The sequence below is a fragment of the Yinghuangia seranimata genome (assembly GCF_029953285.1).
In the GTDB taxonomy this organism is placed as follows: Bacteria; Actinomycetota; Actinomycetes; order Streptomycetales; family Streptomycetaceae; genus Yinghuangia; species Yinghuangia seranimata.
Genome location: NZ_JASAOI010000081.1, coordinates 1 through 57,671 on the forward strand (window position 1 = coordinate 1; position 57,671 = coordinate 57,671).

The following is a 57,671-nucleotide window of genomic DNA, read 5'->3' on the forward strand; positions in this document are numbered from 1 at the left end:
GGGCCGCGCCGCGCAACCCGTACACAACCAGGCCATCGAAATCGGTCCCATGCCGCAGGTCGGCTCATCGCATGAATCAGCGAAGGCCCACGTACACGACCAGCGTCGCCCGACAAGGGCGGCGCAACCATCCGCCGATCCCGCCCACAGATCGGCAATAGCTCTGCTGAGCAAGGGCTCTGGCGCGGCGCCGACGACGGAGGCGCCGCGCAACCGTTGGAAATGCGCGCAGGATCACGCCGATCTCGGTGGCGGATCCGGCGCCCACCACCTCGCTCACGCCATCGGCGTGCCCGCCGAGTCGGCGGGCGCGCAACGCCGGGCCTCAGACCACCGCCCGAGTGCGCCTCACGCGCGGAGCGTCGTGGGCGTACGTCTCAGGCTCACACCGCAGACGGGTCATTGCGCGGGACGCCGACGGCCGAGCAGTGCGGATCGGGCTGCGTGCGCCAGTGGTGGCCCTGTACCGCAGGAAACGGCTCTTGGTGGGGGCGTGCCGGGGCGTTCGTCAGATACGGGAGTAGTCGCGTGGGGCGAAGCGTGGGGCGCGGCGTGGGACTCGGCTTCCTGACCTGCGGATCAGGAGTGCCGCGCGGTGGCGGTGGCCCCGATAGGGCTCGAGGAGTTCGAGCATGCGGGCGTCGTCGCCCGGGGTGCCGGTCAGGGCGTGGCAGACCTGCTTGCAGAGGTGCAGGTCGCCGACGGAGACGGCGTCCGCGTCGCCGTGGCTGCGCTGCATCGTCTCGGCGGTCGTCCACACGCCGATGCCGGGGACGAGTTTGAGGATCCGCGAGGCCTCCGGGTTGGGGAGCTCCGCGGTGCGTTCTAGGGCCGGGGCGACGCGCAGGGCTTCCATGATCGTGCGGGAGCGCTTGTGGTCGACGCCGGCGCGGTGCCAGTCCCAGGTGGGGATCCGCGCCCAGGTGGCGGCGTCCGGGATGACGCGGAGCCCTGCCGGAGCCGGGCCGGGCGCGGGCTCGCCGTACCAGGTCACGAGCATTTTGAAGGCGCGGCGGGCCTCGATGGTCGTGACCTTCTGCTCGAGTATCGACGGGATCAGCGCCGCGAGGACGAGCCCGCTGCGCGGCATGCGGAGGCCGGGACGCTGCCGGAACCCGTCGTGGACGAGCTGGTGGTGGTGCGAAGGGAAGGCGTCCGGGTCGTCGTCCTCGCCGAGCAGCCGCGGGAGCCGGTCGAGCTGCCATTCGGCGCCGGGGCCCCAGGCCTGTGCGGTGACCTCGCCGAGCGCGGGGCGGGCGGTGATGCGGAGTGCGCACGGCCCGTCGGGCGTACGTGCGCTGCGCCACACCGCCCCGTCGTCGGCCACGCGGTACGTGGGGTCGCTGTTGCCCCGCTGCAACTGCCCGAGCGTGAGCCGGACGTCGAGTTCGTGGGAGGGGCGGTAGACGCGTGTCTGTTCCACGCCCCACTCCTTCTGTGTCCGCTGCGCCGTCCTGTGCGATGCCGCCGACCGGCCCGCACCTGGCGGCCTCACCGTAACATCGGCACGTCCCTACATCTGGTCTTCGGGCCGTCACGCTGCGCACAATCGGCTTATGCGGGTGATGGTGTTCGGCACGTACGACGCGACCGTGCACCCCCGGGTCGGGATCCTCGTCGAGGGTCTGCAGCGGCAGGGGGTCGACGTCGTCGTGTGCAACGCGGCGCTCGGCATCGACGACGCGGGCCCGGCGCGTCCGCCGCGCAGGCGCGAGGGCGTCGCGCGCGCCCGGCTGCGCCACGTCGCCAGACTCGCCGAACTCGCCTGCCGCGCACGGCGGTTACCGCGCCCCGACGTGGTCCTGTGCGGCTACCGGGGCCGGGTCGACATCCAGGTGGCGCGCCGCCTGTTCCCGCACGTACCGCTGCTGCTCGACCACCTGGAGAGCGTGGACGACGCCGCCGACCGCACCGGGCGCGCGCCGCGTGCTGGCCTGCGGTTCGCGACGCGGGTGGAGGCGTCCGCGATCCGCGCGGCGGACCTGGTCCTCGTGGACACCGAGGAGCACCGCCGTGTGCTTCCGGCGCGGGACCGCGACCGCACGGTGGTGGTGCCGATCGGCGCGGCCCCGGTGTGGTTCGACGCGGGCCGCGCGCTGGGCGACGGCGAGCCTCCGGCGGTGAAGCCGGTGAGTGCCGAGAACCCGCTGCGGATCGTCGCGTTCGGCCACTACTCCCCCGTGCAGGGCGCGCCGGTGATCGGCGCCGCGCTGCGCCAGCTCGACGGCTACCCGCTCGCGGTCACGATGGTCGGCCGCGGCCTCCAGCTCCAGCGCACCCGCGACCTGGTGGGGCGGGACCCGCGGGTGCGCTGGCACGCCTGGGTGCCCGGATCGGAGCTCCCGCGCCTGGTGGCGCGGCACGACGTGTGCCTGGGGGTCTTCGGTACGGGCGCCAAGGCGTTGCGGCTGGTCCCGAACAAGGTGTTCCAGGGCGCCGCGGTGGGCTGTGCCGTGGTGACGTCCGACACCGCGCCGCAGCAGCGCATGCTCGGCCGCGCGGCCCGGTTCGTGCCGGCGGGCAACGCGGACGCGCTCGCCGACACCATCCGTCGGCTGGCCGGGCATCCGGCCGACGTGGCCCGGCTGCGCGCGGCGGCGGTGGAAGTGGCGCGCGAACGCTTCACGCCGCAGGCGGTCGTCGAACCGCTGGTGGAACGGCTGGAGCGGATGGTGGGGAAGGGGTCCTAGGGGCTGCCTCGGAGCGACGGCGGCCCCGCCGCTCGGCCCCGCGCTTCGGCTCGGCCCTTCACAGCCCCATCGCCCGCTGCGCGCCCCGCCGCAGCCGCGACAGGTCGTCGTAGAGGCGTTGCCCCGGGCACTCCGTGGCGAACGCGTCCCGGTGCCCGGAGACGACGTTGAAGCGGACGTTCGTGCCCGCCGGGAACCTGCTGCCGCTGTCCCCCGACGTGAGCTGGTCCTGCCCGAGCGGGTCGCGCCCGTACAAGCTGAGCTTCCAGGCGATCACCCGGGCGAGGCCGTCGATGAGCGCGTCCGGGGCCGGGGTGTCGGAGTACGTGCCCATGGCGGCGACGGCGGCGGTGTCGGTGTTGAAACCGAGCGTGTGCGCGCCCTTGACCGGCTGGTCGACGCCGCCCGCGCGGCCTTCGTAGATGGTGCCGCAGCGGTCGACGAGGAAGTTGTAGCCGATGTCGGCCCAGCCGTTGGTCTTCACGTGGTAGCGGTAGATCGAGCGCAGCACGGCGGGCGAGTCCGCGCAGGTGAACTCGTTGCTGTCCGCGGTGTGGTGGACGAACATCACCTTGACGGTGTTCGTGTACTTGAAGTCCCGGTCGCGCAGCGACTCGTCGGCGCCCCACTCGGCGCGGCTGACGATGACGGGGCGGGCGACGGGCGTGTCGTCGCCCGGCACGACCGGGCCGGGGCCGCGCGGTACCGCCGCGTCGGCGGCGGAGCGCCCCGGGTCGACGAGCTCGAGCCGCAGCCCGGCGGGGAGTTCGCCGCCCAGGACGCTCACGCGTGCCTGCACGCCGTCCGACCGCCCGACCCACAGCGGTTCGCTCGCGCCGCGGGCCGCCGCGGACCGGGCCGCGTCCTCGGCGTACTGCCCGGCGCTGTCGCCGTCGAGCCGCAGAGGTCGCCACGGGCCCCAGCCGGACCGGGACTTGGTGCGCACGGTGACGGCGAGGAACGGGTGCACGGCCGGGTCGTCCCACGAGACGCCGAGCAGTGCGAACGGGGCGGTGGCGGACGGCGCGGTCAGCACAGCGGTGCGCCCGGGACCGGCCACGGGGGTGCGGGCGGCCGCGGTGTCCGCGCCGCGCAGCAGGAGGGTGTGCGTCGCACCGGCGACGGCGACCGGGCGCGCGGACGGGGCGGCGGCCTGGGCCGGCGGGGCGAGCACCGGGAGGACCAGTGCCGGAGCCGCGAGCAGTGCGGCGAGCGCGGTGCCGCGGCGGAAGGGCCGGGTGTGCCGTGCGCGCGGGACGCGCCCCTGCCGGACCTGCGGGCGCGACGGTGAGATGGACGTGGACGTGCGGGAGTTCATCGGATACCTCCGTGCGTACCCCGACTACAGCCGGGGGAGTAAACGGATCGCCCGCGTAGTGGGGCAGGGATAAGCGCTTCGCCGCCAGGGCGGAACGTCATTCGTGGGGTGGCCGTCGCGTCGGCCGGTGTCGGTGGTGTGGGTTACCGTGCGGGCCGTGTCCACGAAGTCCGTGAAGCGGGCGTTCAAATACCGCTTCTACCCCACCGACGCGCAGGCGGCCGAGCTGTCGCGCACGTTCGGCTGTGTGCGGAAGGTCCACAACCTGGCGCTGGCCGCCCGCACCGAGGCCTGGACACAACGACAGGAACGGGTGAACTACAACGCCGCCTCGGCGATGCTCACCGCGTGAAAGAAATCCGGGGAACTGGCCTACCCGTCCGAGGTCTCCTCGGTTCCGTTGCAGCAGTGCCTGCGGCACTTGCAGACGGCGTTCGCGAACTTCTTCGCCAGGCGCGCCGGATACCCGCGCTTCAAGTCGCGGAAGAAGTCCCGGAAATCCGCCGAGTACACCACCTCCGGTTTCCGGTTCCGTGACGGGAAGCTCACGTTGGCGAAGATGGCGGAGCCTCTGCCCATCGTGTGGTCCCGTCCGCTCCCCGAGGGGACAACCCCGTCCACCGTGACGGTCTCGCAGGACGCGGCCGGCCGCTGGTTCGTGTCCATGCTGTGCGACGACCCGACGATCCAGGCGCTCCCCGCCACCGGTCCAGCGGTCGGCGTCGACGTGGGCCTGGACCACCTGCTGACCCTGTCCACCGGCGAGAAGATCGCCAACCCGAGGCACGAACGCCGCGACCGCGTCCGGCTTGCCAAGGCCCAGCGGGAGCTGTCCCGCAAGGCCCAGGGCGACGGCGCCAACCGGCGCAAAGCCCGGACCCAGGTCGCCCGGATCCACGCCCGGATCGCCGACGGTCGCCGGGACCACCTGCACAAGCTCACCACCCGACTCGTGCGTGAAAACCAAACGCTCGTGATCGAGGACCTGGCCGTGCGCAGCATGGTCAAGAACCGGAGCCTTGCCCGCGCCATCAGCGACGCCGCGTGGGCCGAGTTCCGGAGCATGCTGGCCTACAAGGCGGATTGGTACGGGCGGGACCTGGTCGTCGTCGACCGGTTCTTCCCTTCTTCCAAGCTGTGCTCCGCCTGTAGCGCCCTGCGGACGCAGATGCCACTGCACGTCCGCATCTGGACGTGCGACTGCGGTACGACCCATGACCGGGATGTGAACGCCGCGAAGAACCTGCTGGCCGCCGGACTGGCGGTGACAGCCTGTGGAGACGGTGTAAGACCTCAACGGAGCCTTCCGGGCGGGCGGTCGTCGGTGAAGCAGGAAGTGGTCCCACCGCAGCGCGCGCCGGGCCTGGCGGCCCTCCCAAGCGCAGCGGCTCAGCCGCGAGGCTGAGGGGAATTCCCCTCCTTCCGGAGGGGGAGAAGGTCAAGGGGTGTTGGTTCCTCGGTGGGAGGCGCCTAGTGCTCGCGCGACGAACGCCACACGGATGGCGCAGCCGCGGGGGCGCGGACCAGGTGGGAAGGGCGGCGGTCGGTCCGGCGGCTGGCGGCGCGGACCCGGCCGCGTGGTCGGCCCGGCCGTGGGACGGCGCGGCGCGGGGTACCGTCCCCGCCTCCGTACAGTGGGCGGATGCCCGAGACTCCTTCCACCCTCTTCCAGGCCGCGCTGCGCTCCGACGCTACGCGTCCTTTCACCACGTTCCACGACGACGCGACCAGCGAGCGCGTCGAGTTGTCGGTGGCCACCTTCGACAACTGGGTCGCCAAGACCGCGAACCTCATCCAGGACGAGCTGGCGGCCGAGCCCGGCGAGCGCGTCGCGCTGCTGCTGCCCGCGCACTGGCAGACCCAGGTGTGGCTCATGGCCTGCTGGTCGGTCGGCCTCGTCGTGGTGCCGGGCGGCGACCCGGCGGGTGCGGACCTGGTGGTGTCCGGGCCGGACACGCTCGCGGCGGCGCTCGACTGCGAGGGGCAGCGCGTCGCGCTGTCGCTGCGGCCGATGGGTGCGCGGTTCGCGGAGCCGCCCGCCGGGTTCCTCGACTACGCCGCCGAAGTGGCGGGGCACGGCGACCGGTTCGTGCCGTACGCGGCACCGCGGCCGACCGACCCCGCGCTGGAGCTCGGCGGCCGGACGTACTCGGGCGCGGATGTGGCGGCGCTCGGCGCGGACGCGGCGAAGGGCTGGGAGCTGGGGAGCGGGGACCGGGTGCTGTCCTCGCTCGGGTTCACTCATGAGGGTGGACTCTCGGCGGGCCTGCTGGCTCCGCTCGCGGCGTCCGTACCTGTGGTTTTGTGCCGAAACCTCGAACTGATCGACGAATCCGCCCTGGAACGACGGATTTCGACCGAGCGGGTCACCCGTACGATCACTGATTCCGAAGGCTGATCCCCGGTCCGCCCGGGGTCTCGCACGCGGGAGAGGTGGGACGGGGCATGGCCAGGAGGCGAACTCCGTCCGGAGACGCGGCGGACGGCGCGGCAGAGGGCACGGCGAGCGCCGGCGGCCGGGCCGCCGTCCGGCGAGCGCGCCGCAAGCGCAACCGACGCCGCAAGATCGTCATCCCGGTCGTCGTGGTCGGCGCGGTGCTGCTGCTCACCGGGGTGGCCGGCGCCTATGTCGCGTACCGCACGCTCAACGGCAACATCAAGACCGACGCGGTCGAGGGCAAGCTGAGCGACGACCGCCCCGAGGCGGGCGGCAACGGCAAGGGCCGCCCGATGAACCTCGTCGTCATCGGCTCCGACTCGCGGGCGGGCGCCAACAAGGCGCTCGGCGGCGGCAGGGACGAGGGCGAGCGTTCCGACACCACGCTGCTGCTGCACCTGACGGCCGACCGCAAGCGCGCGATGGTGCTGAGCATGCCGCGCGACCTGCTGGTGACCGTGCCGCCGTGCGTCCTGAAGAACGGCACGAAGTCGCCCGAGCGCACCCGGCAGATGTTCAACTCGGCGTACGAGCTCGGCGGCGCGGCCTGCACGCGCAACACGATCGAACGGCTGACCGGGCTGCGCGTCGACCACCACATCATCGTCGACTTCTCCGGCTTCAAGGGGATGGTGGACGCGGTCGGCGGCGTCGAGATCTGCCTGCCGCAGGCGGTCGCCGACCGGACCGGCAGGATCACGCTCGCCGCGGGGCGGCGCACCGTCCGCGGCAAGGAGGCGCTGGACTTCGTCCGGCTGCGGCACGACGAGACGATCGGCGGGAACGGCAGCGACCTGGGGCGGATCAAGCGGCAGCAGGCGTTCATCGCGTCGCTGGCGAAGCAGATCACCAGCAGCAAGGTGCTGTTCAACCCGGCGCGGGCGTTCAACCTGGCCGACGCGCTGACCAAGTCGATCCGCGCCGACGAGGGGCTCGCGTCGGTCAGGGCGCTGGTCGACCTCGGGCGCAGCATGCAGGCGGTGAAGACGTCGGACATCACGTTCGTCACCGCGCCGGTGATCGACTCGCCGACGGACAAGAACCGGCTCGAGCTGATCCAGCCGGACGCGAACCGGCTGTTCCAGGCGGTCAACACCGACCAGCAGTTGGACGGCAGGAAGCTCGGCGGCGGGGCCCCCGCGGCGGGCAGGCCGGGGGCGCCGGCCCCCGCCGCGCCGAGTCAGCCGGGTGCGGCGCCGGGTGCCCCGGCCGCGCCGGCCGCCTCCGGGCCACCGGCCGTGCCGGGCTCCCCCGCGGCCACGGGCACGCCGGGGCCTGCGCCGTCGCAGGTCCACGTGCGGGTGCTGAACGGCAGCGGCAGGCCTGGCGTCGCCCGCGAGGTCGGCGACGAACTCACGAAGCAGGGCTTCGTCGTCGACTCGACCGGCAACGCGCCGGCCATCGCGAAGACCACCACGATCGAGCACGCCCCCGACCTGTCCGGCCAGGCCCGCACGCTCGCGGCCGCCGTCCCCGGCGCCGAACTCGAACCCCGCGCGACGGCGAGCCCGCAGCAGCAGGTGGTCCTGACGGTCGGCAGCTCGTACACGGGCGTCACGCCGCCGGGAGCCGTGCCGGCCTCGGCCGGGTCGGCGGGTTCAGCGGGTTCAGCGGGGTCGGCGAGGCCGGGCGCGCCGTCGTCGGCGCCGCCGTTGAAGATCGCGACCAGGGACGCCGACCAGGACATCTGCAAGGCGACCTGAGGAAACGCGGCGCCCGCGCCCTCACCACCGTCCGCGACCGTTCCGTTGCCCGCTCTGGACGTCGATGCGTCGACTTGTCCCCCGGGTGAATACCGCCGAACGCGGCAAAGTACCGTGCCTGCATCCTGATGACGCCTGACGACACATCATGTCACCGCATCGTGATGTGACTTGCGCCACAGGGTCGTGTCGGGGTGCAACTCCGCCGGTCCGCCGGGACGTCTATCTGGACACCGGCCACCGGACGTTCGCCATCGCGCACAACCGGACGCGGAGGCTGAACCATGTCGCGTGGCAGAGAGCGGATACCTCGTGGGTGAAGTCGAGCAGGAGCACGGCGAGTCGGGCGACGGTCCCGCGGTGGACGCGGGACAGCCCGAGACGCAGGACGCTCCGATACCTCCCGCGCGCCGCCGCAGGCGGTGGAAACGGGTGCTCGTCAGCATGGCCGTCGCGATGGCGGTGCTGCTGGCCGGCGCCGGCGTCACCGCGTACGTGCTCTACAAGCGGCTCGACAACCAGATCACCAAGGAAGAGGTCGCCGAGAAGATCGGCCCCGAGCGCCCGCCGGTGATGCCCGAGGCGTACGGCGCGGTCAACATCCTGCTGATGGGATCGGACGACCGCACCGGCGAGAACATCGAGTACGGCGACATCGGCGAGGGCACCAAGCGCTCGGACACGACGATCCTTCTGCACCTTGCCGCGGACCGGAAGAGCTCGGTCGCGGTGAGCATCCCGCGCGACCTGATGGTGCAGATCCCCTCGTGCGTCCGCGAGGACGGCACGCAGTCGCGCGCCTACAAGGACCAGTTCAACCACGCCTTCGAGATCGGCGGTTCCGCCTGCACGATCAAGACGATCGAGCAGATGACGCAGATCAAGGTCGACCACCACATCGTCGTCGACTTCACCGGGTTCAAGCACATGGTGGACGCGGTCGAGGGCGTCGAGGTGTGCGTGTCGAAGCCGATCAAGGACCGCTCGTCGAACCTGGACCTGCCGGCCGGCCGGCAGAAGCTGGACGGCGAGCAGTCGCTGGCGTACGTGCGGGCCCGCAAGGCGCTCGACGACGGCAGCGACACGCAGCGCATGACGCGCCAGCAGCGCTTCCTGGCGTCGCTCATGAACAAGGTGAAGTCGAACGGCGTGCTGTTCAACCCGGTGAAGCTGTACCAGCTGGTCGACGCCGGCACCCGGTCGATCACCGCGGACCCGGGCCTCGCCTCGCTCGACGACCTGACCAAGCTGTCGCGCAGCGTCTCGAACATCCCGAGCGACAAGTCGGCGTTCCTGACCGTGCCGCGCCAGCCGTACCGCTACGACGGCAACCGCGACGAGCTCGTGCAGCCGGGCGCGGACGCGCTGTTCACCGCGATCCGGTACGACCGGGTCGCGGTCGGCAAGGCGGCGCCGGGCGAGACGGTCGACCCGGGCGGCAGCGTGCGAATAGACGACGCGGCCGCGGCCGGACAGCCGGCCGGCAAGCCGACGCCGTCGACCACGTACGACGAGGACGGCAACCGCATCACCCTGCCGCCGACGAGCAAGCCGACCGGGTCCGACAAGCGCTCCCCGTCGCCGACGGCGACCGAGCACGCGACGGACGGCGCCACGAGCACGGACGACCCGGCGGGCACACCGTCGTCGTCCGCGACGGAGACCGCGCGGGACCAGGCGTCCCCGTCCGGTTCCGCGACCGGAACCCCGTCGGGCACGCCCACCGGGTCGCCCGGCGCGTCGCCGTCGGGAACCGCGTCCGCGGGCCCGTCGTCCCCTCCTGCGGGCCCCATCGTCACGGTGACGGGCCGGACGCCGGATCAGGACGTGTGTGCGTGACGCCACAGTACGGGCCAGGATCCCGCCTGGGACGATCAGCGACGATCGCCAAACGGCAGGTTCGCTACGTATGGTGTCTGTCGGCTTCGCCCGGCCCGGTCGGCACCGGCGGCGGCTCGGAACTTCCCCGCTAGGGTGGCAGTTTCGTAAATCGGACCAGTACAGCGCGAGCGGGGGACTGCGCCGCAAGGCACACCACACCAGGCACGGCACCAGAAACAGGATCGGGAGGGGAAGCGGGTCGTGAACGCAGGCAACGCACCCAGGCACGGCGGGCAGGGGAACGGACTCGAGTCCCTGAACGACGCCGACGTCGCCGACCTGTGGGTCATGGACCCGAACACCGGCAGCTACCGGCTCCGCACCCCCGAGGGACAGGTCCCGGCGCCCGGCGCGGCCCCGGAGGACGACGCCTTCGCGGGGCTGTACCGCGACTCCGACAGCAGCGGCCGCGCCGACCGCCGCCGCGCCGCCGCCGCGACCGCCACCGAGGCCCCTCCGGAGGCGCCGCCGTCGCGCACCACGCGCCGTACCGCGCCGCCGCCCAAGAGCAAGCTGAAGAAACGGCTCAAGTGGACGGCGCTCGGCCTCGTGCTGACCCTGGTCATCGTCGCGGGCGCCGCGTACGGCTACTACCTGTACCTCAACAGCCGGATCAAGAAGACCGCCCGCAGCGGCAACAACGAGGTCCCGGCGGCTGCGGCGGACGACCAGGGCCGCACGCCGCTCAACGTGCTGCTGATCGGTTCGGACAGCCGGCTCGGCAAGGGCAACCAGGGCTACGGCGACGACGACCACCCGGGCCTGGCCGACACCACGATCCTGATGCACATCTCCGCGGACCGCTCGAACGCCACGATGGTGAGCATCCCGCGCGACACGATGGTCGAGCGCCCGAAGTGCACAGTGAACGGCAAGACCGCCGAGGCGTCGAACGGCCCGTTCCCCTTCAATGAGACCCTCGGCGACAGGTACGGCGGCGCCCCCTGCACCGTCGCCACCGTCGAGCGCATGCTCGGCGTCCGAATCGACCACTACCTGATGATCGACTTCAACGGCGTCAAGGAGATGACCAAGGCGGTCGACGGCGTGCCGATCGTGCTCTGCGACCCGATCAACGACCCGGTGCGCCCGAACCACGGCGGCGGCACGGGCCTCGTACTGACGGCCGGCCCGCACACGCTCGAAGGCAACGACGCGCTGCAGTTCCTGCGCGCCCGCCACGCGTTCGGCGACGGCAGCGACCTGGCGCGCATCGAGGCGCAGAAGAGCTTCCTGATGGCGCTCGCGCGCGAGATCAAGAGCAACGCCAAGTGGAGCAACCCCAAGGCGCTGTTCGACATAGCGCAGGCCGCGACCGGCAACCTACAGGTCGACGAGGGCCTGGGCACGATCGACAAGCTGGTCAGCCTCGGCAACCAGATCAAGAAGGTGCCGGAGAACCGGATGGCCTTCACCACGCTCCCGAACGAGCCGTACCCGCCGAACCCCGAGCAGCGCGTGCAGCCCGCGCAGCCGGACGCCCGCAACCTGTGGGCCGCGCTGGCGAAGGACCAGCCGGTGACCAAGGGCGACCCGACCGCGCCCGCCGACCCGAACGCGGCACCGCAGACCGCCGCGCCCGCGCCGCCTCCGCCCGCTCCGGTGGACCCCGCGACGATGAAGGTCAGCGTCCGCAACACCACCAAGGCCAAGAAGGCCACCTCGGTCGTCGAGCAGCTGAACGCGCTCAAGTACAAGGCGTCGGTGGACACCACGAACGACGGCCGGGTGCGGGACAACAGCGTGATCCGCTACCCGAAGGGGCAGTTGGACGCGGCCAAGCAGCTCGCCACCGCGGTCGGGCTACCGGACACCGCAATCGAGGAAAGCACGCTCAAGACGACCACGTTCGAGCTGGTGATCGGCTCGGACTTCCCGAACCTCAACTCGCCGACCGCGAAGATCCCGGGCGCGACCGCGAACACCTCGACGGCGCCCGCGTCGGGCGCACCCGTCACGGTGCCGCCGGCGGAGGACCTCAAGCTGAACACGGCCGACAACACCAAGTGCATCTCGACCGGCAAATCGAAGAAGTAGTCGCCGCGAGCTGACAAGGCTGCGGCGGAGCGCCGCGGATCGGGAGCACACGAGCCCCGCGGGACGCGCCGTCGCGCGCCGTTCCCGGGCACACGACGCCGGAGGGGATGCACGGCATGGGTTCGGGCAACGGGGAACCGGACGCAGGACGCGGAGCCGGGCGGCAGGAGCCGCCCGGCGGACGGCACGGGGCGTCGCACGGACCGGGCGAACCCGACGGCCTCGCCTCCCTGGACGACGCCGACATCGCGGACCTGTGGGTCGTCGACCCGCAGACCGGCGAGTTCCGGATGCAGACTCCCGACGAAATCGCAGCGATCGCCGCAGCGGCGGACGCCGCGGTCGTCGTGGAGCCGGCCGAGGCCGCCTCGGTTCCGGTGCAACGGGGGCGCGCCGGGCGAGGCCGGGACGCCGCGCCATTCCCGCCCAAGAGCAAGCTGAAGAAGCGGCTCAAATGGACGGCTATCGGGCTGACCATCACGCTGGTCGCCATCGTCGGTGCCGCATACGGCTACTACGAGTACCTCAACAGTCGGATAAAGACCGGCGATCCGAGCGCCGCAGTCACCCGCCCACCGGATGCGCCGGTCGACGCCGAAGGCCGCAAGCAGATGAACATCCTGCTGATCGGGTCCGACTCGCGGGTGGGCGAGGGCAACGACGGCTACGGGGACAAGGGCAGCACCGGCCACGCCGACACGACGATCCTGCTGCATCTCTCCGCGGACCGCTCAAACGCGACACTGGTGAGCATTCCCCGCGACACCAAGGTGTACAGGCCCGCGTGCAAGAAGGACGGCCAGCCGACCAAGCCCGAGGCCAAAGAGTCGTGGTTCAACGACAGCATGCTGCAGCCGTACGGTCCATCGTGCACGGTGGCGACCGCCGAGTGGATGCTAGGCGTCAAGATCGACCACTGGCTGATGATCGAGTTCAAGGGCGTCAAGGAGATGACCAAGGCCGTCGGCGGCGTGGAGGTCAATCTGTGCGACCCTCTGGACGACCCGGTCCTGCCGAACCACGGAGGCGGAACCGGACTGCATCTGCCAGCCGGCAAGCACCCGATCGAAGGCGAGGACGCCCTCAACTTCCTGCGCGTCCGGCACGGTTTCAAGGACGCCAGCGACCTGGTGCGCATCGAAGCGCAGAAGGCGTTCCTCGGCTCGCTGGTGCGCGAGATCAAGAACAACGCGAAGTGGAGCAACCCCAAGGCGGTATTCGACATCGCGCAGGCCGCGACCGGCAACCTGACGGTGGACACCGGGCTCAATCGGATCGAGAAGCTGGTCTCACTTGGCAACGAGATCAAGAAGGTGCCGGAGAGCCGGATGGCGTTCACCACGCTACCGGTCATCGACGTCCCCAACGAGAACCCCCGCACTCACGTACAGCCGATCGAGCCTAAAGCCACCAATATGTGGACCTCGATCCGCAACGACGTGCCGTTCACTGCAGGCGACCCGAACGCCCCGCCGACCTCGGAGCCGCCGCCCGCGCCTGCGACGACCGGTCCGCCGCCCGCACCTCCCGTCGACCCGTCGACGATCAAAGTCACGGTGCGCAACTCGACCAAGACCCCCCGCGCCAAGGCGGTGGCAGACCAGCTGAAGGGGCTGCGCTACCAGGCGACCGCAGACACGAAGAATATTCCGGAACAGCCGAACAGTTCGATCACCTATCCGAAGGGCCAACTGGACACGGCGAAGCAACTCGCGGCGGCAGTCGGCGTCCCGGAAACCCGGTTGACCGAAGCCACCAAAGGCGAGACGACGTTCACGGTCACTATCGGCCTGGATTTCCCGGCCGCCCAGGCCACTCCGAAGCCCGGCGTGTCGGCGTCGGGCCCGGTCCTCCCGACGAATCCCACAGCACCCGCGCCGCCGCCCGCAGCAGATGTGAAGCTGAAGACCGCGGACAACGACTCCTGCATCAAGACGAGCCACTCGAAGTAACGAAACGGCCTCAAGCGCTGCGCGGCCCTCGGATTCCCCTGCTCCGCAGGGGACTTCGGGGCGCGTACGTGATCATCCAGGCCAGGCCCGGCCCGGCGGTGTGCCGCATGACGACGCGTTGGCCGCCCACCACGACGCAGTCCACGGGTGCGCAGCGTGGCCGTCACGAGCATGCCGTCAGTCAGGTCGAGAACGCTTGGGCCGAACTCCCGGCCAGGTAGCGCTGAATCGCGCCAGCGAGGGAGCTCAACTCGGGGCAGGTGCCAACCACACGAGTGTGCCGTTGGCGACGCGGCGTCCGCGTCGGCCCCCGAGGCGACGAGCATCAGCCCGCCGCCAAACGGCGCGCCGCAGCGGCGTGGACTCGCCCGGGCGGCACGCCGCGAGCCGGCCCGGCGGCGCGACGTACGCGAGGCGGCCGTCGGAGACGATGTCGGTCCCCTCGCCGTCGATGCCCCGTCTGCGGGTGACCCGCAGCCTGTGGACGACCGGCGTGGCCCGCGAGTCCGACCATCAGCACGGTGCGCGGCCGCCCGGCCAGCGTGGTGGCCCAACCGGGGTCCGTGTCCGCGGCGGGCCCGGACGCGGGGCCGCGACGGCGGTCGGCACGACGTCGACCGAGCGGCACCACTGCAGGGGCGGGTCGCTTCGCGCATCCTGTGGCGCTGACCGTTCCGCCCCTCGTACATCGCGATCTTGTCCGGGACGTCGCCGAGGCACGGCCGCCCATCGTGACCATCACCTGTGGCGACACACTGGCACGCCATCCGCCGGACCCGCGCCGCCAAGAGCCACCACCAGAGCCGTGACGACCCACTGTCTGCTCGCCCTCGCCCCAAGACCTGAGACTGCAGAACTTACCTCGCACTTTTGCAAATACTCGGAATTATCCCCCGCATCGCAGGCATAAAAATCTTGATCACATCAAAAAATGACGCAAACCCTCAGAAAGCCCCTTTGCCAACTTCGCGTCATTGCCCGCAACCAGGCCAACCAACTAAGCTTTCTGATCTCCGGGGCACAACCGGGTCACAACTTCCGGTCCAGTCGGCCAGCACCGGAATGACAGCAGCCGTCGGATCCAGCGCCACTCAAACGAGCGGCGTCTGAAACCGCTCTGGGAATACCAGAGAGGCTGACATAATTACTCCGCCTCGTATTTTGAGAGTTTCATACCTATGCCCCTGGACAATACATCAACTAGCGGCGGGGGCATGGGCAGCTACTTGCAGTTTGAACCTCACTTCGCTTGCGACAAAAACCCGCGTTCAGGCAATGGTTATGCGCGCAAGCAGGACCTCCACGGAGCAATGATGAAGAACATCGTCCGGCGAACAGCTACATTCAGTGGTGCGGCCCTGCTCTTGGCAGGGGGTGCCCTCGCCGCAGCGCCATCCGCTTCCGCTGCCACAACCACCGCATACAACGGTGCATGCGGCAGCGGATATCGCGTAGTCCGCACCATGGATATGGGTTGGCGCGGGAGTGCATTTCTGACCTACAGCTCCACCACTGGGAAGAACTGTGCAGTCGCCGTCCGCGACCCCGGGGACACGCGGGCCAGCGTTGGCATGAGCGTCCGCCTGTACACTGACAGCGATTGGCAAGAAGACAACGGTGTCTACACCAGGTATGCCGGGCCCGTCTACGTTTACGCCCCTTCGGGGACGTGCGTAAACTGGGGTGCAGTGATAGACGGCTACTCGAAGCACGAGGAAAACGTCGCCTGCGGCTAATTCATTCGCCAGCCCAGCAAATTCCAGGACGAAAACTCGAAGTACCGCTTCAGCGCTGCGCGTCTCCCGAAGTGCCCTGCTCCGCAGGGGACTTCGGGGGCGCGTACGCGATCGTCCAGGCGAGTCCCGGCGCTGCGGTGTGCTGCACGACGACGCGTTGGCCGCTCACCACCACGCGGTCCACGGGTGTGCGCAGCGTGGTCGGCACGGGCGCGCCGGTGGCGAGGTTGACCACGTGGGGGCCTGAACTCCCGGGCAGGTAGAGCCGGGTCGCGTCGGCGCCCGCGTCGGCGAGGGAGCTCAGCTCGGGGGCGGGCGCGAACCACGCCGGGGTGCCGTCGACGACGCGGTAGGCGGCGACGCCGCGGACGCCGTCCCGGGTCTCGGCGACCAGGACGCGCGGGCCGGCGGTCAGCACCGGTCCGCCGGCGGCGCGCGACCACGCCTGGCGGCCGGTGGAGTCGTAGGCGGCGAGCACGGTGTCCGCGCCGGAGCCCGAGGCGACCAGCACCCGGCCGTCCTCGACGGCGCGGAACGCGGTCGGCCCGGCGGGTTCCGGCAGCGCCGCCCGCCACACCGGCACCGACTCCCCCGGGCGGAAGGCCGCGAGCCGCCCCGGGGCCGCGAGGTACACGAGCCGGCCGTCCGAGGCGATGTCCGTCCAGTCGCCGTCGACGGGCCACCGCCGGGTGACCCGCCCGCTGACGGTGTCTTCTTCCACAGCCTGTGGACGACCGGAGCGGCCCGACCGGCCGACGAAGAGCACGGTTCCGGGGCGGCCGGTCAGCCCGGTGGCCCAGCCGACGTCCGTGCCGCCGCCGGACCCGGGTGCCGCGGCGGCGTCGGCGCTCGGCACGACGTCGACCGAGCGGCACCACTGCAGGTAGCCGGAGCGGGCGTCCGCGCCCGTCACCCGGGTCGTGCCGTCCGGGCCCGGCACGATCGTGAGGGCCCGCAGGTTCTTCATGAAGTAGGCGGTGGGGCGGGTCGCTTCGCGCATCCAGTGGCGCTTGCCGTTGCGCCCCTCGTACATCGCGATCTTGTCCGGGTCGCCGTCGGCGCGTGCGGCGAGCAGGCCCAACTCGTCGGTGAGCGCGGGGTTTCCGTCCTGTGCGGCGATGGTCCAGACGGGGACGCCGAGTGCGCCGTCGCCCTCGAACGCGGCGGCGGCCTGGAAGCCCGGGTCACGGCGCGCGGCCCGTAGCGCGGGGTCGTCGAAGGTGGCGAGCGTCGTCACCGGGAACGCGTCGGGGAACACGGCGTTGTCGGTCAGTTTGTCGAAGTCGCGCCAGCACGGGGCCACTTCGTGCGCCTGGACGGCGACGACGCCAAGTGCCGCGAGCATCGCGACCGCGCCGCCGCCCGCGACGAGTTTCCCGACCGGAAGCCGCCTCCCGCGCCACCGGCGCGGCGTGCCCACCGAGCGCACCCCGGTCGGGCGCGCGGTCCGCTAGCGCCCGCCGCCGATCGTGCGCCACGCGACGCCCGCCCAGCGCTCCGGGTCGGTGACGCGCCGCCCGTCGACGATCGCCCGCACACCGGGGAACTCCCGTGCGGAGATGGTGCGGTACTCGGCGTGGTCGGTCTGCACGATCACCGCGTCGACGGGGTCACCCTGGTGGTAGGGGGTCAGGCCGAGCGCGGTGACCTCGTGGTCGCCGTACAACGGGTCGGACACCAGCGCCTCGGCCCCCGCCGCGCGGAGCGCCTCGACGACGGGGAACACGCCGGAGAACGCGGTCTCCTTCACGCCCCCGCGGTACGCCATGCCCAGCACCGCGACCCGCGCGCCCGCCAGACCCGCGCCGCCGTCCCGGCTGAGCAGGCCGTCGAGCAGCCCGACCGCGTAGCCCGGCATGCCGGCGTTCGTCGTGCGGGCGGCCTTCACGATCGTCGCGTCGGGGTCGTTGAACGCGTAGAACCGCGGGTAGACCGGGATGCAGTGCCCGCCGACGGCGATGCCGGGGCGGTGGATGTGGCTGTACGGCTGCGAGTTGGCCGCCTCGATGACGGCGGCGATGTCGATCCCGGTGCTGTCCGCGAACCGCGCGAACTGGTTGGCGAGGCCGATGTTGACGTCGCGGTAGGTGGTCTCGGCGAGCTTGGCGAGCTCCGCGGCCTCCGCGCTGCCCATGTCCCACACGCCGTTGCCGCGCGCGAGGTCGGGGCGCGGGTCGAAGTCGAGGACCGCCTCGTAGAACGCGACGGCGCGCTTCGCGCTCTCCTCGTCGACGCCGCCGACCAGCTTGGGGTAGCGGCGCAGGTCCGCGAAGACCCGGCCGGTGAGCACGCGTTCGGGGCTGTGGCACAGGAAGAAGTCGGTGCCGCAGACCAGCCCGGACGCGGCTTCGAGGCGGGGCAGGAAGCGGCTGCGCGTGGTGTGCACGGGCAGCGTCGTCTCGTAGGACACCAGCGTTCCGGGGCGGAGCCCGGCGGCGATCGCCTCGGTGGCGGCGTCCATCGCGCGGAAGTCCGGGCGCGCCTCGGCGTCCACGACGACCGGGACCACGACGACCACGTAGTCGCTCGCGGCGACCGCCGCGGTGGTGTCCACGGTGGCGGTCAGCGCCCCGGAGTCGATGACGCCGCGCAGCCGCGTCTCCAGCTCGGCCTCGCCGGGGAACGGCTCGACGCCCTTGCCGACCAGGTCGACGGTCGCGGCGTTCACGTCCGCCCCGACGACGTCGTGCCCCTTGCCGGCGAACTGCACGGCCAGCGGAAGACCGATCTTCCCGAGCGCGACGACACAGATCTTCACGATGGGCCACACCTTTGAATGGACGGGAATCGACGGGAATCGACGGGACAACCGCGTCATGCGCGCCATGCCGGGGTCTTCCGGACACGACCGCGCTCAGCGTACCGGCCGGAAATGCGTTGGGGCGAAGTGTGATTCGTCGCTGGAAATGATGAAATCACCGGTGTGGATCAGCCGGCCGCCAAGGCCTCGACCACCTGTTCGGACGCGAGGCCGGTGCCGTAGGGGTGGCCGGGGGCCGCCGCCGGCGGGTGGCGGCGGACGGCCTCGGCGAGCGCCCCGGGGTCGGGGCACAGGACGTTCCAGCCGCCCTCGAGCGTCTCGGGCCACTCGGTCTCGGTGCGCAGCGTCGTGCAGGGGCGGCGCAGCAGGAAGGCCTCCTTCTGGAGGCCGCCGGAGTCGGTGACGACACCGCGGGAGCCGAGCACGGCGCGGACCGTGTCGGGGTACGGGAGCGGCCGGACGAGCCGGACCGCGCCACGCGCCGGCTCGACGCCGGCCGCGGCGGCCTTGGCGCGCAGCCGGGGGTGGGCGAGCAGCAGGACGGGCAGCGGGAGTTCGGCCAGCGCGTCGAGGACCGCGCGCAGCCGCTCCGGGTCGTCGGTGTTCTCGGCCCGGTGCACCGTGGCCAGCAGGTAGCCGCCGTCGCGGAGTTCGTCGCCCGGCGGGTCGGGGAGCGCGAGCGGAAGGCCGGCGACCGCGTCGCGCACGCGCAGAAGCACGTCGGTCATGACGTCGCCGACCATCCGGGCCCGCGCGGCCAGCCCCTCTCCGGCCAGGTTGCGGAACGCGAGCGGTGTGGGGGCGAGCAGCAGGTCGGCGGCGTGGTCGGTGAGGACGCGGTTGTGCTCCTCGGGCATCGCGCGGTTGTGCGAGCGCAGGCCTGCCTCGAGGTGCGCGAGCGGGAGGTGCAGTTTGGCGGCGGAAAGCGCGGCGGCGAGCGTGGAGTTGGTGTCGCCGTAGACCAGGATCCAGTCGGGGCGTCCGTCGCACAGCCCGGGGTCGGTGAACACGTCGTCGAGCGCGGCGAGCATCGCGCCGGTCTGCGCGCCGTGGCCGCCCGAGCCGATGCCGAGGTGGACGTCGGGGGCGGGGATGTGCAGGTCGGCGAAGAAGACGTCGGAGAGCTCGGCGTCGTAGTGCTGACCGGTGTGCACGATGCGGTGGGTGTGCCCGGTCCCCGCGAACGCCGCCGACACGGCCGCGAGTTTGACGAACTGGGGGCGGGCGCCGACGACGCTGACGACCTTCACGCGGCCAGCCTAAATCGCGCGACACGCGCCGCCGGGCGACGCGGGCTCCTCGAACGGGTGACTACTGTCCGTGTTCATGAAGACACGCATCCGTCTCAGCGTCCTGGCCGCCTCCGTGGTCGGCGCGGTGACCCTGAACCTGGCCCCCGCGTTCGCCGCCGACGCCGCCGACCCCGTCGCGGCCGTGGACCGGCTGATGTTCTCCGACAGCCTGTCCGCCTTCGTGGGGGCTCGGGCGGCCGCCGACCGCCCGGCGAACCTGGACTGGTCGTCGGACGGCTGCACGGGCGTTCCGGACGCGCCGTTCGGCTACGACTTCACGACGGCCTGCTGGCGGCACGACTTCGGCTACCGCAACTTCAAGGACCAGGGCCGCTTCACCGAGGACGCGCGCGGCGACATCGACGACGTCTTCCGCAAGGACATGCACCACCTGTGCGACGGCCGCCCGCTGTGCGACGCGACCGCCGAGCTGTACTCCGGGGGGGGGCCCCCGCTCGGGGGCTGACGCCGGGGTTCCCGCCGGTGGTGTGAGCCGCGGAGGCCGGGCGGTGTGTGCGACCGCCCGGCCTCCGCGCGGGCCGGCCCGGACGGGGGTGGCCGGGCCGGCCGTTCCTCAGGCGTCGACGGCGACCGTGAGGCCGCCCGACGCCGAGTCGAGCATCGCCTGGGCGACGACGACGTTCACCAGGCCCTGCCGCATCGTGACGATGTCGGTGTCCTTGCCGAGCACCGCGTCGCGGAAGGCCTCGTGTTCGGTCAGAAGGGGTTCGGGCTTGGCGATGGCGTACCGGATCATGTCGCCCTCGGAGACGCCGCGGAAGTTGCGCAGCGCCTCCCACTGGGTGAGCATCTCGGCGTTGTTGTGGAAGGACAGGTCGACGTTGAGGGTGTCGGCGATCAGGCAGCCGCGCTCCCCCGTCACCACGGTGACCCGCTCCTTTATCGGCGACAGCCAGTTGACCAGGTGGTTCGTGACGGTGCCGTCGGCGAGTTGGCCGACGACGGCGACGAGGTCCTCGAAGTCGCGGCCGCTCTTGTACGCGGTGCGGGCGGAGACCGAGCGGTAGCTCTGTCCGGTGACCCACGCGGTCAGGTCGATGTCGTGGGTGGCCAGGTCCTTGACCACGCCGACGTCGGAGATGCGGTTCGGGAACGGACCCTGACGGCGCGTCACCACCTGGTAGACGCTGCCGAGCTGGCCTTCCTCGAGGCGCGCGCGCAGCTGCTGGAGCGCGGGGTTGTAGCGCTCGATGTGGCCGACCGCGCCGATCAGGCCGGCGTCCTCGAAGGCCTGGGCGACCCGGCGCGCGGACGGGATGTCCTGCGCGAGCGGCTTCTCGACGAGCGCGTGCACGCCGGCCGCGGCGAGCGCGAGGCCGAGTTCCTCGTGGCACGCGGTGGGCGCGGCGACGACGCAGTAGTCGAGGCCCAGCGCCAGGAGTTCCTCGACGGTGCGGCACAGCGGGACGCCGACGGCGACGCCGTGCGGGTCGCCCATGGGGTCCGCGACGCCGACCAGGGTGACGTCGCTGAGGCCGCGCAGCACCCGGGCGTGGTGGCGGCCCATCATGCCCAGGCCGATGAGCCCCGCGCGCAGCGGGGCTCCGGCGATCGGGCTCACGGCGCGACCACCGCTTCCACGATCGCCTTCAGGTGGCTTTCCTTCAACGCGGGGTGGACGGGCAGCGACAGCGCCTCGCGCGCGGCGCGCTCGGTCTCCGGCAGGTCGAGTCCGAGCCGGAACGAGGGCAGCCGGTGCACCGGCACCGGGTAGTAGACGCCGGTGCCGACGCCGCGGTCGGCCAGCCGCGCGGCGAACGCGTCGCGGCCGCCGGGGAAGGCGTCGTCGGTGACGCGGATCGTGTACTGGTGCCACACGTGCGTCGCGCCCGGGGCGACGGTGGGGGTGGTGAACGGCGAACCGGCCAGCCCGGCGGTGAGGAACGCCGCGTTGGCCTGCCGCTGCGCGGTCCAGCCGGCCAGCCGGGTCAGCTGGACGCGGCCGATCGCGGCGTGCAGGTCGGTCATGCGCGTGTTGAAGCCGACGATCTCGTTCTCGTACCGCTTCTCCATGCCCTGGTTGCGCAGCAGGCGCAGGGTGCGGGCGATCGCCGGGTCGTCGGTGACGACCATGCCGCCCTCGCCGGAGGTCATGTTCTTCGTGGGGTACAGGCTGAACACCGCGGTGCGGCCGAACGCGCCGACCGCGGTGCCGTTCAGCGTGGCGGCGTGCGCCTGGCAGGCGTCCTCGATCACGGCGAGGCCGTGCCGTTCGGCGACGGCGCCGATCCGGTCCATCGCGGCGGGGTGGCCGTACAGGTGCACCGGCATGATCGCCGCGGTGCGGGGGGTCACCGCCGCCTCGACGGCCGCCGGGTCGAGGCAGAAGTGCGTGGGCTCGATGTCCGCGAAGACCGGCGTGGCGCCGACCAGCGCGACCGCGTTGGCGGTCGCCGCGAAGGTGAACGACGGCACGATGACCTCGTCGCCCGGACCGATGCCCATGGCCAGCAGCGCCATGTGCAGGCCCGAGGTGCCGGAGTTCACGGCGACTGCGGTGCGTCCGTCGACGATCGCCGCGAACTCCCTTTCGAACGCGGCGACCTCGGGTCCCTGGGCGACCATGCCGGAGCGCAGCACGCGGTCGACCGCGTCGCGCTCCTCGACGCCGAAGAGCGGCGCGGCGGCGGGGATGGATCCAACCATCAGGGGAAAACCTCCGAGAGGGTCTCGTCGGACTCGATGTAGCGCGCCCCGGTTTCCGGGCACACCCACCGGCTGACGGCCGGGTTCCGGTCGCCGCCTCCGCGCTCCCCCGAGTCGGTCCCGGTGTCCTCGGCCGCGCCCTCGCTGAGGTCCGCGACCAGGGGGACACCGGCCTTCCCCACCCACTTGACGCGTCGTGCCGGTACTCCCGCAACGAGTGCGAAGTCCGGTACGTCACGGGTGACGACCGCGCCCGCCGCGATCAGGGCCCACCGGCCGACCGTGACGCCGGCGACGATGACGGCGCGCGCGCCCACCGCGGCGCCCTCGCGCACCGTGACGCCCTGGGCCTCCCAGTCGCCGCCGCGCTTGAGCGTGCCCTCCGGGTCGACCGAGCGCGGGTACATGTCGTTGGTGAGCACCGCGGCGGGTCCGACGAACACGCCGTCCTCCAGCCGCGCGGGCTCGTACACCAGCGCGTAGTTCTGGAGCTTGACGTTGTCGCCGAGCACCACGTCGGGCCCGACGTAGGCGCCGCGCCCGACGATGCAGCCGCTCCCGAGCACCGCCCCCTCGCGGACCTGCGCGAGATGCCAGACGACGGTGCCGTCCCCGAGCTTGGCCCGGTCGTCGACATCGGCGCTCGGCATGATGCGCGCACCGGAAGGGTCAACGTTGCCCATGGACTCCACGCGGCACTCCCTAGGTCTCGTCAGGAACTGCGCGTGGCCGCACGGACGAGATCCCCTGTGGTGCGGGCGAGTTCGTCGGACGGCGAGGCGCCGGCCAGGTTCCCGACGGACCACGCCACGGCGGCCGTGCGCAGTGCCCGGAGCTCCTCGGGGCGGTCGGCCCACGCGCGGAGGATTCGTCCGGCATCCTCGGCGTCACGGACCACCCGCCCGGCCCCGGACTCGTGGACGATCCTAGCCATTCGCGGCAGGGGGGTGGCCAGCACCGCCAGTCCGCTGCCTAGGTATTCGTAAAGCTTCGTCGGCACCGCTTCGCGGAACGCGGGGGTGTCGTGCAGCAGCGCGAACCCGGTCCACGCGCCGCGCGCGATCCGCCACGCCTCGCCGGGGGCCTGGCGGCCGTGCAGCCGGACGCGGTCGGCGGCGGGCGAGCCGGCCCGCCAGTCGTCGAGCCAGGCGCGGTCGGCGGCCGCGACCGGGCCGACGATGTCGAGTTCCCACGGCGCGGCGGACTCGATCGCGGCGAGCATGGTCGCCAGTCCGCGGGAGCGGCGCACGTCGCCGATGTAGACGGCGCGCGGCACCGCGTCGGGTTCGCCGGGCTCGGGCAGGTAGCCGCGGTCGGGCAGGTTCTTGACGACGAGCCGGCGGCGCGCGGTGAGCGGCGGCACGTGGTCGTCGGCGACGACGGTGACGTCGGCGCGCCGGCTGACCGCGGTGCACAGCCGCACCAGCGCGCGGCCGAGCCGGCCCTTCCACGACGCGCCCCACGGGCGGTCGCGCAGCAGTTTCGCGTAGTCCTCGTGGACGTCGACGACGAGCCTGCCGCGGCGCAGCAGCCGCACGGCGGCGGCGACCGGCACCAGGTCGGGGTCGAGCGTCACGAGCACGCGGCCGCGGGCGCGCAGCGGAACGGCCAGGTCCCGGCGGGCGCGGGCGAGCGCGCCGCCGCGCGGTCCGAGAGCGACCACGCGGACGCCCGCGGGGGCGGCGACCGGGTCCCCGAGGCCGATCGCCTCGACGGTCAGGCCGGCCCGCAGCAGGGCGGCGGCGGTGCGGTGCAGGCGAGCGTCGGCGAGGTCGTGTCCTGAACTGATGATGCTGACGTCGCAGCGTCCGGCGACCGGCGGCGCCGGCGGCGGGACTTCGAGGAGCGGGGCCGGGTGCGGCACGGGAAGGAACGGAACATCCGATTCCGTTTGGGCGGCACGGGTGTCCGCCGCGGCGGAGGTCTCGGTCATGGTCGGCGGGTCACACGTCTTCCATGGCGAACGCGTCCTCGCCCACCTCGAGGAAACGCATATAGGCGGCGATGATCGCCTCGGGCTCGCCCTGGTCCATCAGCTTCCCTTTGTGCAACCACAGGCAGTGGTTGGCCATTTCGCGGACACTGGCCATGCCGTGGCTGACCAGGATGATGGTGCGCGCGGCGCGGCAGAGCTCGTCCATCTTGCGGGCCGCCTTGCGCTTGAACGCCGCGTCGCCCGCGGACAGCGCCTCGTCGACCAGCAGGATGTCCGGGTCCATGTGCACGCCGACGGAGAACGCGAGGCGCTGGTACATGCCCGAGGAGTACGACTTCATGGGCATGTCCATGAACTCGCCGATGTCGGCGAACGCCGCGATCTCCTCGTACTTCTCCTCGACCTCGGCCTCCGCCTTGCCCTGCGCGAGGCCGCCGAGGATGACGTTCTCGCGGCCGGTCAGCTGGCTGTTGAAGCCGACGCCGAGCGCGAGGAGCGTGCTCACCCGGCCGTGCACCTCGATGCGGCCCCGGGTGGGCGGCAGGATGCCGGCGATGGCGCGCAGCATGGTGGACTTGCCGGCTCCGTTGGCGCCCACCACGCCGAGCACCGTGCCGTGGTCGATCCGCCACGACACGTCGCGCACCGCGGCGATCTCCTTGACCATGCGCTCGCGGCGGCCGGCCCGTTTGATGGCGCTCTTGAGGGTCGGCACCTTCTCGACCGACGCGCGGTAGGTGATGGACAGGTGCTCGACCTTGACCGCGAGCTCAGATGCGGTAGGCAAATTCACGCTCCCGGGAGAGGAAGAACCAGGCCCCGCCGACCAGCGAGACGAGCGCCCACGCGGTGCCGTAGAGCATGAGGACGGCGTCCGGCGCGCGGTCCTCGAGGATCACCTGGTTCCACGAACCGATGATCGGATAGAGGGGGTTGACCTTGAAGATCCACAGCAGCCAGGTGTTCCCGGCGAGTTTGAGCTTCGCCTGCGAGACGGTGAACAGCACCGGCGACAGGTAGATCCAGATCCGCAGCGCGTACGGCAGCAGGCTCGAGGTGTCGCGGAAGTACACCGCCATGGCGGCGAACAGCAGGCCGCAGCCGAAGCTGAAGACGGTCTGCACGACGAAGATGGGCACCAGCCATGCGAACGCCAGGCCGACGGCGCGGCCGGCCGCGAGGTGCGCGACGGCGTACACGACGAGCGTCGGCCAATACATCATGAACGACGAGAACAGCGACGAAAGCGGCAGCAGCGCCTTCGGAAACGCCATGTTCATGATCATCTTGCCGCCGCCGGTGATCGACGTCGACGACAGCTGGATGATGTTGCGCGTGTAGTAGTAGGAGAACAACCCGGACAGGATCACCGTGAACCCCATGAGCGGGTTGCGGTGCTGCGACCCCGCCAACACGGTCACCAGCATGAAGTACACGGCGGCCAGCAGCAGCGGGTTGATCACCAGCCACAGCTGGCCGAACACCGTCTCGTAGTTGCGGCCCTTCAGCGTGGCGTGCGCCATCCGGTAGGCGAACCGGCGCCGCTCCCCCACCTCGCGCAGGTATGTGCGCAGTGGGGGGAGGTGCGCCGCGTACGGCTCGTAGACGTGCACAGGCACGCCCTCCACCGCCCCGGCCCTGCCTGCGACCTGCGACGCCTCGGCGTCCAACACCACCACTACCGGTTCTCCTCGGCTGCGGGGTACACCCCTCGGAACTTGTGGGACGTGCGAATGAAACGCTCCGTACGGGTGGATAACGACGGCAGCCGCGAAACCGTACGCCGCGGGTCGAAGTGAATCCGGAACGTCCCGGAATCGCCGGGGATCAGGCCGGTATGGCGGAGGACCGGCCCGGTGCCGGCGCGGGTTCCACGGCGGTCTCCGCGAACGGACGCCGCCCCGGCCGGGGTTCCGGCGTACGGCCGACGAGCCGCGCGTACAGGCCGACCAGCACGGCGGCCTGGCCCTCCCACGAGTTCTCGGCGAGCAGCGCCTCGTCGTAGGCCGCCGCGTACCCCGCGCGGTCCGCCAGCACCTTGCCCACCGCCTCCGCGAACGCCTTCGCGTCGCGCCCGCGCAGCCGCGCGTCGTCGGCGTCCCCGGTCGCGCGCACCGGGAACACCTCGCCGCAGCGCAGCTCCGCGGTCTTGTCGGCCATCGCGGTGACGTCGGAGACGACCAGCGGGAGCCGCGCGTGCATGTACTCGTAGTACTTGGTGATCAGGGCGATCTCGTGGTTCACGGTGTGCAGGATCGGGATCACACCGACGCTCGCCGACGCGAGGAACTCCGGTACCCGGTGCGGCGCGACGTACGGCGCGGTGTGCAGCCGCCCGGCCGCGCCGATTTCACCCGCACGTGCGACAAGGGAGCGCACGTACGGGTCGCCCTGGTCGCCGCACACCACCACCGCGTGCACGCCCGGCAGCAGCGGCAGCGCCTCCACCATGACGTCGACGCCGCGCGCGGGCGAGACCGCGCCGCTGTAGACCAGCAGCGGGACGTCCGCGCCCAGGCCCAGCACGTCGCGCAGCCCCGGCCCGGCCTCCTGGGCCGCGTCCCGCGGCAGGCCCGTCATCGGGGCGTTGGCCACGACCGTCGGACGCTCCGGCAGCCCGTACTTGTCCTGGAGCATCGCGGCCAGCGTCGGCGACACGGTGGCGACCGCGTCGGCGCGGCGCACGAACTCTCGTTCCAGGCCCGTGTAGGCGAGCTTGCGCTGGGTGGGCATGTGCACGCCGTCGACGTACTCGTGCGCGTCGTACACGACCTTGGGCCGGGTGCCGCCGCGCCGGGCGACGCGGTCCGCGATCCGCACGCCGATGCCGGGGGTGTGCATGTCGTGCGCGTGGATGACGTCCGGCCGGAACTCCTCGACCAGCGCGCTCCACGCGTCCTCGAGCAGCAGCAGATGGCGCGCCGTGCGCCGCCAGTCACCGCCGCGGATGTAGACCTTCCACAGCGTCTCCTTGGCCTTGGCCTTGACGCCGGGGCCGCCCGTGCCGGGCTCCTTGACGCTCTTCATCAGGCGGCGCCGCACCTTGTAGTCCACGCCCACCGCGAAGCTCGCCGCGCGCAGCGCCCCGGCCCGCGCCCGGTCGGCCGGCGCGGTCGAACCCGCGTACCGGGCCGAGCGGATCCTGAAGCGGTTCGACAGGCCGGTCCGCACGACGCGGGCCGCGCCGATGTACGTCACCTCGGCGGGCGACCCGGCGGGCGTCGCGGGCGTGTTCGGGTCGTAGCCGAGCAGGAGGACCTCGAACCCGGCCTCCGCCGCCGAGTACGCCGCCTTCTGCACCCTCGAGTCCCGCGTGATGTCGTTGGCGACCAGCATCGCCACGCGCGGGCGCGTCACGGGGAGACCCCGAGGAAGTCCGCCAGCACCCGCGCGCTGCGCGTGCCGTCGTGGTGCTCGCGCACATACGCCGGGCCGCGCGCCGCCAGGGCCTTCGCGTCGTCGCGCTCCGCCAGCACGCGCTCGAGTTCCTCCCGCAGGGTCTCCGGGTTCGCGTTCACCAGCGGCACGTCTTCGGGCAGGTGCTCGGCCGTCGACTCGTGCACGTAGCAGAACGTCAACCGGCCCGCGGCCATCGCCTGCACCGACATGACGCCGTACGCGCCGAACACGAACTGGTCCAGCACGATGTCCGCGTCGGCCATCAGCGCCGGCATGTCGGCGTGCGACACGCCCTTGATCCGGCGGTACTCGATCACGCCCGCGTCGTGCAGCTCCTGCACGACCGGCTCGATCAGCGCCGTGCCCTTGGTGAAGGGGCTCGACGGCGCGTGCACCACCACCGGCCGCTCCCGCTCAAACGGTTCGCGGTCGCACGCCCACGCGTCGGGATCGACGACCACGGGAAGCCAGGCCGCGTCCGGCACGTCGTGCAGCAGGTCCGGCGTCGACACGAACTTCGGCACGTCCATCGCCCGGACCACCGGCGCGAACCGGTCGACCTTGCTCTGCAGCGAACGCGTCAGCTCGTGGTCCGGGTCGAACGGCGAGAACGGCACCCGCTCGCGTTGTTTCGCGGGGTCGCGGATCTCCGAACCGTGGAACGCCAACGCGAGCGCGACACCGGCCGCGCGCAGCTCGGCGGCGTCGGCGTTCGCCCACGGGCCGTTCAGCCGGCCGAACGGGGGGTGCGCGCACTCGGCCAACACATGCGTGAAGTTGTCCAGCACATGCGCGAGTTGGCCCAGCTGCCAGGTGCGCGACAGCCACTCGTCCGTCGACACGCTGCGGTCCGCCGGGTAGCCGAACGTGTTCGTCGAGCTCAACGCCCAGGTCTCGGTACGCACGCCCGGCAGGTGCGCACGCACCGCGCCCGCCCACGCGTGGCCCTGGCCGGCGGTGTTCGTCGGGCCGACGCCGAGCACGACGCCCTCAGGCTGGGCGGCCTTCGCGTCCAACGTGGCCGCCTTGCCCGACGAGGCCTGGGCGACGGGCGCGAACGCCTCCACGTACGGCTGATAGGCGGCGTCACAGCGGACCGCCCAGCCCGCGTCGGCCGCGGCCTCGGCCCACACGTCCCGCCGCACCGTCTCCAACCGGCGGCGGGCCATCCTGCGGCGCATCCCCGTCACCAGCCCCGGGCCCGCGAGCGCCGCGACGTCCGCACGGGCCAGGGCGATCTCGGCCGCCGCGGCGGCGTCCACCGGCACCGTGAGCAGCCGCACCACACCCGCGCCCACCACCTCCGCGGACGTCGCCGCCTCGGCGGCCTCCGCGGGCGTCGCCAGCAGCACGTAGTTCCCGGCCTCGGCCAGCGCGCGGGCCTCCGCCGTCACCGCCCCGGACGGATCGGCGGGCGCGTCCGCAGCCAGGACGACGCGCGGGAGGCCCGCCGGGGGCGGCGCCGCGACCTCGGGCGTCTCCGCCTCCGGCTCGGGCTCCGGCGCGACGGTCGCGACGGTCTCGGATTCCGTGTCAGCCATCGGAAGTCTCCTTGGAGTCGAGCGGCGGACCTGACGAAACGGCGAGGAACTGCGCGAGCACGGCCGCCGAACGCCGGCCGTCGTGGTGCAGGGCCACGAACCCCGGCCCCTCGGCGGCCAGTCGGCGGGCCGCGTCACGGTCGTCGAGAACGGCGGCCAACGCGGCGCGCAACGTGCGCGGCGTCGCCTCCCATTGTGGGAGCGCGGGCGTCCCGTAGCGGGCCCGAACCGCAGACGCGGTGTGCCCGACCACAAGCCGGCCCGCGGCCATCGCCTGCGCGGCGAGGACGCCGACGTTGCCGACGGCCAACTGGTCGACGACCACATCCGCGTCCGCGACCAACGCCGGCATGTCGGCGGGCGGCACCCCTTCGACCCGCCGGTACTCGACGAGCCCGCGCCCGGCGAGCTCGCCGACCACGGCGTCCACCACCGACGAGCTCTTGAGCGCCCCGCGCGACGGAGCATGGAGCACAACGGGCCGAGCCCGCCTCAGCGGCTCCGCCCCGGGCCCGAACCGCGCCACGTCGACAACCACCGGCAGCCAACGGGCCTGCGGCCACCGGTCGAGGACGAAGTCGAGCAGATCAGGCGTCGACACGAACACCGGCCCGTCCCACCCGACGAGATCGGCGACCCGGGCGTCGACCTTGGGCTGGAGCTCCTGCGACACCTGCGCGTTCGGATCCGCGAACGGCGACTCGGCGTAGAGCTGACGATGCCGCCGCGGGTCCCGGATATCCGACCCGTGAAAGACGAGCCCGACATCGAGCCCCGCCTCCCGCAGCACCCGAGCCTCCGCAGCCACGGACCCGGCCGCCCTGCCGGTGAGCGGCAGCCCCGACTCGATCAGCACATGGGTCGCCGCCCCGACGAGGTGCCGACGCAGCGCGAGATGCACGGACGCGGACTCCCACCCGCCGGAGGACAACCACCGGTCAGCGGGAAACGCCAACGGCCCTTCCCGCCGCAAAGCAAGCACCTCCGCCCGCGCCGAGGGGAGAGCAGCCTCAACGCTACGAGCCCACGCCCAACCCTGCCCGGCCATATTGGCGGGCCCGATGACGAGGGACGGCGGTTCGTCGCCTCGCGACTTCGCGCGTGCTCGTCGGCCGCGCGGGCCGTCGGCCCGCTCCGTCCCCTCGTCGAGCACCCGGATCTCGTCGGCGCGTGGCAGGCACGTCCGTTCCATCGCCTTGAGCGCTCGCCGGACGAGCCGACGTTCGTCGGGCGGCGCCGCGGGTCGGTGGTAGGTGACGCGCGTGGATCGGAGGGTGTGTGCGGCGTGGGACGCGATCATCAGCGCCACCGGGTCGCACGCGTGGATCGTCTGTGGGGCCAGCGCGCGCAGGACCGGTGTGAGCGCCACTTCGGCGTCGACGGCGTCCGGCAGGGCGTTCGGCCAGGTCAGGGGTGGGAGGGCCGGGATCCTGCGGCGGGGTGGTTCGTGGCCGACGAACTCGGCGTAGATCCGGGCGGCTCGGGCCTGGGTCTCGTCGGTTCCGCGGCGGCGGTCGCGGCCGGCGGCGACCGTTCGGGGGGTCGGCACGCTGAGGAGTTGGACGGCGTCGGGTGCGGCCACCGGGTCGCGGGTGCTCGCGCCGGGGCCGCCCGGGTCGGGGGCCATCAGCACGACGTCGAGGCCGTCGGCGCGCAGGCCGGCGGCGAGGGACCGGACCCCCGGGCGGTCGAGGCCTGCCGGGCTGCCGACCAGGACGACGGCACGGGCGGGGGGTGCCTCTACGTTTGCGGCGTCGGTGAGTTCGCCCGGAGGTCTGCCCAGCGCGGGTACCGCCGTCGCGTCGGCGTGTTCGACCGTGGTGGCCTCGTCGGAGGCGAACCACCCGTCGGGCGCCGGTTCGTCGGCCAGGGTGCCGCCCGCGCCCGGTTCCGGCCTCAGGCCCGTCAGGCGCTCGTACAGGTCGGCCACGTTGTCCGCCTGCCGGTCCCACGAGTGCTCCGCGAGCAGCCCGTCCTCGGCGTACGGCTTCACGTAGCGGGCCCGGTCGTCGAGGACCTTCCGTACCGCGGCGGCCAGTCCCGCCGCGTCCCCTGCCCGGAACACCTCGCCGCAGCCGAGGGACCGGGTGAAGGCCGCCATCGTCTTGACGTCCGACACGACGATCGGCAGTCCGGCGTGCATGTACTCGTAGTACTTGGTGATCAGCGAGATCTCGTGGTTCGGCAGGTGCCGCAGCGGGATGATCCCGACGGTCGCGGTCGCGAGGTGGTCGACGACGGCTTCCGGTTCGACGTAGGGCACGAAGTGGAACCGGCCCGCGACCCCCAGTTCGTCGACCCGTGCCTCAAGTTCGTCGAAGTAGGGCCGCCGGTCGCCCGCCACGACCACGGCGTGCGCCTCCGGCAGGGAGACGAGTGCCTCGGCCAGGGTGTCGACGCCGCGTTCCGGCGCGAGCCAGCCCGAGTAGACCAGGACCGGGACGTCGTCGGGCAGCCCCGCCGCACCCCGTACGCCGCCGCCGGGCGCGGCTCCTTCGGGCCTGGCCAGCCGGGGCGCGTTGGTGGCGACGGTGGGTCGCGCCCGCAGCCGGTGCCGGGCCTTGAGCAGGTCGGCGAGCGTGCCGGAGACCGTCACGACGCCGTCGGCGCGGCCGATGAGTTCGCGTTCCAGGCCGACGTAAGCGGCCTTCTGCACCGGGTCGGGGTACCCGGCTCCCGGGATGAACTCCTGTGCGTCGTAGACCAGGACGGTCGGGAGCCCGGCTTCGCGGGCGCGGCCCACGGCCCGGGCGCCGACGCCGAGCGCCGTGATGTCCTGGGCGTGGACGACCGCAGGCCGCAGCGCGTCGATCTCGGGCCCGAACGCGGCCTCGAAGTCGACCAGTTGGGGCTGTGTCGCCCGCCAGCCCGAGCCTTCGGCGAGCCACGTGTAGACGGCCGCGCGGGCCTTCGCGCCGGGGCGTGCGACGCGGGCGATGTGCGCGCTGTGCCGCCGGGTCGCGGTGCGCCGCAGCATGTGCCGTGCGCGCGCCGCGTTCACCCCGGCCCGTTTGAGGCCGTGCACGGCGCGTGCCGTGGCTGTGGTCGCCTGGCCCTGGTCGGCGGCGAGTTCGCGGCGTTTGAAGTTCACCGCGGCACGGTCGGCGACCTCGTCGTCGCGGCTGAGGAACCCGACGCGCCCCAGCACGCCGCGTTGCCGCAGGGCGCGCCGGTACGGTGCGGCGAGTGCCGGCACCGGCACGCGGATGACGGTCGCGGCCCCGGGCCCCGGCCCACCCAGCACGGTGACCTCGCGCGCGTCGGTGCGGGAGCGACCTAACACGACGACGTCCCAGCCGCGTTCGGCCATCGCGAGGGCGAGCTTCTGGACCCGCGAGTCCCCGGTGATCCAGTTCATCCGCAGCAGCACCAGGCGCGGTGCCGCCGCCTCGCCGGCCATCAGGGCACCAGCCGCTCGTACAGTCCGAGTAGGGCGGGCACCTGTGCCTCCCAGGTGTTGCGGTCGAGGAGGTCGCCCGCGTAGGGCTTGGTGTAGCGCGCCCGGTCGGCGAGCACCGTGGTGACGGCGGCGGCGAACGCGGCGGGGTCGCCCGCGGGGTAGACCTCGCCGATGCCCTGCTCGCGGGTGAAGGCGCCGACCGTGCGCAGGTCGGAGACCACCAGCGGGAGCCGCGCGTTCAGGTACTCGTAGTACTTACTGGGCAGCGACAGCTCGTAGTTCGGCGAGTGCAGCGACGTGACGACGCCGACGCTTCCGCCCGCCAGGTGCGCGACCAGCCGCCGCGGTTCGACGTAGGGCAGCATGTGCAGCCGGTCGGCGACACCGAGCCCCGTCGCCTGCGCCTCGAGCGCGTCCACGTACGGGTTGCGCGCGGTGACCATCGCGAGGTGGACGCCGGGAAGCGCCGGGAGCGCAGCCACGGCGGTGTCGAGGCCGCGCTCGGGGGCGGTCATGCCGGAGTAGACGAGCAGGGGCACGTCGGGGCCGAGCCCTGCGGCCTCGCGCACGTCCGGCAGCGGCTCCGCGTCGTCCCCGGCCGCGAGTTCGGCCACCGTCGGGGCGTTGCACACGACGGTGGGCGGCTCGGCGAGCCCGTGGTCGTCGGCGAGCAGCCCGGCGATGGTGTCGGACACGGTGACGACGCCGTCCGCGAGCCGGATGTACTTGCGCTCCTGCGCCGCCATGGCGGGACGGAACGCCGGGTCGCCGGGGCGTTCCCAGCCGGCGATGTACTCGTGCGCGTCGTACACGACCTTGACGGGGTGCCCGGACGCGCGCAGTTTGAGGGCGGCTCGGGTGGCGAGGCCGATGGTGTCGAAGTCGTGCGCGTGCAGCAGGTCGGGCGCCAGTTCGGCGATGACCGGGGCGAACGCCGCGTCGAAGTCGACCAGTTGGGGCTGGGTGAGCCACGCGCCGCCGTCCCGGCCGAGGCCCACGGCGAGGCGGGTGCGGGTCGGGCCGCCGGCGCGCGCGGCGGACCGGTCGTACAACCGGCGGCGGGCCTCGATCCAGTAGCCGCGCGCGCGGTCGACGGCGGTCAGGCCCGTGACGCGCAGGCGGGCCGCCAGGTCGCCGTCGAGTTCGGCGAGGCGGCGTTCGACGGCGAGGTCGGCGCGCAGCGCGCGGCGGGCGTCGACACGCATGCGCGCCTGCTCGCCCGAGCGGTAGCCGAGCCGGCCGGCGACGCCGCGCGGCGGGTGGTCCCTGCGGAAGGTCTGCGCCGTCATCCGAAGGGGGAGGCGAATCACCCGTGCGGGTCCGATCGCGTACTCCTCACGAGTGACCCCGCGCGCCCGGCCGAGCAGCACGACGTCCCAGCCGGCCTCGGCGACGGACCGCGCGGTCTTCTGCACGCGCGAGTCCCCGTCGACGAAGTTGCCGACGACCATGACCGCGCGCCGCCGCCGTTCCGGGCCGGTCGCGGCGCTCTCCGGCGCGCCCGCCGCGGGCCCGCCTGGTGCTGCCGGATGGCTCAACTGCTCGCTCGCTCTCACGCTTGTGGGCGGTCGGCTCGGGTGCGCGGCCCGGCTCCCGCGGCCAGTGTGCCACGGCGGACGGTACGCGCCGGGGGCTTCGCGACCGGGTGTCAGGGAATCACCAAACCATCACGAAACGGATCGAAAGCCACCCGCAAGTCGCGGGCATCACGCCGTGTTCTTCGGGGCCTTCCCGGCCTGTGTCCGCACGGCCGCCCGCAGCCGCCGGCGCAGCGCGTCGAGCCGCCGGACCAACAGGTGCAGGCGCGGCCGGTCTTCGACCCGCGCGCGGGCCGAGCGCGGCGGAACCGTCGCGGCGCGCGCCCCGTGCCGGCCGAGGGCCTGGCGCAGCCGCGAGATCTCCGCCTCCAGCGCGGTCACCCGGCCTCGTCCGTCCACCAGCGGCCAGTCGGGGCGGTCCGCGACGACGGGGACCGGCGGTTCGCGGTACGCGGCCAGCAACTGCCGGGCCACCGCGCCCACGTCGTGCCGCTTGGCGACCCACGCCACGGACTCCTCTCGCAGCCGAGCCCGTTCGTCGGGGTCGGCGGCCAGCGCCCGCACCACGTCGGCCAGGTCCGCGCCCACCGCCTCCACCACCGGGCAGCCGGGCGTACGCGCACGGTTGCGCTCGTGAACGTGCGCGACCGCGATCGCGCCGCACGCCATCGCCTCCACCGCCACCATGCCGTGGTCGCCGATCGTCAGGCTGTCCACGACGATGTCCGCGCGCGCGAACTCCGCCGCGACCTCGGCGCGCGACAGGCCCGACAGCGGGCGGTACGCGACGACGCCCTCCGCGTCGAGCGGGCGCAACGCGGCGTCCACGAGGTGCGAGCCTTTCGTCGCACGCTTCGACGGCAGGTGCACCACGACCGGCACCGCCGGCTCCGTGCCGCGCGCCGTCGCCCACTGGGCGGGGTCGATCGCCAGCGGCACGAGCTCGGCGTCCGGCACGTAGTCGAGCAGGCCCGGCGTCGACACGAACATGCGGTCGCAGTACCGGCGGGCGATCTCCACCATCGCGTGGATGCGCGCCTCGTCGACCACCGCGTCCTTCAGGTACGAGTCCGGCTCGCGTTCCATGTGCACACTGCGCAGCCTCACGTCCGAGCCGTGCCAGTGCATGAACACCTTCTTGCCCAGCGACCGCAGCAGCGGGACGTCCCACAGCGCAGGAAGCAGCGGCTCGTGCGCGTTGAGCAGCGAACGCCCGTACTGCAGGTGCACGACGTCGAAGCCGCGCACCGCCCGGTCGAGTACCTCCCAGCGGTACGCCGGATCGGCCAGCAGGCGGTCGGCGTCCCACACCCGGTCGGCCACCAGGCCGAAAGCGGGCTCGCCGAAGCTCCACACCTCGGCGTGGACGCCCAGCGCGCGCAGGCCGCGCGCCCACGTACTGGGTTGTCCGGCGATGTCGCGGGGGGCGTACAGCACGCGGAGTCGCGTCATGGTGGCGGTCTTTCCGTTCCGGCTGCTGGATCAGGGCGCCGACGGGTCGGCGGGCTTTTCGGCCAGCGTGGCGTACACGCCGAGCAGGACCTCGGCGTCGTGCTCCCATGACAACAACGGCTCGGCGGCCCGGACGTTGTCGGTCAGTTCGGGGTAACGCGCGATCGCCTCACGCACCGCCGCCGCCAACGACTCCGGGTCACCCGGCCGGTACAACGTGCCGAGGCCGTGCTCGCGCACCACACGCGCGAGTTCACGCACGTCGGTGGCGACGACCGGGACACCGGCACGGACCGCGTGGAAGAGCTTGTTCGGCATCGCGAGGCGGTGGTTCTCCCACCGGTCCGAGTGGGTGACCAGCGCGAGCCCGGCCCGCCGCAGCAACGCGTCGACCTCGTCGACGGGCAGCGCCTCGCGCAACCGCGCCGGGCCGCGGTCGAGCGCGGCGACATAGGTGTCGTCCGACGGGCCCACCAAGGAGATCTCCAGGCCCGGCAGTTGCCGCGCCGCGGCGACGATGGCCTCGATCTCGCGGTACGGCGCGACCCGACCGGCGTACACCGCGCCCACCGGAGACGTGGGCAAGGGAACATCTTCAGCGGCAGTCCCGCGCGGAAACGAGTTGTGCACCACCGTGACGTGCGGCCAGCCGTACCGTCGACGCAACGCCTCGGCGATCCCTTGCCCCACGGTCAGCACCGCGGCGGCCCGACGCCCGAGTTCGGCCTCGGCCCTCGCCTCACGCACCGAGCGCACAGGGGTGGGCCGACCGACGCGCGGCCTGCCCGACCAGAGTTCATGCGTGTCGTAGACCAGCGGGACACCGCGTTCCCGGGCCAGTTCGGCGCCGAGCTCCAACGTGTTGAAGTCATGCGCGTGCACCACGTCGAACGCCCGGTCCCCCGCGTCCCCCCGCGCCGCCCGCGCCCACGCCGCGAACGCCGAAGCCCGATGCTGCGGCAACAACGCCCACCGCGCCGCCCTCAGGTGCACCGGCAACACCCGCCCACCGCCGACCGGCGCCCCAGCCTTCTGGAACACCGACGCCCCGCCCACCGACGAAACCGTCACCCCCACCGGCGCCACCCAATCGAGCGGCACCCCACGCCCGATCACATGAACCTCATACCCGGCCCCCGCCAACGTCGCCGCCTCCCGCACAACGCGGGTATCGGTCGCGACCGACGTGATCACGAGCATGAGGACCTTCACGACGACCTGCTCCAGACCGCTGGCCAGGCGGCACTCCCACAAGCGCCCACACCCACCCCGCTCCCCCACCAAACGACCCGCCCCACGCCAAGGTCACCGTCCGATCCCGTGAGGGCACCCCCGAGCGGCCCACATCGACACCCCGACCACGGCGCCGCCCAGGCACAAAGCACACGTCGCGCCCCAGCGCAGGCTCAGAGCACGCCGAACACGCGACGCAGGACCGCCTCATGGCCACGCAACGACCCGACCCGCACGCCACGGCACGGCACGGCACCCAGCGCAGCACGGGCTCAGAACACCCGCGCGTTGATGTGGCCACGCTCGCCGGGCCTCCGCGCAGCAGCGCCACCCGGCCGACGTGTGCGTCGGCAAGGCGCGGCGCGGCGGCAGCACCTCCCCGTGTAAGGCCGCCTCCGTCACGCTCGTCCGACCTGGCGTCGGGCACGGCTCGTTCAGCCGCCGCGCCGCGTAACCAGGCACGGCAGAGCGGCAACGGCTGACGCGCGGAGCCGGTCGCCAGCGCGCGTGCGCTACTCACAACCTCGGCGCGTGGACCGTCACGGCTACCCGACCGTCGTCCGACCTGGCTCCGGGCGCGGCCCGGGTGAGCCGCCGTGCGGCTCCACGATTCACACGTCGGCCGCCGCGCGGCAGCGCGGACTCAGAGCACGCCGAACACCAGCGCAACGACCTGGACCGCGGCCCGGTCCGTGCAAGCGGCTTGCGCCTGGCCGCAGCAGCGCCAACCGGCCAACGCGTGCGTCGGCAAGGCGCGGCGGCAGCGCCTCCCCCCGCGAGGGCTGAGCGACCGTCCGTCCCTCGGTTCCGTCGGTCCGTCGGGTCGGTCAGCCGGCTGCCGTCGGGGCGTCGCGGGTGTGACGCTGGGCGCGTTGGTCACTCGTCGGGCGTTCGGTGCCGGCGGGTTACCTCGCGTCGGGGGCGGATTCTGCGTCGGGTTGGGGTGGGACGTCGGCGACGGGGCGGATGGAGACCTGGTCGGCCAGGCTGCGGGGGCTGGTCAGGAAGCCCCAGCCCCAGGAGCCGTGCATCGTGGCCAGGGCGATCGGGAGGCGGGCGAGGGCTGACGGGCGCATGCCTCGGCCTTCCCAGGCGGCGCCGCCGAGGATGGCGGCGGCGTAGCCGGCGGGGAGGACGAAGGCGGCGGTCAGGGCGCCTCGGCCGGCGACGGCTCCGACGGTTCCGACGACCGTGCCGCCGGCGACCGCGAGGAGGGCGGCGGGGGCGGCGAGGTAGCGGGGGTTGACGGAGCCTCGGTGGTGGCGGGTGACGACGCGGCGCCAGCGGCCGTAGTCGCGGTACTGCTTCGCCAGCGCCTTGACGCTCGGGCGCGGCCGGTAGGAGACGCGCAGGTCGGGCGAGAACCAGATCAGGTGCCCGGACTGGCGGATGCGGTAGTTGAGCTCCCAGTCCTGGGCGCGGACGAACTCCTCGTTGTAGCCGCCGAGCCGGTCGAGCACCTCGCGGCGGAAGACGCCGAGGTAGACCGTGTCGGCCGGCCCCGCGCCGCCGCCGGTGTGGAAGCTCGCGTTGCCGACGCCGAGCTTGGAGGTCATCGCGCGGGCGACGGCGTCCTCGAAGTCGGTGGTGCCCTCGGCGGCCATGATCCCGCCGACGTTGGCCGCGCCGGTCTCGTTGAGCAGGTCGACGGCGACCCGCACGTAGTCCGGCGGCAGGATGCCGTGCCCGTCGACCCGTACGACGACGGGGTGCCGCGCCACGCCGATCGCGGCGTTGAGCGCGCTCGGCGTGCGGCCGCTGGGGTTGGGAACGGTCCGCACCCGCGGGTCCTCGGCGGCGAGCCGGGCCGCGATCTCGTCGGTGTCGTCGGTCGACGGGCCGAGCGCGATCACGAGTTCGAGCTCGCCCGGGTAGTCCTGGGACAGCGCCCTGCGGACGGCCTCGGCGAGATGGCGGGACTCGTTGAGCACCGGCATGACGATGGAGACCGGCGGGTTCGGCGGGAGCGGCGGCAGGTCGCCGAGCCGCCCGGCGGGTGCGGGCGTCGGCGCGGTGGCGGCGGGCTCAGGGGACGTGGGGTTCATCGAGACCCGAGCGTACTGCGGATGGGCCCGGCGACCGACCGGCCGGCGGCGGAACCGGGCCCGGCACGGGGCCGGCCCGGTTACGGGCGGGCCGGATGCGGGGCCGGCCCGGGGCGAGCCCGGTTACCGCCGGGCGCAGGTGACCGCCGGGCGCGTCTGCCGTCCCGTGCGCGGAGGTCACCCTAAGGTGGGATGTCCGCAACCGGTCACGCGGCCCAATACGTCCTTCTTTCGAGGGCCTTTGGGGCCCTCGGGGCCATCGCACCGGCCGCAGGAGGGGAAGAGCAGGGCATGGCGACGCGCAATTCGGCGGCCAAACGGACCCCGCCTCCCCCTCCCCCGGCGCGGCGCTGGCCGATGACGCTGGCCGGCCTCCTCGCCGTGCTGGTGCTCGTCACCAGCGGCGTCGGCTGGGCGTGGGTGAAGTACCTGGACGGCAAGATCGACCGCATCAACCCGTTCGCGGGGCTGGGCGACCGGCCGGACACCGGCGCCTCGGACGACGCCACGTTCCTGATCGTCGGCACGGACAGCCGCGAGGGCGTGCCGAAGTCGACGTTGAACCAGTTGCACGCGGGCGGCGACTCCTGTGACTGCACCGACACGATGATGCTCGTCCACCTGAACGCCAAGCGGGACAAGGCGACGGTGGTGAGTGTGCCGCGCGACAGCTACGTCACGTTCCCGGCGCACAAGGACAAGAACACCGGCAGGGACGTCGGCGAGTCCAAGGGCAAGATCAACGCGGCCTACACGCTCGGCGGCGCGCCGCTGACGGTGGCGACGGTGGAGCGGGCGACGAACGTCCGGATCGACCACTACATAGAGGTCAACTTCCTCTCCTTCGTGGGCGTCGTCGACGAGATCGGCGGGGTGGACATGTGCACGCCCATCGCGCTCAAGGACCCGAAGTCCGGCCTGGACCTGCCGGCGGGCACGACGCACCTGGACGGCGTGGAGGCGCTGAAGTACGTCCGCGCCCGCTACATCTCCAGCGACCCGACGGGCGACATCGGCCGCACGCAGCGCCAGCAGAAGTTCATGACGCAGGTGCTGGCCCGCGCCACGAGCACCGGCACGCTCACCAACCCGCTCAAGCTGAAGGGCGTGCTGGACGCGGTGCTCGGCTCGATCAAGGTCGACGAGGGCCTGAGCGCGCAGGCCCTGCTGGACCTCGGCACGAAGCTGAAGGGCCTGTCGAACTCGGGTGTCACCTACGCCCAGATCCCGCTGAAGACGATGGACTACCAGGTGAAGGACTGGGGTTCGACGGTGCTGTGGGACGACGCCGCGGCGCGCGTGCTCTTCGACGCGATCCGCGACGACCGCGACGTGGCGAACCCCGGCAAGTCCACGACCCCGCCGGCCAAGGGCGGCTCGCCGTCGGGCGGCACCGCGGGCGCTGCGACGACGGTCGAGGTCGCGCCGTCGGACGTGTGGCTGCAGGTCTACAACGGCACGACCACGCCGGGCATGGGCGGCAAGGCGTACGACGCGCTCGCCGGGCTGGGCTTCAAGATGAGCGCGCCCGCGAAGGGCGGTCAGGCGATCGGTGTGACCGACGCGACGCAGACGGTCGTCCGGTACGACCCGCGCTGGGACCGCTCGGTGCAGACCGTCGCGGCGGCGCTGCCCGGTTCGCGCCTCGAGCCGGTGGACGGCCTCGGCCGCACCATCGAGGTGGTCGTCGGCTCGTCGTACACCGGGGTGACGCAGGTCGCGGTGGCCCCCGCGGCACCGAACGCCGGCAAGTCGCCCGGCGCGGGCGGTCCGTCGGCGGCGCCCAGCCCGTCGTACACCACCACAACCGGCGACAAGGTGGTCTGCAAGTAGTCGAAAGGCGCACGCGCCGTCACCATGGGTGACGGCGCGTACCAACCGGGACACAGATGCGTCCGAGTCCCGTACAGCGTTTGCCCGACGGCGCGCGCCGATGGCAGGTTCTAAGCCATGAACTCATGGCCGCCCGGTTGGGCCGAGGACGACGCGCGCCGAGGCGGGCCGCCCCGCGACGACGCGGGCGACCCGCCCGCCGGCGAGCCGACTTCCGTGCTGCCGCGGGACCGCTTCGGCCGCCCGATACCGCCGCCCGGAACCACGCCGGACCGCCCGGCCGGGACACTCCCGGCCCCCGGCGCGCCGCCGGCCGCGCCCGGCGCCGGCGGTGTGCCGCCGCGTCCGCACAGCGCCCCGTCGCCGGCGTCGCCGGACGCCCAGCCGACGCAGGTCATGCCGGGCCGTTCGGGCGTGCCGGGGCAGCAGGCGTCCGGCTATCCGACGCAGCCCCCGCCCGCGGAGGCCGCGCGCCAGGCCGCGGGGCCGGCCGTCGTCCCGCCGCGGACCGAGCCGAGGCCGCAGGGCCCGGACGGGCCTTCGGGCCCGGGCGGCCCGGGTGAGGGCGAGGGCCCGCGCCCGCCGGGACGCAAGCCGAACTGGAAGAAGCGCATCCTCATCGGCACCGCGGTGTTCCTGGCGCTGGTGCTCGCGTTCGTGACGTTCACGTACTTCTGGCTGGACTCGAAGATCCAGCACGAGGACGTGCTCAAGGACTACCAGGGCCGCCCCGCCTCGACCGCGGGCACGACGTGGCTGATCGTCGGCTCCGACAGCCGCGAGGGCCTGTCGAAGGACGACAAGCAGAAGCTGCACACCGGCAGCGCCGAGGGCAAGCGCACCGACTCGATCATGCTGCTGCACAAGGGCGACGGCGGTACGTCGCTCATCAGCATCCCGCGCGACTCGTACGTGGAGATCCCCGCGTACACGACGCGCGACGGCAAGCAGATGAAGGCGCACAAGGACAAGATCAACGCGGCGTTCGAGCTGGGCGGCGCGCCGCTGCTGGCGCGCACCGTCGAGCAGGTCACCGGCATGCGGCTGGACCACTACGCCGAGCTGGGCTTCGCCGGGTTCGTCGACATCGTGGACGCGCTCGACGGCGTGAACATCTGCCTGGACTCCGACGTCAAGGACCCCAAGTCGGGCGCCGACCTGAAGGCGGGCTGCCAGACGCTGAACGGCCCGGAGGCGCTCGCGTTCGTGCGGTCGCGCTACTACAACCCGGCCGAGTCCGACTTCGCCCGCATGGGCAACCAGCAGAAGTTCCTCGCGGCGGTGGCCAAGGAGGCCAAGTCGACGTCGGTGATCCTCAACCCGTTCAAGTCGTTCCCGTTGGCCGACGCGGGGCTCGGCGCGCTCATCGTCGACGACGACGCGGGCCTGTTCGACATCTACGACCTGTTCAAGTCGATGGGCGGGGTCTCGGACAGCGAGGGCGGCACCATCACCGCGCCGGTCAAGAGCCGTTCCTGCTACCCGTCGGCGAGCAACTGCGGACTCCAGCTGGACGACGCCAAGATGAAGGCCCTCTTCGACGCACTGCGGGCGGGCAAGCCGGCTCCCCGGTAACCGCACCGCCGCGTCCCGGTGTGACGCAACGCACTTCGCTTCGGCGGGGCCGCTATTGGGTGGCCCCGCCGTCGCCGTGTCGGACATCATCACGAGCATGCCCGACGCCGTGGAGAACGCCCCGCGCACCGCCGCCGACCACACCTTCCAGGTCGACCTGCGCGGCCTCGTCGACCTGCTGTCCCACCACCTGTACTCGAGCCCTCGGGTGTACCTGCGCGAACTGCTGCAGAACGGCGTCGACGCCATCACCGCGCGGCAGGCCGCCGACCCCGGGGCTCCCGCGGCGATCCGGCTGACCGCGGCCGACGGCGGGCTGCGCGTCGAGGACACCGGCGTCGGGCTGACCGAGGCGGACGTGCACCGCTTCCTCGCGACCATCGGCCGCAGCTCCAAGCGCGACGCCCTGGAGACCGCGCGCCGTGAGTACCTCGGCCAGTTCGGCATCGGGCTGCTGGCCTGCTTCGTGGTCGCCGACGAGATCACCGTGGTGACGCGCTCCGCGACCGCGCCGGACGCCCCGCCCGTCGAGTGGCGCGCGGGCGCCGACGGCCGCTACACCGTGCGCGTGCTGCCCGACGACGCGCGGCCCGAGCCCGGCACCACGGTGCTGCTCGCGCCGCGGCGCGGCTCCGAGGACTGGTTCGCGCCCGACCGCGTCGTCGAACTCGCCCGCGACTTCGGGGCGCTGCTGCCGTACGACATCACGGTCACGGACGCCGCCACCGGCCGCACCCTGCCCGTCACCGACACACCCGCCGTGTGGGACCGGCCGTTCGCCACCCCGGACGCCCGCCGCGCCGCGCTGTCCCGCTACTGCGACGAGACGCTCGGCTTCGTCCCGCTGGACGTCATCGACCTGGACGTGCCGCTCGCCGGCGTGCGCGGGGCCGCGTTCGTGCTGCCGAGCGCGGTCAGCCCGGCCATGCGCGGCCGGCACCGCGTCCACCTCAAGGGCATGCTGCTCACCGAGACCGCCGACGCGCTGCTCCCGGACTGGGCGTTCTTCGTGCGCTGCGCCGTCGACACCGAGGCGCTGCGGCCGACCGCGTCCCGCGAGAACCTGTACGACGACGAGGCGCTGGCCGCCGTCCGCGACGCGCTCGGCGTGCGCCTCCGCGACTGGCTCACGGGGCTGGCGGCGAGCGAACCGGAGCGGCTGCGGGACTTCCTGCGGGTGCACCACCTCGGCGTCAAGGCGATGGCCCGGCACGACGACGAACTCCTGGCGCTGATGCTGCCGTGGCTGCCGTTCGACACCACCGACGGCCAGGTCGGCCTGGAGGAGTTCGCGCGCCGTCACGCGGTCATCCATCTGACGGACACCGTCGAGGAGTTCCGGCAGATCGCGCCGATCGCGGCGGCCGCCGGGCTCGGCGTCGTCAACGGCGGCTACACGTACGACGCCGACCTCGTGCGCAGGCTGCCGGTACTGCGGCCCGGCACGGTCGTCGACCGGCTGGACCCGGACACCGTCACGGCGCACCTCGACTCCGTCGACCCGTCGGTCGAACTCGCCGCCGGGCCCTTCCTCGCGCTGGCCCGCGGCGTCCTCGAACCGCTCTCGTGCGACGCGTCGTTGCGCGCGTTCCACCCGGTGACCGTCCCGGCGCTGCTGCTCGACGGACGCGACGAGCGCAACGAACGCACGCGCGCCCAGGCCGAGTCCGACGCGACCGCGGCCGGCGACGACCTGTGGGCGGGCATCCTCGGCTCGCTGCGCGGCGGCGCGCCGCGCGCCCGGCTCGTGCTCAACCACCTCAACCCGCTCGTCCGCCGGATGACCTCGGTGTCCGACCCGGGCCTCGCCCGCACCGGCGTCGAAGGGCTTTACGGGCAGGCGCTGTTGATGAGCCGCCGCCCGATGACGGCCGCCGAGGGCGCGCTGCTCAACCGCTCGTTCCTCGGGCTGCTGGAACGCGCCCTGCACGAGCCGGCGACCGAAGACAAGTGACGGGGGCACCAGGCATGTACGACGACATCCGGGACGAGAACCGTTTCTGGAACGCGCTCTGGGAGACCGACGACGAGCCGTACGGAACGGCCCGCAGCGCCCGTTCCGAAGCCCTCGTCGGCACCGCCGAACGCCTCGGGCGCGACGACCTGACCGCGTGGGCGCTCGTCCACCTCATCAAGTCGTACAACTACGGCGGCGAGTCCCCCAAGGGCCCGGTCGCGATGTCCCGTCTGCTGCGGCTGTACGACGAACGGCCCGGAGCTTTCGACGAGCGGCTCACGCACAGCCTGTTCTGGCACCTGAAGTGGATCACCTCGTCGCTGATGGCCGTGCCGGAGGTGCCGCTCGCGACGATCCGCGGCTACCAGGCGGAGATGGAACGCCGCTACCGGGCCGCGGGCCACAGCCTGCGGCCCGTCCACCAGAGCGCCTTCTACCTGGCCCGGCACGTCGGCGACGACGACGAGGCCCGGCGCCGGTTCGCGGCGTGGCTGGCCGCCGACCGGGACACGCTCAGCGACTGCGACGCGTGCGAGCGCCGCGAACAGGGCCGCTGGCTCGTCCGGCAGAGCGACGACGCGGGCGCGCTGGAGCTGTTCGCGCCGACCCTCGCGGGGTCGCGCACCTGTGCCGAGGAGCCGCAGCTCACGCTCTCCACGTCGATGATCCCGCTTCTACGACTGGGCCGGACCGACGAGGCACGCTCGCACCACCTGCGGGGATACCGGCTGGTGCGGGGCAAGGTGAGCACCTACGACACCGTCGCCGAGCACATCGAGTTCTGCGCGCTGACCGGCAACGAGGGCCGCGGCGTCGAGATCCTCGCCGAGCACCGCGCGTGGCTCGCCGCGCCGCACAGCGACCTGCTGGACCACCTCGGCTACCTGGAGGGCGCGACGGTCCTGCTGCGGCGCCTGGCGGCGCTCGGGCGGGGCGACGTGCCGGTGGCCGACGTACCGGGCACGGACGGGACGGCGGGCGCGCTCCTCGCGCGCTGCGAGGCCGAGATCGCCGGCATCACCGCCCGGTTCGACGCCCGCAACGGCACCGACGCGGTCACCACACGCACCCGCGAACGCCTCGAACGGGCGCCGCTGATCGGCTCGTTGCGGTTGGGGCTGCGGTCGGTGATCCCCGCGCCGACGGGTCCGGTGCCGGAGGCGGCGCCCGCGGTCGGCCCGGCCTCCGACGAGGAGTCCTCGTCGGCGGAGCCCACCATTCCGGCCGACCTCAAGGCCCGCGCCGAGTCCTTGGACGAGCGTGGCCACCCTGACGCCTCGCGGGCGTGGCAGCGGTACTTCGCCGCACTCGACGAAGGGCGAGTCCCGTCCACCGAGGAGGACCTCGGGCATCGCGCGACCCGGCGGGCGCACGACCTGGCGACGGAGGGCGACCGCGCCGGCGCGGCCCGGGCGTACGACGAGGCGGCGGCCCGGTTCCGCGCCGCGCGTCTGCCCGGCAGGGCCTTGGCCGCGGAGGCGCGCGCGCAGTACGCCCGGCTCGTGGCCGCGCTCGTCCAACGTCACCGGGCGGCCTCGGAGGACGCGGAGCAGACCGTCGAGGAGGCGGAACTGGTCGAGTCGGAGCTGGCCGATGCGCTTCCGCTCGGCGAATCCGTCGACAGCGACGAGGTGTTCGTCGACGAGCTGGTCGACGTCGAGCCGGTGGGCGGTGTCGACGCCACGGGATCGACCGCTCATGTCGCGGCCGACGCGGCCGCCACCGCACCCTCCACCACGGCCGCGCCGGTCGACCGCGTCGCGATGCACGCCGACTTCGCCCTCCTTCGGAGGGAAGGCGCGTCGCTGCTCGCCGCGCGGCAGGCCACGGCTCGCGAGTACCTCGTGATCCTCACCTGCGCCGCCGCGGCGGCCGTCAACACGGTCCCGGTGGACAACGGTCCGGACCGCGCCGACGCGCTCGACCGCCTCGACGCCTTGTGCACCGAACTCCGGGAGGCCGCACGCGAACACGACCTGCCGAACCGGGAGATCGAGGCCGAGGAGATGGCCGCGCAGGCCGACCTCGCGCGCGGTCGGCACGACGACGCCGTCGAGCACCTTCGCGCCGCCGTCGCCGTCGCGCGTGCGGCCGACCGTCCGTGGCCGGCCCTCGGCCCGTTGGCCACCCTCGGCTCCGTCCTCCAGTCGCACGGGCGGGTCGCCGAGGCCGAACCCGCCTTCGCCGAGGCGGTCGAGGTCGCCCGTGCGTACCCGGACCCGCGGTTCCCGCTCGGCCAACTGCTGGTCGACGCGGCGAACTGCGCGTCCGCGCTGGACCGGATCGACGACGCGATGACCCGCGCGAGCGCGGCCGCCGACTGGTTCGACACCGCCGACGACCCGGCGATGGCCGCGAACTGCCGCCTGACGGTGGCCAACTGGCTACGGCACCAGGACCGGGTCGCGGACGCCGTGGCGTACCTGGAGGAGCTGCTGCCGGACGTCGACCGCTACCTGGACCCGCCGACCGCGCTGCGCGCGCACTGGATGCTCGGCACGGGCCTGGCCCGGACCGGCGAGCCCGCGCCCGCCGCGGAACAGCTCGTGCTGGCGGCCGGACTCGCCGAGACGCACGCCCCGCCGGAGACCAGGGCGGAGATCGCGTCGGAGGCCGCGCACGCGCTGAGCCTCGCGGGGCGCCGCGACGCGGCGGAGGCGGCCTTCGGCGCGGCACTGGCCCAACTGCGCGGGCTCGGCCTGACCGGTGACGCCGTGCGCATGCTGCGCGCCTCGGCGTGGAACCTCGTCGACGGCCGCGAGTCGCGCGCGCCCGACGAGCACGCGGAGCTGGTACGGGCCGCGGTCGCACGTTTCAACGAGGCCTTCGCGCTCCTCGACGCGGCTCCCGCCGACACCCAGGACCTGGATCGTGCGCACGAGCGCGTCCAGACGGAATGGCAGCTCGCCCAGATCCTGTGGAACGCGGACGAGGACGACGAGGCCCTTCGCGTGGCCGACCGCGCGGCCGCTCGCCTCGAACTGACGCTCCCGCGGTTCGAGTCCGAGTACGCGCAGATGGTCGAACTCGCCGCCCGCGTCGAACACCACGTCCTCGACATGCCGGCCCTCGCCGCCGCCCGCCTCGACGACGCCCTCCTGATCTGCCGCACCACCCGCGCCACTAAGGCCGCCGACCACCTGACCCGGCTCCGCACCGAACTCGCCTGAGGCATTCCGTTTGTGAATGTTGAAAGCTCGACACGTGCCGACCAACCGAATCGGTGGATTTCCGCCGGACCCCGTGCCAGGCTCCACGCGCACCACACGAATGCGGCACGCCGTCCGCATGGTGGAGCGTCGGTCGCCGCCTGGATACGGAGGGATCGCCAACCATGAACAAGCGAGTCATCAGCAAGGCACTGGCCGCAGCCGGAGCAGCGGTCGGACTCATCGCCGCCGGGCAGGGCCAGGCCGGCGCGGCCGCGCAGGCATGGAGCCTTCATGGGACCAACCTGGGCTCCGCAGTGTGCTCCGAGGCGTTCAACCCGACGCCGGACAGCGCGATCATGGCCTGTCTCACATACTCGGGCTCGTACGTCGTGCCGTACTCGATCTTCGTCAACGGATCGACCGACGCGCGTCTGAACCCCGCGACGACGGTGGCGATCCCCTTCGGTTCGACCAGCAACACGTGTCCGGCGGAGGCGCCGGGCCAGGGCTGGCGCTACTGCAACGGGCCGCTCCAGAAGATCGGCGGCGGATGCTTCGACATCGTGGGCGTCGCCCAGTTCACGTGGTACACGGACCGGCAGCTGGTGTCGCCGCCGGTCCGGATCTGCGGTTGATCCCGTGACACAGCGGCCCCCGCGGACGAACCGTCCACGGGGGCCGCTGAGCCGATCCGACGACCCGCTTACTTCGGCAGGTTGCGGGCCATGACGATGCGCTGGACCTGGTTCGTGCCCTCATAAATCTGGGTGATCTTCGCGTCGCGCATCATGCGCTCGACCGGGTAGTCGCGGGTGTAGCCGTAGCCGCCCAGGAGCTGGATGGCGTCGATGGTGACCTCCATCGCGACGTCGGACGCGTAGCACTTGGCGGCGGCGCCGAAGAAGGTCAGGTCGTTGTCACCGCGTTCGGACTTGGCCGCGGCCTGGTAGGTCAGCGCGCGGGCGGCCTCCAGCTTCATCGCCATGTCGGCGAGCATGAACTGGATGCCCTGGAAGTCGGCGATGGCCTTGCCGAACTGCTTGCGCTCCTGGACGTAGCCCTTGGCGTAGTCGAGCGCGCCCTGGGCGATGCCGAGGGCCTGCGCGGCGATGGTGACGCGGGTGTGGTCGAGGGTGGCCATCGCGGTCGCGAAGCCGGTGCCCTCGTCGCCGATCATCCGGGAGGCGGGGATGCGCACGTTGTCGAGGTAGACCTCGCGGGTCGGCGAGCCCTTGATGCCGAGCTTCTTCTCCGGCGCGCCGAAGGAGACGCCCTCGTCGGACTTCTCGACGACGAACGCCGAGATGCCCTTGGAGCGCTTCTCGGGGTCGGTGACGGCCATGACGGTGTAGTAGTCGGACACGCCGGCGTTGGTGATCCAGCGCTTGACGCCGTTGAGGACGTAGTCGTCGCCGTCGCGGACCGCGCGGGTCTTCATCGAGGCGGCGTCCGAGCCCGCCTCCGGCTCGGAGAGGCAGTAGGAGAACATCGCCTCGCCGCGCGCGACGGGCGACAGGTACTGCTTCTTCAGGTCCTCGGACGCCGACAGCACGAGCGGCAGCGAGCCGAGCTTGTTGACGGCGGGGATCAGCGAGGAGGACGCGCAGACACGCGCGACCTCCTCGATCACTATGACGGTGGCCAGCGCGTCCGCGCCGGCGCCGCCGTACTGCTCGGGGATGTGCACGGCGTGCAGGTCGGCCGCGGTGAGCGCGTCGAGCGCCTCCTGCGGGAACCGGCCCTGCTCGTCCACCTCGGCCGCGAAGGGCGCGATCTTCGCCTCGGCGAGCGCGCGGACGGTGTCGCGGAGCATCTCGTGCTCCTCGCCGATGCGGAACAGATCGAAGTCGCCTCGTCCTGCCACGTGCGGCCTGCCTCTCTTGACGTCGAGACTTTTGTTACTCACCGGTAAACATCAGGTGAGCCGATTCTATGCCGATTCGGACCAGCGGAGCGCCCGTGGACCGGACGGATCGCGACTACCATCCGTGGAGAACGCACGACCCGCGTTCGAGCACCGGCGCTCGACCGCGCAGAGACCCCTGTCTGGAGGCGGTGTGGCCCCCGCGCCCCGCATCACCGTGATCGGCACCGGCTATCTCGGCGCGACGCACGCCGCGTGCATGGCCGAGCTCGGGTACGAGGTCCTCGGTGTCGACGTCGACCCCGACAAGGCCGCGGCCCTCCAGTCCGGGCGGCTCCCGTTCTACGAGCCGGGCCTGGAGGAGCTGCTCGCGCCGCACCTGGAGTCCGGGCGGCTGCGCTTCACCACATCGGCCGAAGAGGCCGCCGAATTCGGCGACGTGCACTTCGTGTGTGTCGGCACGCCGCAGCGCAAGGGTGAATTCGCCGCCGACACCAGCTACCTCGACGCCGCGATCGACGCGCTCGCGCCGCACCTGACCCGGCCCTGCGTCGTGGTCGGCAAGTCCACCGTGCCGGTCGGCACCGCGGCCCGGCTCGCCGAGCGGCTGGAGGCGCAGGCGCCCGTCGGGGCCGACGCCGAGATGGCCTGGAACCCCGAGTTCCTGCGCGAGGGCCACGCCATCAACGACACGCTGCACCCAGACCGGCTGGTCGTGGGTGTCCGCAGCGAGCGCGCCGAGGCCGCGCTGCGCGAGGTGTACGCGCCGCTGATCAGCGCCGGAGTGCCGTTCCTGGTCACCGACTTCGCCACCAGCGAGCTGGTCAAGGTGTCGGCGAACGCCTTCCTCTCGACCAAGATCTCGTTCATCAACGCGATGGCCGAGGTGTGCGAGGCGGCCGGGGCCGACGTGACCCAGCTGTCGCAGGCGCTGTCGTACGACCCGCGGATCGGCGGCCTGTTCCTCAACGCCGGGCTCGGCTTCGGCGGCGGCTGCCTGCCCAAGGACATCCGCGCGTTCATGGCGCGGGCCGGCGAGCTGGGCGTGGACCAGGCGCTGACGTTCCTGCGCGAGGTCGACGCGATCAACATGCGGCGCCGCTTCAAGATGGTCGACGTGGCCCGTGAGGCGTGCGGCGGCGGCTTCCTCGGCCGCCGCGTCGCGGTGCTGGGCGCGGCCTTCAAGCCGGAGTCCGACGACATCCGCGACTCGCCGGCCCTCAACGTCGCCGCCCAGGTGCAGCTGCAGGGCGGCGAGGTGACGGTCTACGACCCCAAGGCGACCGACAACGCCCGCAAGATGTACCCGGGGCTGGCCTACGCGGAAACCGCCTTCGGCGCCGCCCACGGCGCGCACGTCGTCCTCCATCTGACCGAATGGCGCGAGTTCCGCGAGATCGACCCGGTCGCGCTGGGCGACGTGGTGGCCGAGAAGCACATCATCGACGGCCGGAACGCGCTGGACGCCGTGCGCTGGCGGGCGGCGGGCTGGACGTTCCGCGCACTCGGACGGCCCTGACCTCCCCCCGTCCTGTGGTGGACGGGCGGTCCTCGGGGCACGATTGGCCGCATGGCATATGTCGCTGACGGGGTCATCACCGACGACACCGCGATCCGGGACCTCCTGATCGTCCATCAGACCTGGGCCGTGGTCGGGCTGAGCCAGAACATGGCCCGGCCCGCCTGGGGTGTCGCCGGATTCCTGAAAGGCCACGACAAGCGCATCGTCCCGGTGCATCCAAAGGCCGAGACGGTGCACGGCGAGCCCGGCTACCCGACGCTCGCCGACATCCCGTTCCCGGTCGACGTCGTCGACGTCTTCGTCAACGCCCATTTGGCCGAACAGGTGACGGCGCAGGCCGCGGCCGTCGGCGCCAAGGCGATCTGGTACCAGCTCGGCGTCGTCAACGAGGACGCGATCAAGCTCGCCCTCGAGGAGGGGCTCCAGGTCGTCGTCGACCGCTGCCCCGCGATCGAATGGCCCCGGCTCATCGGCGCCTGAGGCGCCGCTCCCGCAACACACCCCAACACCGTGAGGGGCACAGCATGCCGTACGGCGACGAGGCGACCATCCGGCGCATCCTCTCCCAGCGCACGTGGGCGGTCGTCGGCCTCAGCACCAACTCCCACCGCGCGGCGTACGGGGTCGCCGCCCACCTGCAGCAGTGGGACAAGCGCATCGTCCCGGTGCACCCGAAGGCCGAGACGGTGCACGGCGAACCCGGGTACCGGACGCTGGCCGACATCCCGTTCCCGGTCGATGTCGTACAGGTGTTCGTGAACTCGACGCTCGCCGGGGACATCGCCGACCAGGCGGTGAAGGTCGGCGCGAAAGCCGTGTGGTTCCAGCTGGACGTCGTCGACGAGGACGCCTACGAGCGCACCATGGCGGCCGGTCTCGACATGGTCATGGACCGCTGCGCCGCGGTCGCCCTGCAGCGCATCGGGCTGACCAGCGTCGTCTGACGCACCGCGGGCCCGCACCAGGCGGGCCCGCGTGAGTTCCTCCGTGCCTCCGGGCTCTCAGCCCTCGGTGAGGCTCTCGCGCAGCTTGCGACCCTTCTCGGTGGCCTGCGCGTTCAGGTCGGCCTGGAACTCCTCCATGCGCCCCCGCAGCGCCGGCTCGTGCGCCGCCAGGATGCGCACCGCCAGCAGGCCCGCGTTACGGGCGCCGGCGACCGACACCGTCGCGACGGGGACGCCCGCGGGCATCTGCACGATCGACAGCAGCGAGTCCATGCCGTCCAGGTACTTCAGCGGCACCGGCACGCCGATGACCGGCAGCGGCGTCACCGACGCCAGCATGCCCGGCAGGTGCGCCGCGCCGCCCGCGCCCGCGATGACGACCTTCAGGCCGCGCCCGGCGGCGCCCTGGCCGTACGCGATCATCTCCTGCGGCATGCGGTGCGCCGAGACCACGTCGGCCTCGTAGGCGATGCCGAACTCGTCCATGACCTCGGCGGCGGCCTTCATGACCGGCCAGTCGGAGTCCGAGCCCATGACGATGCCGACGACCGGCGCCGCCTCCGTGCTGTTCATTCGGTGATGCTCCCTCGCAGATAGGCCGCGGCGTGGCCGGCGCGCTCGCGCACGTCGGCCAGGTCGTCGCCGGACACCGTGACGTGTCCGACCTTGCGCCCGGGCTTGACGTCCTTGCCGTACATGTGGACCTTCACGCCCGGGTCGCGCGCCATGACGTGCAGGTACGCGTGGTACATGTCCGGGTAGTCGCCGCCGAGCACGTTGACCATCACGGTCCACTTGGCGCGCGCCCGGGGGTCGCCGAGCGGCAGGTCCAGGACGGCCCGCAGGTGGTTCTCGAACTGCGAGGTCACCGCGCCGTCGATGGTCCAGTGGCCCGAGTTGTGCGGGCGCATCGCCAGCTCGTTCACCAGGATGCGGCCGTCGCGCGTCTCGAACAGCTCGACCGCCAGGTGGCCGGTCACGCCGAGCTCGCCGGCGATCGCCAGGGCGATGCGCTGCGCCTCGAGGGCGCGCTCCTCCGGCAGGTCCGGCGCGGGCGCGATGACCTCGTGGCAGATGCCGTCGACCTGGATGCTCTCCACGACCGGGTAGGCGACCGCCTGGCCGTGCGGCGAGCGGACCACGCAGGCGGCCAGCTCGCGGACGAAATCCACCTTCTCCTCGGCGAGCACCGGGACACCCGCCCGGAACGGCGCGGCGGCCTCCTCGAGGCCCCGCACGACCCACACGCCCTTGCCGTCGTATCCGCCGCGCACCGTCTTGAGGACCACGGGCCAGCCGCCGACCTCGTCGGCGAACGCCGCGACGTCCTCGGGGCCGGCCACGATCCGGTTCCGCGGGCACGGCACGCCGATCTCCGCGAGGCGGGCCCGCATGACGCCCTTGTCCTGCGCGTGCACGAGCGCGTCCGGGCCGGGCCGCACGGCGACGCCGTCGGCCTCGAGGGCGCGCAGGTGGTCCGTGGGGACCTGCTCGTGGTCGAAGGTGACGACCGCGGCACCGCGCGCGAACTCGCGCAGGTCGGCCAGCGCCTTCTCGTCGCCGAGCACGACGTCGCCGACCACCTGGGCGGCGGACTCGTCCGGGGCGGCCGCGAGCACGCGGAAGCGGACACCGAGGGGAATAGCGGCCTGATGGGTCATGCGGGCGAGCTGGCCGCCTCCGACCATGCCGACGATCGGGTATGTCACGGGCACCAAGGGTATCCGGCCGCCGGGGCGCGGCCTGCCGCGGCCTCGCGGCCCTTACAACACAGCCAACCCGGCAAACCGGAACCGCGGCCGGGCGGTCCGTTCACCAAACGGTCAAGAGTGTGTAACCGGTCCGTGCCCTGCTTGGGGGAGGCGCCCGGAATTGCGGCTACCCTCGTCGGGTGAGTCATACGTACCGCCAGAGGCGCCGGTGAGCGGCACCCCTGAGCTTTCCCGGCGTCCTGGCCGCCTCTCGCGCATGCGCGGCGAGGTCGCCCAGTTCCTGATCGCGGGCGGACTCGCGTACGTCGTCGACGTGGCGGTCTTCAACCTCGGCCTGTACCTCGGCCTCGACGGCGTCACCGCGAAGATCGTCTCGTCGGTGCCGGCGACCATAGTCGCCTACATCGGCAACCGGTACTGGACCTACCGGCACCGCGAGCGGACCGGCGTCGGCCGCGAGTACACGATGTTCTTCCTGCTCAGCGCCATCGCGGCGGGAATCCAGGCAGGTTGCGTGTTCGTCTCGAACCACGTCATGGGCTACACCAGCCCGCTTGCCGACAACATTTCCGGCAACATCGTAGGTATGGCCCTGGGGACCCTGTTCCGCTTCTGGGCGTTCCGCACCTTCGTGTTCAAGCACAAGGAACCGGAGCCGGCGCGCCCGACCGCGCCCGCGATGTCGAACGCGGGCGGTGAGTCGTGACGGGGATCCGCGGGTTCTACGGGCGCTTCCGCCACCTGGTGCACGAACTGCTGAAGTTCGGCGCGGTGGGTGGATTCGGCGTGATCGTGAACGTCGTCGTGCTCAACCTCTGCCTCGACCACCTGGACCTCGCGCCGGTGCGCTCGACGATCATCGCGACCGCCGCCGCCATCGCCGTGAACTACCTCGGCAACCGGTACTGGGCCTACCGCCACAAGGGCTCCGAGGACCGGCGGCGCGAGATGGTGCTGTTCCTGGTCTTCAGCGGCGTCGGCATGGGCATCACCGCCGGCATCGTCGCGGTCTCGAACTACGCGCTGGGCTTCACCAGCCTGCTGGCGAACAACATCGCCAACTACGCGATCGGCCTGCCGATCGGCACGCTGTTCCGGTTCTGGTCCTACCGCACGTGGGTGTTCACCGGGACGCGCGCGCGCGACATAGACCGCGAGGCCGAGCAGCTGGTCGAGGAGTCGACCACCCGGACACGGTCCTAGCCGGACCGACCCTCGCCGGCCCGTTCCCGGGCCGCGTCCCGGCCCCGGGTCAGTCGTCGGCCGGCTTGGCCGCCAGGAACACCGCGAACACCGGCGGGCGCAGCTGGAGCAGCTCCAGGCGCCCGCCGTCCGCTTCCGCGAGGTCGCGGGCCACGGCGAGGCCGAGACCGGTCGAGTTGCGGCCGCTGACCGCGCGTTCGAACACCCGAGCGCCCAGCACGTCCGAGACCCCGGCGCCCTCGTCCTCGACCTCGACGACCACCGACGTGCCGGTCCGGCGCGTCCTGATGGTCACCGTGCCGCCGCCGTGCATGAGCGCGTTCTCCAGCAGCGTCGCGAGCACCTGCGCGAGCGCCCCGGGCGTCGCCACGGCCTCCAGGCCGCCCTCCCCCGCGACCCGGATCGCGCGGTGGGCGCCCACCATCGCCGGGCGCCACTCGTCGACCTGCTGGCGCACCACGTCGTCCACCCGCACCGTCACCGCCGAAGCGGTGCGCGGGTCGCGCCCGGCCGCGCCGCGCCGGGTGCTGGTCAGCAGCCGCTCGACCACCTCGGTGAGCCGCTCGACCTGGGACAGCGCGATCGCGGCCTCCTCCTTCACGGTCGCCGGGTCCTCGGTGACGATGATCTCCTCGAGGCGCATCGACAGCGCGGTCAGCGGCGTACGCAGCTGGTGCGAGGCGTCGGCGGCGAGCCGGCGCTCCGCGGTCAGCATGCGCGCGATGCGCTCGGCGCTGGTGTCCAGCACCTCGGCCACCCGGTCCAGCTCCGGCACGTCGTACCGGCGCTGACGCGGCCGCGGGTCGCCCGAGCCGAGCCGTTCGGCGGTCTCCGCGAGATCGGTCAGCGGACGCGCCAGGCGGCGCGCCTGCCACACCGCGAGCGCCGTCGCCGCGGCCACCGCGAGGAGCGCCACGCCGAGGATGAGCAGCAGCGACTCGCGCACGTCGCGCGTGACGCGGTCGCGCGACTCGCCGACGGTGACGGTCTCGCCCTGCGGGCCCGTCATCGTCACCTCGAACGTCTTGCCGCCCGGCTTGTCGCCGAACTGCAGCGGCGCCCGCTGCGGGATCGCCACCGTCGCGTAGCGGCCCTCCGCCACCTGGCGCTGCAGCACCGCCACGTCCGGCTGGTCGCCCGACGACAGGCGCAGGTCGACGATCTCCAGGAGCCGTGAGGCCTCGGCCTTCAGGTTGTCCCGGGCGGTCGTCTCGATGGCGCGCGTCTCGACGAACGCCAGGGGAATGCCCAGCACGGCGACGACGACGAGCACCACTCCCAGCGTGGTGTTGATGAGCCTGCGGCGCACGGATACGGCCGTTCCGGGTTCCTTTCGGTCCGCTCTAGTTCTTCTCGAAGCGGAAGCCGACGCCGCGCACCGTGGTGATGTAGCGGGGGTTGCCGGCGTCGTCCCCGAGCTTCTTGCGCAGCCAGGAGATGTGCATGTCGAGGGTCTTCGTCGAGCTCCACCACGTGGTGTCCCACACCTCGCGCATGAGCTGATCGCGCGTCACCACCCGGCCGGCGTCCCGCACCAGGACCCGGAGCAGATCGAACTCCTTCGCGGTGAGCTGGAGTTCCTCCTCCCCGATCCACGCGCGGTGCGAGTCGACGTCGATCCGGACACCGTGCACGCCCTGGCCGACCTCGGCCGCGCCGCGGCGCAGCAGCGCCCGCACGCGGGCCAGCAGCTCGGCCAGCCGGAAGGGCTTGGTGACGTAGTCGTCGGCGCCGGCGTCGAGCCCGACGACGGTGTCGACCTCGTCGGCGCGTGCGGTGAGCACGAGGACCGGGAAACCGTGGCCCTCGGCACGCAGTCGTCTGCAGACCTCCAGTCCGTCCATGCCGGGCAGACCGAGGTCGAGCACCAGGAGGTCCACCCCGCTCTGCGCGGCACACTCCAGGGCCGTCGGTCCGTCCTCACGCACCTCGACGTCGTAGCCCTCACGACGCAGCGCGCGTGCCAGGGGCTCGGAAATGGAGGCATCGTCCTCTGCGAGCAGTACGCGGGTCATGTGCCCGATCGTAGAACCCACGGGCCCGCTGGTCCCGTACCTGTCCCCACCTGTCCACTCCCGATCGCCTCCCGAGCACCCCCGACGGGCCCTGTGGAGGCCGGAAAACGCGCAGCCGGAAGCCGCCCCGCGGCGCTGGAGGCCGCGGGGCCGGTGGTCACCGGGCCGCGCTGCGCGCCCGCCGGTTCGTCCGGGTCAGTCGTCCTCGGTGTGGCGGCGCCACGACAGGAGCATCGTCACGACGGCCATCGCCAGGACCAGGACGCCCGCGCCGATGCCGAACAGGGCGGCGCCGGACATGCCGCCGCCGTCCGAGGACGATGCCGCGCCGCTCGCCTTCAGGGTCGCGCTGGAGCGCTCCGGTTCGGGGGCTCCGGTGCCCGTCGCGGTGCCGAATGCCGGGGGCGACTGCGGAGCCACCGGCACGGCGGCCTGGGGGCTCTGGCTGGTGCTGGTGCCCGCAGGGCCCTGCGCCGGGTTCGGCGGGGCGTCCTGCGCGGTGATCCGGATGACCGTCGAGACGCCGACCGGGGAGGTCGGGAAGCACGTGGTGATCTGGTCGCCGAAGGTCTGCGTGTTGGTGACCATCTTCCCCGGGGTCAGCGAGATGTCGCCGCGCGCCTCTATGGGGATGCTCAGTTCGCCCTCGTAGGGCGGGACCACGATCTGGTGGGGCGCGCCCGGGATGTCGACGCGCATCTGCGGTCCCTGGAGGCGCACCGTGCCGCTCGCGCCGCCCGACATCGTCAGGTCGATCGACGGTGTGAGGAGCGTGCCGGGGAACGGGATCGGGCTGGTGCCCGCGTTGGGGCCGAGGGTGACGCGGATCTTCACCTTGGCGCCGGGCCGCACCGCCTCGGCGGGGCCGTCCAGCGT

At 72.7% G+C, this 57,671-nt stretch carries 41 protein-coding genes and 1 pseudogene (1 of these 42 running past the window's edge); 18 read left to right on the forward strand and 24 right to left on the reverse strand.

The annotated features are described in order from the left end of the window. Positions 1-508 precede the first annotated feature (508 nt). Complete coding sequence (locus QI554_RS39575) at positions 509-1,423, reverse strand: DNA-3-methyladenine glycosylase family protein (protein ID WP_281477533.1); 915 nt, start codon at positions 1,421-1,423, stop codon at positions 509-511. A gap of 133 nt (positions 1,424-1,556) precedes the next feature. Between QI554_RS39575 and QI554_RS39580 the strand changes: the two genes are divergently transcribed. Then, on the forward strand, positions 1,557-2,690 hold the full coding sequence (locus QI554_RS39580) for a glycosyltransferase family 4 protein (protein WP_281477535.1): 1,134 nt from the start codon (positions 1,557-1,559) through the stop codon (positions 2,688-2,690). Positions 2,691-2,748: 58 nt separating this feature from the next. On the opposite strand, the gene QI554_RS39585 is transcribed toward QI554_RS39580, so the two are convergent. Next, positions 2,749-4,008 (reverse strand): peptidoglycan recognition protein family protein, encoded by a 1,260-nt coding sequence (locus tag QI554_RS39585; protein ID WP_281477536.1) that lies wholly within the window; start codon positions 4,006-4,008, stop codon positions 2,749-2,751. A 157-nt stretch (positions 4,009-4,165) separates the two neighbouring features. On the opposite strand from QI554_RS39585, the pseudogene QI554_RS39590 reads away from it, so the two are divergent. The 6 genes and pseudogenes from QI554_RS39590 to QI554_RS39615 all read left to right on the forward strand — a co-directional run bounded on the left by QI554_RS39590 (position 4,166) and on the right by QI554_RS39615 (position 14,018). After that, positions 4,166-5,413 (forward strand): annotated as a pseudogene (locus QI554_RS39590) (RNA-guided endonuclease InsQ/TnpB family protein). Between the two features lie 237 nt (positions 5,414-5,650). Next, positions 5,651-6,406, forward strand: coding sequence for a TIGR03089 family protein (locus QI554_RS39595; RefSeq protein WP_281477538.1), 756 nt, complete (start codon positions 5,651-5,653; stop codon positions 6,404-6,406). A gap of 47 nt (positions 6,407-6,453) precedes the next feature. Continuing rightward, positions 6,454-8,148 (forward strand): LCP family protein, encoded by a 1,695-nt coding sequence (locus tag QI554_RS39600; RefSeq protein WP_281477540.1) that lies wholly within the window; start codon positions 6,454-6,456, stop codon positions 8,146-8,148. Positions 8,149-8,460: 312 nt separating this feature from the next. Further along, a complete protein-coding gene (locus QI554_RS39605) occupies positions 8,461-9,987 on the forward strand; it encodes an LCP family protein (RefSeq protein ID WP_281477542.1) in 1,527 nt (508 codons plus the stop codon). Between the two features lie 243 nt (positions 9,988-10,230). After that, positions 10,231-12,066 (forward strand): LCP family protein, encoded by a 1,836-nt coding sequence (locus QI554_RS39610; protein WP_281477543.1) that lies wholly within the window; start codon positions 10,231-10,233, stop codon positions 12,064-12,066. Between the two features lie 116 nt (positions 12,067-12,182). Continuing rightward, positions 12,183-14,018 (forward strand): LCP family protein, encoded by a 1,836-nt coding sequence (locus QI554_RS39615; protein WP_281477545.1) that lies wholly within the window; start codon positions 12,183-12,185, stop codon positions 14,016-14,018. 1,785 nt (positions 14,019-15,803) lie between these two features. Here the strand turns inward: QI554_RS39615 and QI554_RS39620 are convergent. From QI554_RS39620 to wecB, 3 genes are all read right to left on the reverse strand, one after another. Beyond that, a complete protein-coding gene (locus tag QI554_RS39620; RefSeq protein WP_281477547.1) occupies positions 15,804-17,174 on the reverse strand; it encodes an outer membrane protein assembly factor BamB family protein in 1,371 nt (456 codons plus the stop codon). Positions 17,175-17,204: 30 nt separating this feature from the next. Then, positions 17,205-18,512 carry a nucleotide sugar dehydrogenase gene (locus QI554_RS39625; RefSeq protein ID WP_281477549.1) on the reverse strand — a complete coding sequence of 436 codons (1,308 nt, stop codon included), beginning with the start codon at positions 18,510-18,512 and terminating at the stop codon, positions 17,205-17,207. A 170-nt stretch (positions 18,513-18,682) separates the two neighbouring features. Next, on the reverse strand, positions 18,683-19,765 hold the full coding sequence (gene wecB / locus QI554_RS39630; RefSeq protein ID WP_281477550.1) for a non-hydrolyzing UDP-N-acetylglucosamine 2-epimerase: 1,083 nt from the start codon (positions 19,763-19,765) through the stop codon (positions 18,683-18,685). Between the two features lie 76 nt (positions 19,766-19,841). Between wecB and QI554_RS39635 the strand changes: the two genes are divergently transcribed. Next, the gene (locus QI554_RS39635; RefSeq protein WP_281477551.1) at positions 19,842-20,273 is read left to right on the forward strand and encodes a phospholipase; all 432 of its coding nucleotides are present in this window, start codon (positions 19,842-19,844) and stop codon (positions 20,271-20,273) included. A 108-nt stretch (positions 20,274-20,381) separates the two neighbouring features. Here the strand turns inward: QI554_RS39635 and QI554_RS39640 are convergent, their stop codons facing one another. From QI554_RS39640 to QI554_RS39700, 13 genes are all read right to left on the reverse strand, one after another. Continuing rightward, positions 20,382-21,380: a Gfo/Idh/MocA family protein gene (locus tag QI554_RS39640; protein ID WP_281477609.1), complete on the reverse strand. Its 999-nt coding sequence runs from the start codon at positions 21,378-21,380 to the stop codon at positions 20,382-20,384. 5 nt (positions 21,381-21,385) lie between these two features. Next, on the reverse strand, positions 21,386-22,474 hold the full coding sequence (locus tag QI554_RS39645; protein ID WP_281477554.1) for a DegT/DnrJ/EryC1/StrS family aminotransferase: 1,089 nt from the start codon (positions 22,472-22,474) through the stop codon (positions 21,386-21,388). Continuing rightward, the gene (locus tag QI554_RS39650; protein ID WP_281477556.1) at positions 22,474-23,157 is read right to left on the reverse strand and encodes an acyltransferase; all 684 of its coding nucleotides are present in this window, start codon (positions 23,155-23,157) and stop codon (positions 22,474-22,476) included. Before QI554_RS39650 ends, QI554_RS39645 begins: the two co-directional genes overlap by 1 nt. A 29-nt stretch (positions 23,158-23,186) precedes the next feature. Further along, a complete protein-coding gene (locus QI554_RS39655; protein ID WP_281477557.1) occupies positions 23,187-24,407 on the reverse strand; it encodes a glycosyltransferase family protein in 1,221 nt (406 codons plus the stop codon). Positions 24,408-24,417: 10 nt separating this feature from the next. Then, positions 24,418-25,197 (reverse strand): ABC transporter ATP-binding protein, encoded by a 780-nt coding sequence (locus tag QI554_RS39660; RefSeq protein ID WP_281477559.1) that lies wholly within the window; start codon positions 25,195-25,197, stop codon positions 24,418-24,420. Then, complete coding sequence (locus QI554_RS39665; RefSeq protein WP_281477561.1) at positions 25,181-26,089, reverse strand: ABC transporter permease; 909 nt, start codon at positions 26,087-26,089, stop codon at positions 25,181-25,183. Before QI554_RS39665 ends, QI554_RS39660 begins: the two co-directional genes overlap by 17 nt. 148 nt (positions 26,090-26,237) lie before the next feature. Beyond that, positions 26,238-27,767, reverse strand: coding sequence for a glycosyltransferase (locus QI554_RS39670; RefSeq protein ID WP_281477563.1), 1,530 nt, complete (start codon positions 27,765-27,767; stop codon positions 26,238-26,240). Continuing rightward, positions 27,764-29,350: a glycosyltransferase gene (locus QI554_RS39675; protein ID WP_281477565.1), complete on the reverse strand. Its 1,587-nt coding sequence runs from the start codon at positions 29,348-29,350 to the stop codon at positions 27,764-27,766. The genes QI554_RS39670 and QI554_RS39675 overlap by 4 nt, the downstream gene beginning before the upstream one ends. Beyond that, on the reverse strand, positions 29,343-32,750 hold the full coding sequence (locus QI554_RS39680; protein ID WP_281477567.1) for a glycosyltransferase: 3,408 nt from the start codon (positions 32,748-32,750) through the stop codon (positions 29,343-29,345). The genes QI554_RS39675 and QI554_RS39680 overlap by 8 nt, the downstream gene beginning before the upstream one ends. Beyond that, on the reverse strand, positions 32,750-34,288 hold the full coding sequence (locus tag QI554_RS39685; RefSeq protein WP_281477568.1) for a glycosyltransferase family 4 protein: 1,539 nt from the start codon (positions 34,286-34,288) through the stop codon (positions 32,750-32,752). The genes QI554_RS39680 and QI554_RS39685 overlap by 1 nt, the downstream gene beginning before the upstream one ends. A gap of 168 nt (positions 34,289-34,456) precedes the next feature. Further along, a complete protein-coding gene (locus QI554_RS39690; RefSeq protein ID WP_281477569.1) occupies positions 34,457-35,740 on the reverse strand; it encodes a glycosyltransferase family protein in 1,284 nt (427 codons plus the stop codon). A gap of 30 nt (positions 35,741-35,770) precedes the next feature. Then, a complete protein-coding gene (locus tag QI554_RS39695) occupies positions 35,771-36,940 on the reverse strand; it encodes a glycosyltransferase family 4 protein (RefSeq protein ID WP_281477611.1) in 1,170 nt (389 codons plus the stop codon). A gap of 938 nt (positions 36,941-37,878) precedes the next feature. Next, complete coding sequence (locus QI554_RS39700) at positions 37,879-39,018, reverse strand: glycosyltransferase family 2 protein (protein WP_281477570.1); 1,140 nt, start codon at positions 39,016-39,018, stop codon at positions 37,879-37,881. Between the two features lie 291 nt (positions 39,019-39,309). On the opposite strand from QI554_RS39700, the gene QI554_RS39705 reads away from it, so the two are divergent. The 5 genes from QI554_RS39705 (at position 39,310) to QI554_RS39725 (ending at position 48,170) form a co-directional block, all read left to right on the forward strand. Then, on the forward strand, positions 39,310-40,851 hold the full coding sequence (locus QI554_RS39705; protein WP_281477572.1) for an LCP family protein: 1,542 nt from the start codon (positions 39,310-39,312) through the stop codon (positions 40,849-40,851). A 117-nt stretch (positions 40,852-40,968) separates the two neighbouring features. Further along, the gene (locus tag QI554_RS39710) at positions 40,969-42,426 is read left to right on the forward strand and encodes an LCP family protein (protein ID WP_281477573.1); all 1,458 of its coding nucleotides are present in this window, start codon (positions 40,969-40,971) and stop codon (positions 42,424-42,426) included. A 97-nt stretch (positions 42,427-42,523) separates the two neighbouring features. Beyond that, complete coding sequence (locus QI554_RS39715) at positions 42,524-44,380, forward strand: HSP90 family protein (protein ID WP_281477575.1); 1,857 nt, start codon at positions 42,524-42,526, stop codon at positions 44,378-44,380. Between the two features lie 14 nt (positions 44,381-44,394). Further along, entirely contained in the window at positions 44,395-47,553 is a 3,159-nt protein-coding gene (locus QI554_RS39720) for a hypothetical protein (protein WP_281477576.1), read from the forward strand. 164 nt (positions 47,554-47,717) lie between these two features. Beyond that, positions 47,718-48,170, forward strand: coding sequence for a hypothetical protein (locus QI554_RS39725; protein ID WP_281477578.1), 453 nt, complete (start codon positions 47,718-47,720; stop codon positions 48,168-48,170). A 68-nt stretch (positions 48,171-48,238) separates the two neighbouring features. On the opposite strand, the gene QI554_RS39730 is transcribed toward QI554_RS39725, so the two are convergent. Beyond that, positions 48,239-49,399, reverse strand: a complete 1,161-nt coding sequence (locus tag QI554_RS39730) for an acyl-CoA dehydrogenase (RefSeq protein ID WP_281477580.1) — start codon at positions 49,397-49,399, stop codon at positions 48,239-48,241. Positions 49,400-49,592: 193 nt separating this feature from the next. On the opposite strand from QI554_RS39730, the gene QI554_RS39735 reads away from it, so the two are divergent. The 3 genes from QI554_RS39735 to QI554_RS39745 are packed head-to-tail and all read left to right on the forward strand — an operon-like array spanning position 49,593 to position 51,865. Further along, complete coding sequence (locus QI554_RS39735) at positions 49,593-50,918, forward strand: UDP-glucose dehydrogenase family protein (protein WP_281477582.1); 1,326 nt, start codon at positions 49,593-49,595, stop codon at positions 50,916-50,918. A 51-nt stretch (positions 50,919-50,969) separates the two neighbouring features. Then, positions 50,970-51,401 carry a CoA-binding protein gene (locus QI554_RS39740; protein ID WP_281477584.1) on the forward strand — a complete coding sequence of 144 codons (432 nt, stop codon included), beginning with the start codon at positions 50,970-50,972 and terminating at the stop codon, positions 51,399-51,401. 44 nt (positions 51,402-51,445) lie between these two features. Further along, positions 51,446-51,865: a CoA-binding protein gene (locus tag QI554_RS39745; RefSeq protein WP_281477586.1), complete on the forward strand. Its 420-nt coding sequence runs from the start codon at positions 51,446-51,448 to the stop codon at positions 51,863-51,865. Between the two features lie 57 nt (positions 51,866-51,922). On the opposite strand, the gene purE is transcribed toward QI554_RS39745, so the two are convergent. Both purE and QI554_RS39755 read right to left on the reverse strand, forming a co-directional pair. Further along, a complete protein-coding gene (gene purE, locus QI554_RS39750; RefSeq protein ID WP_281477587.1) occupies positions 51,923-52,438 on the reverse strand; it encodes a 5-(carboxyamino)imidazole ribonucleotide mutase in 516 nt (171 codons plus the stop codon). Next, a complete protein-coding gene (locus QI554_RS39755) occupies positions 52,435-53,574 on the reverse strand; it encodes a 5-(carboxyamino)imidazole ribonucleotide synthase (protein WP_281477588.1) in 1,140 nt (379 codons plus the stop codon). Before QI554_RS39755 ends, purE begins: the two co-directional genes overlap by 4 nt. A gap of 259 nt (positions 53,575-53,833) precedes the next feature. On the opposite strand from QI554_RS39755, the gene QI554_RS39760 reads away from it, so the two are divergent. After that, positions 53,834-54,283, forward strand: coding sequence for a GtrA family protein (locus QI554_RS39760; RefSeq protein ID WP_281477589.1), 450 nt, complete (start codon positions 53,834-53,836; stop codon positions 54,281-54,283). Beyond that, positions 54,280-54,780 carry a GtrA family protein gene (locus tag QI554_RS39765; protein ID WP_281477590.1) on the forward strand — a complete coding sequence of 167 codons (501 nt, stop codon included), beginning with the start codon at positions 54,280-54,282 and terminating at the stop codon, positions 54,778-54,780. Before QI554_RS39760 ends, QI554_RS39765 begins: the two co-directional genes overlap by 4 nt. A gap of 49 nt (positions 54,781-54,829) precedes the next feature. Here the strand turns inward: QI554_RS39765 and QI554_RS39770 are convergent, their stop codons facing one another. The 3 genes from QI554_RS39770 to QI554_RS39780 form a co-directional block, all read right to left on the reverse strand. Next, positions 54,830-56,089 (reverse strand): ATP-binding protein, encoded by a 1,260-nt coding sequence (locus QI554_RS39770; protein ID WP_281477592.1) that lies wholly within the window; start codon positions 56,087-56,089, stop codon positions 54,830-54,832. Between the two features lie 34 nt (positions 56,090-56,123). Next, positions 56,124-56,795 carry a response regulator transcription factor gene (locus QI554_RS39775; protein ID WP_281477594.1) on the reverse strand — a complete coding sequence of 224 codons (672 nt, stop codon included), beginning with the start codon at positions 56,793-56,795 and terminating at the stop codon, positions 56,124-56,126. Between the two features lie 195 nt (positions 56,796-56,990). Then, a protein-coding gene (locus tag QI554_RS39780; protein WP_281477596.1) for a hypothetical protein crosses the window boundary here: on the reverse strand, positions 56,991-57,671 show its 3' portion. Its footprint extends 171 nt past the window's final position; only the last 681 of its 852 coding nucleotides appear in the window; the start codon falls outside the window, past its right edge; its stop codon occupies positions 56,991-56,993.

Coding starts and splice junctions, on each gene's coding strand:
- QI554_RS39580 (WP_281477535.1), top strand. CDS start 1,557: ATGCGGGTGATGGTGTTCGGCACGTACGACGCGACCGTGCACCCCCGG.
- QI554_RS39585 (WP_281477536.1), bottom strand. CDS start 4,008: ATGAACTCCCGCACGTCCACGTCCATCTCACCGTCGCGCCCGCAGGTC.
- QI554_RS39595 (WP_281477538.1), top strand. CDS start 5,651: ATGCCCGAGACTCCTTCCACCCTCTTCCAGGCCGCGCTGCGCTCCGAC.
- QI554_RS39600 (WP_281477540.1), top strand. CDS start 6,454: ATGGCCAGGAGGCGAACTCCGTCCGGAGACGCGGCGGACGGCGCGGCA.
- QI554_RS39615 (WP_281477545.1), top strand. CDS start 12,183: ATGGGTTCGGGCAACGGGGAACCGGACGCAGGACGCGGAGCCGGGCGG.
- QI554_RS39635 (WP_281477551.1), top strand. CDS start 19,842: ATGAAGACACGCATCCGTCTCAGCGTCCTGGCCGCCTCCGTGGTCGGC.
- QI554_RS39645 (WP_281477554.1), bottom strand. CDS start 22,474: ATGGTTGGATCCATCCCCGCCGCCGCGCCGCTCTTCGGCGTCGAGGAG.
- QI554_RS39650 (WP_281477556.1), bottom strand. CDS start 23,157: ATGGGCAACGTTGACCCTTCCGGTGCGCGCATCATGCCGAGCGCCGAT.
- QI554_RS39655 (WP_281477557.1), bottom strand. CDS start 24,407: ATGACCGAGACCTCCGCCGCGGCGGACACCCGTGCCGCCCAAACGGAA.
- QI554_RS39675 (WP_281477565.1), bottom strand. CDS start 29,350: ATGGCTGACACGGAATCCGAGACCGTCGCGACCGTCGCGCCGGAGCCC.
- QI554_RS39680 (WP_281477567.1), bottom strand. CDS start 32,750: ATGGCCGGCGAGGCGGCGGCACCGCGCCTGGTGCTGCTGCGGATGAAC.
- QI554_RS39690 (WP_281477569.1), bottom strand. CDS start 35,740: ATGACGCGACTCCGCGTGCTGTACGCCCCCCGCGACATCGCCGGACAA.
- QI554_RS39695 (WP_281477611.1), bottom strand. CDS start 36,940: ATGCTCGTGATCACGTCGGTCGCGACCGATACCCGCGTTGTGCGGGAG.
- QI554_RS39700 (WP_281477570.1), bottom strand. CDS start 39,018: ATGAACCCCACGTCCCCTGAGCCCGCCGCCACCGCGCCGACGCCCGCA.
- QI554_RS39705 (WP_281477572.1), top strand. CDS start 39,310: ATGGCGACGCGCAATTCGGCGGCCAAACGGACCCCGCCTCCCCCTCCC.
- QI554_RS39710 (WP_281477573.1), top strand. CDS start 40,969: ATGAACTCATGGCCGCCCGGTTGGGCCGAGGACGACGCGCGCCGAGGC.
- QI554_RS39715 (WP_281477575.1), top strand. CDS start 42,524: ATGCCCGACGCCGTGGAGAACGCCCCGCGCACCGCCGCCGACCACACC.
- QI554_RS39720 (WP_281477576.1), top strand. CDS start 44,395: ATGTACGACGACATCCGGGACGAGAACCGTTTCTGGAACGCGCTCTGG.
- QI554_RS39725 (WP_281477578.1), top strand. CDS start 47,718: ATGAACAAGCGAGTCATCAGCAAGGCACTGGCCGCAGCCGGAGCAGCG.
- QI554_RS39740 (WP_281477584.1), top strand. CDS start 50,970: ATGGCATATGTCGCTGACGGGGTCATCACCGACGACACCGCGATCCGG.
- QI554_RS39745 (WP_281477586.1), top strand. CDS start 51,446: ATGCCGTACGGCGACGAGGCGACCATCCGGCGCATCCTCTCCCAGCGC.
- purE (WP_281477587.1), bottom strand. CDS start 52,438: ATGAACAGCACGGAGGCGGCGCCGGTCGTCGGCATCGTCATGGGCTCG.
- QI554_RS39760 (WP_281477589.1), top strand. CDS start 53,834: ATGCGCGGCGAGGTCGCCCAGTTCCTGATCGCGGGCGGACTCGCGTAC.
- QI554_RS39775 (WP_281477594.1), bottom strand. CDS start 56,795: ATGACCCGCGTACTGCTCGCAGAGGACGATGCCTCCATTTCCGAGCCC.